At 63.6% G+C, this 57,671-nt stretch carries 51 protein-coding genes and 3 tRNA genes (2 of these 54 running past the window's edge); 18 read left to right on the top strand and 36 right to left on the bottom strand.

Translation table 11 applies throughout. The features are described from left to right. From bamA to ACYQ6T_RS00385, 21 genes are all read right to left on the bottom strand, one after another. A protein-coding gene (gene bamA / locus ACYQ6T_RS00285) for an outer membrane protein assembly factor BamA (RefSeq protein ID WP_459826301.1) crosses the window boundary here: on the bottom strand, window positions 1–1,439 show its 5' portion. 901 nt of this gene lie to the left of the window's left edge; the window shows 1,439 of its 2,340 coding nt (coding positions 1–1,439); the start codon lies at window positions 1,437–1,439; the stop codon falls past the left edge of the window. 3 nt (window positions 1,440–1,442) lie between these two features. Further along, window positions 1,443–2,783, bottom strand: coding sequence for an RIP metalloprotease RseP (gene rseP / locus ACYQ6T_RS00290; RefSeq protein WP_459826303.1), 1,341 nt, complete (start codon window positions 2,781–2,783; stop codon window positions 1,443–1,445). Continuing rightward, window positions 2,783–3,994, bottom strand: a complete 1,212-nt coding sequence (locus ACYQ6T_RS00295) for a 1-deoxy-D-xylulose-5-phosphate reductoisomerase (RefSeq protein WP_459826305.1) — start codon at window positions 3,992–3,994, stop codon at window positions 2,783–2,785. Before ACYQ6T_RS00295 ends, rseP begins: the two co-directional genes overlap by 1 nt. Before the next feature lie 46 nt (window positions 3,995–4,040). Further along, window positions 4,041–4,853 carry a phosphatidate cytidylyltransferase gene (locus ACYQ6T_RS00300; RefSeq protein WP_459826307.1) on the bottom strand — a complete coding sequence of 271 codons (813 nt, stop codon included), beginning with the start codon at window positions 4,851–4,853 and terminating at the stop codon, window positions 4,041–4,043. Continuing rightward, a complete protein-coding gene (gene uppS, locus ACYQ6T_RS00305; RefSeq protein WP_459826530.1) occupies window positions 4,850–5,614 on the bottom strand; it encodes a polyprenyl diphosphate synthase in 765 nt (254 codons plus the stop codon). The genes ACYQ6T_RS00300 and uppS overlap by 4 nt, the downstream gene beginning before the upstream one ends. A 5-nt stretch (window positions 5,615–5,619) precedes the next feature. Beyond that, window positions 5,620–6,180, bottom strand: coding sequence for a ribosome recycling factor (frr, locus tag ACYQ6T_RS00310; RefSeq protein ID WP_459826309.1), 561 nt, complete (start codon window positions 6,178–6,180; stop codon window positions 5,620–5,622). 15 nt (window positions 6,181–6,195) lie between these two features. Continuing rightward, window positions 6,196–6,915, bottom strand: a complete 720-nt coding sequence (pyrH, locus tag ACYQ6T_RS00315) for a UMP kinase (RefSeq protein ID WP_459826311.1) — start codon at window positions 6,913–6,915, stop codon at window positions 6,196–6,198. A gap of 18 nt (window positions 6,916–6,933) precedes the next feature. Then, a complete protein-coding gene (gene tsf, locus ACYQ6T_RS00320; protein WP_459826313.1) occupies window positions 6,934–7,821 on the bottom strand; it encodes a translation elongation factor Ts in 888 nt (295 codons plus the stop codon). A gap of 44 nt (window positions 7,822–7,865) precedes the next feature. Further along, window positions 7,866–8,648, bottom strand: a complete 783-nt coding sequence (gene rpsB, locus ACYQ6T_RS00325) for a 30S ribosomal protein S2 (RefSeq protein WP_459826315.1) — start codon at window positions 8,646–8,648, stop codon at window positions 7,866–7,868. 135 nt (window positions 8,649–8,783) lie between these two features. Then, window positions 8,784–10,013, bottom strand: coding sequence for an aspartate kinase (locus ACYQ6T_RS00330; protein ID WP_459826317.1), 1,230 nt, complete (start codon window positions 10,011–10,013; stop codon window positions 8,784–8,786). 3 nt (window positions 10,014–10,016) lie between these two features. Beyond that, a complete protein-coding gene (gene mnmC / locus ACYQ6T_RS00335) occupies window positions 10,017–11,984 on the bottom strand; it encodes a bifunctional tRNA (5-methylaminomethyl-2-thiouridine)(34)-methyltransferase MnmC2/FAD-dependent 5-carboxymethylaminomethyl-2-thiouridine(34) oxidoreductase MnmC1 (RefSeq protein WP_459826319.1) in 1,968 nt (655 codons plus the stop codon). Between the two features lie 7 nt (window positions 11,985–11,991). Continuing rightward, the gene (gltX, locus tag ACYQ6T_RS00340) at window positions 11,992–13,392 is read right to left on the bottom strand and encodes a glutamate--tRNA ligase (RefSeq protein WP_459826321.1); all 1,401 of its coding nucleotides are present in this window, start codon (window positions 13,390–13,392) and stop codon (window positions 11,992–11,994) included. Window positions 13,393–13,409: 17 nt separating this feature from the next. Then, a complete protein-coding gene (locus ACYQ6T_RS00345) occupies window positions 13,410–14,438 on the bottom strand; it encodes an L-threonylcarbamoyladenylate synthase (RefSeq protein ID WP_459826323.1) in 1,029 nt (342 codons plus the stop codon). Next, entirely contained in the window at window positions 14,435–15,619 is a 1,185-nt protein-coding gene (locus ACYQ6T_RS00350) for a 5-(carboxyamino)imidazole ribonucleotide synthase (protein WP_459826325.1), read from the bottom strand. The genes ACYQ6T_RS00345 and ACYQ6T_RS00350 overlap by 4 nt, the downstream gene beginning before the upstream one ends. A 6-nt stretch (window positions 15,620–15,625) precedes the next feature. After that, window positions 15,626–16,084, bottom strand: a complete 459-nt coding sequence (gene purE / locus ACYQ6T_RS00355) for a 5-(carboxyamino)imidazole ribonucleotide mutase (RefSeq protein WP_459826532.1) — start codon at window positions 16,082–16,084, stop codon at window positions 15,626–15,628. Between the two features lie 148 nt (window positions 16,085–16,232). Further along, window positions 16,233–17,087: a bifunctional methylenetetrahydrofolate dehydrogenase/methenyltetrahydrofolate cyclohydrolase FolD gene (folD, locus tag ACYQ6T_RS00360; RefSeq protein ID WP_459826327.1), complete on the bottom strand. Its 855-nt coding sequence runs from the start codon at window positions 17,085–17,087 to the stop codon at window positions 16,233–16,235. Between the two features lie 49 nt (window positions 17,088–17,136). Next, a tRNA-His gene (locus ACYQ6T_RS00365) sits at window positions 17,137–17,212 on the bottom strand. Between the two features lie 24 nt (window positions 17,213–17,236). Then, window positions 17,237–17,313, bottom strand: a tRNA-Arg gene (locus ACYQ6T_RS00370). A 35-nt stretch (window positions 17,314–17,348) separates the two neighbouring features. Further along, window positions 17,349–17,425 (bottom strand) — tRNA-Pro (locus tag ACYQ6T_RS00375). 41 nt (window positions 17,426–17,466) lie between these two features. After that, window positions 17,467–18,273: a carbon-nitrogen hydrolase family protein gene (locus tag ACYQ6T_RS00380; protein WP_459826329.1), complete on the bottom strand. Its 807-nt coding sequence runs from the start codon at window positions 18,271–18,273 to the stop codon at window positions 17,467–17,469. 15 nt (window positions 18,274–18,288) lie between these two features. Further along, on the bottom strand, window positions 18,289–21,417 hold the full coding sequence (locus ACYQ6T_RS00385; RefSeq protein WP_459826331.1) for a YhdP family phospholipid transporter: 3,129 nt from the start codon (window positions 21,415–21,417) through the stop codon (window positions 18,289–18,291). A gap of 67 nt (window positions 21,418–21,484) precedes the next feature. Between ACYQ6T_RS00385 and glnE the strand changes: the two genes are divergently transcribed. From glnE to ACYQ6T_RS00405, 4 genes are all read left to right on the top strand, one after another. Continuing rightward, window positions 21,485–24,244 carry a bifunctional [glutamate--ammonia ligase]-adenylyl-L-tyrosine phosphorylase/[glutamate--ammonia-ligase] adenylyltransferase gene (gene glnE, locus ACYQ6T_RS00390; RefSeq protein ID WP_459826333.1) on the top strand — a complete coding sequence of 920 codons (2,760 nt, stop codon included), beginning with the start codon at window positions 21,485–21,487 and terminating at the stop codon, window positions 24,242–24,244. 4 nt (window positions 24,245–24,248) lie between these two features. After that, window positions 24,249–25,784: a CYTH and CHAD domain-containing protein gene (locus ACYQ6T_RS00395; protein ID WP_459826335.1), complete on the top strand. Its 1,536-nt coding sequence runs from the start codon at window positions 24,249–24,251 to the stop codon at window positions 25,782–25,784. Further along, a complete protein-coding gene (locus ACYQ6T_RS00400; protein WP_459826337.1) occupies window positions 25,781–26,245 on the top strand; it encodes a SixA phosphatase family protein in 465 nt (154 codons plus the stop codon). The genes ACYQ6T_RS00395 and ACYQ6T_RS00400 overlap by 4 nt, the downstream gene beginning before the upstream one ends. A gap of 84 nt (window positions 26,246–26,329) precedes the next feature. Continuing rightward, entirely contained in the window at window positions 26,330–27,364 is a 1,035-nt protein-coding gene (locus ACYQ6T_RS00405) for a hypothetical protein (protein ID WP_459826339.1), read from the top strand. On the opposite strand, the gene mnmA is transcribed toward ACYQ6T_RS00405, so the two are convergent. Together mnmA and ACYQ6T_RS00415 are read right to left on the bottom strand one after the other, a co-directional pair. Further along, window positions 27,301–28,467, bottom strand: coding sequence for a tRNA 2-thiouridine(34) synthase MnmA (gene mnmA, locus ACYQ6T_RS00410; protein WP_459826533.1), 1,167 nt, complete (start codon window positions 28,465–28,467; stop codon window positions 27,301–27,303). The genes ACYQ6T_RS00405 and mnmA overlap by 64 nt on opposite strands. 62 nt (window positions 28,468–28,529) lie before the next feature. Next, entirely contained in the window at window positions 28,530–29,009 is a 480-nt protein-coding gene (locus tag ACYQ6T_RS00415; RefSeq protein WP_459826341.1) for an NUDIX hydrolase, read from the bottom strand. Window positions 29,010–29,210: 201 nt separating this feature from the next. Between ACYQ6T_RS00415 and ACYQ6T_RS00420 the strand changes: the two genes are divergently transcribed. The 8 genes from ACYQ6T_RS00420 to ACYQ6T_RS00455 all read left to right on the top strand — a co-directional run bounded on the left by ACYQ6T_RS00420 (window position 29,211) and on the right by ACYQ6T_RS00455 (window position 38,318). Then, on the top strand, window positions 29,211–30,635 hold the full coding sequence (locus tag ACYQ6T_RS00420) for a form I ribulose bisphosphate carboxylase large subunit (RefSeq protein ID WP_459826343.1): 1,425 nt from the start codon (window positions 29,211–29,213) through the stop codon (window positions 30,633–30,635). Window positions 30,636–30,668: 33 nt separating this feature from the next. Continuing rightward, the gene (locus ACYQ6T_RS00425; protein WP_459826535.1) at window positions 30,669–31,022 is read left to right on the top strand and encodes a ribulose bisphosphate carboxylase small subunit; all 354 of its coding nucleotides are present in this window, start codon (window positions 30,669–30,671) and stop codon (window positions 31,020–31,022) included. Between the two features lie 70 nt (window positions 31,023–31,092). Then, window positions 31,093–31,896 carry a CbbQ/NirQ/NorQ/GpvN family protein gene (locus ACYQ6T_RS00430; RefSeq protein ID WP_459826345.1) on the top strand — a complete coding sequence of 268 codons (804 nt, stop codon included), beginning with the start codon at window positions 31,093–31,095 and terminating at the stop codon, window positions 31,894–31,896. Window positions 31,897–31,919: 23 nt separating this feature from the next. Further along, window positions 31,920–34,259 (top strand): nitric oxide reductase activation protein NorD, encoded by a 2,340-nt coding sequence (locus ACYQ6T_RS00435; protein ID WP_459826347.1) that lies wholly within the window; start codon window positions 31,920–31,922, stop codon window positions 34,257–34,259. 12 nt (window positions 34,260–34,271) lie between these two features. Further along, window positions 34,272–35,048 (top strand): HAD-IA family hydrolase, encoded by a 777-nt coding sequence (locus ACYQ6T_RS00440; protein WP_219972491.1) that lies wholly within the window; start codon window positions 34,272–34,274, stop codon window positions 35,046–35,048. A gap of 31 nt (window positions 35,049–35,079) precedes the next feature. Further along, on the top strand, window positions 35,080–36,276 hold the full coding sequence (locus ACYQ6T_RS00445; RefSeq protein ID WP_219972492.1) for a class II fructose-bisphosphate aldolase: 1,197 nt from the start codon (window positions 35,080–35,082) through the stop codon (window positions 36,274–36,276). Further along, window positions 36,246–37,661 (top strand): pyruvate kinase, encoded by a 1,416-nt coding sequence (gene pyk, locus ACYQ6T_RS00450; RefSeq protein WP_459826350.1) that lies wholly within the window; start codon window positions 36,246–36,248, stop codon window positions 37,659–37,661. The genes ACYQ6T_RS00445 and pyk overlap by 31 nt, the downstream gene beginning before the upstream one ends. A gap of 81 nt (window positions 37,662–37,742) precedes the next feature. Next, window positions 37,743–38,318 (top strand): peroxidase-related enzyme, encoded by a 576-nt coding sequence (locus ACYQ6T_RS00455; RefSeq protein WP_459826351.1) that lies wholly within the window; start codon window positions 37,743–37,745, stop codon window positions 38,316–38,318. Between the two features lie 21 nt (window positions 38,319–38,339). Here ACYQ6T_RS00455 and ACYQ6T_RS00460 read toward each other — a convergent pair whose 3' ends face one another. Continuing rightward, window positions 38,340–39,278, bottom strand: coding sequence for a LysR family transcriptional regulator (locus tag ACYQ6T_RS00460; protein WP_459826353.1), 939 nt, complete (start codon window positions 39,276–39,278; stop codon window positions 38,340–38,342). Between the two features lie 99 nt (window positions 39,279–39,377). Here ACYQ6T_RS00460 and ACYQ6T_RS00465 point away from each other — a divergent pair, with 99 nt between their 5' ends. The 6 genes from ACYQ6T_RS00465 to fba are packed head-to-tail and all read left to right on the top strand — an operon-like array spanning window position 39,378 to window position 46,731. Beyond that, the gene (locus tag ACYQ6T_RS00465; RefSeq protein WP_459826355.1) at window positions 39,378–40,457 is read left to right on the top strand and encodes a class 1 fructose-bisphosphatase; all 1,080 of its coding nucleotides are present in this window, start codon (window positions 39,378–39,380) and stop codon (window positions 40,455–40,457) included. Between the two features lie 30 nt (window positions 40,458–40,487). Beyond that, window positions 40,488–41,372: a phosphoribulokinase gene (locus ACYQ6T_RS00470; RefSeq protein WP_459826357.1), complete on the top strand. Its 885-nt coding sequence runs from the start codon at window positions 40,488–40,490 to the stop codon at window positions 41,370–41,372. A 52-nt stretch (window positions 41,373–41,424) separates the two neighbouring features. Then, entirely contained in the window at window positions 41,425–43,413 is a 1,989-nt protein-coding gene (gene tkt, locus ACYQ6T_RS00475) for a transketolase (protein ID WP_459826537.1), read from the top strand. A gap of 28 nt (window positions 43,414–43,441) precedes the next feature. After that, the gene (gene gap / locus ACYQ6T_RS00480) at window positions 43,442–44,449 is read left to right on the top strand and encodes a type I glyceraldehyde-3-phosphate dehydrogenase (protein WP_459826358.1); all 1,008 of its coding nucleotides are present in this window, start codon (window positions 43,442–43,444) and stop codon (window positions 44,447–44,449) included. Window positions 44,450–44,460: 11 nt separating this feature from the next. Further along, complete coding sequence (locus tag ACYQ6T_RS00485) at window positions 44,461–45,663, top strand: phosphoglycerate kinase (RefSeq protein WP_459826360.1); 1,203 nt, start codon at window positions 44,461–44,463, stop codon at window positions 45,661–45,663. Window positions 45,664–45,684: 21 nt separating this feature from the next. Next, complete coding sequence (gene fba, locus ACYQ6T_RS00490; protein ID WP_459826362.1) at window positions 45,685–46,731, top strand: class II fructose-bisphosphate aldolase; 1,047 nt, start codon at window positions 45,685–45,687, stop codon at window positions 46,729–46,731. A gap of 64 nt (window positions 46,732–46,795) precedes the next feature. Here the strand turns inward: fba and ACYQ6T_RS00495 are convergent, their stop codons facing one another. From ACYQ6T_RS00495 to ACYQ6T_RS00550, 12 genes are all read right to left on the bottom strand, one after another. Beyond that, window positions 46,796–48,061: a sulfate adenylyltransferase subunit 1 gene (locus ACYQ6T_RS00495; RefSeq protein ID WP_459826364.1), complete on the bottom strand. Its 1,266-nt coding sequence runs from the start codon at window positions 48,059–48,061 to the stop codon at window positions 46,796–46,798. Then, a complete protein-coding gene (gene cysD / locus ACYQ6T_RS00500) occupies window positions 48,061–49,020 on the bottom strand; it encodes a sulfate adenylyltransferase subunit CysD (RefSeq protein WP_459826366.1) in 960 nt (319 codons plus the stop codon). Before cysD ends, ACYQ6T_RS00495 begins: the two co-directional genes overlap by 1 nt. 11 nt (window positions 49,021–49,031) lie before the next feature. Further along, window positions 49,032–49,787 (bottom strand): phosphoadenylyl-sulfate reductase, encoded by a 756-nt coding sequence (locus ACYQ6T_RS00505; RefSeq protein WP_459826368.1) that lies wholly within the window; start codon window positions 49,785–49,787, stop codon window positions 49,032–49,034. Window positions 49,788–49,800: 13 nt separating this feature from the next. Further along, complete coding sequence (locus ACYQ6T_RS00510) at window positions 49,801–50,256, bottom strand: DUF934 domain-containing protein (protein WP_459826370.1); 456 nt, start codon at window positions 50,254–50,256, stop codon at window positions 49,801–49,803. Further along, complete coding sequence (locus tag ACYQ6T_RS00515) at window positions 50,243–51,997, bottom strand: nitrite/sulfite reductase (protein ID WP_459826372.1); 1,755 nt, start codon at window positions 51,995–51,997, stop codon at window positions 50,243–50,245. The genes ACYQ6T_RS00510 and ACYQ6T_RS00515 overlap by 14 nt, the downstream gene beginning before the upstream one ends. 161 nt (window positions 51,998–52,158) lie before the next feature. Further along, window positions 52,159–53,208 carry an MBL fold metallo-hydrolase gene (locus ACYQ6T_RS00520; RefSeq protein ID WP_459826374.1) on the bottom strand — a complete coding sequence of 350 codons (1,050 nt, stop codon included), beginning with the start codon at window positions 53,206–53,208 and terminating at the stop codon, window positions 52,159–52,161. A gap of 26 nt (window positions 53,209–53,234) precedes the next feature. Beyond that, complete coding sequence (soxB, locus tag ACYQ6T_RS00525) at window positions 53,235–54,959, bottom strand: thiosulfohydrolase SoxB (protein ID WP_459826376.1); 1,725 nt, start codon at window positions 54,957–54,959, stop codon at window positions 53,235–53,237. Between the two features lie 34 nt (window positions 54,960–54,993). Continuing rightward, window positions 54,994–55,611: a sulfur oxidation c-type cytochrome SoxX gene (gene soxX, locus ACYQ6T_RS00530; RefSeq protein WP_459826378.1), complete on the bottom strand. Its 618-nt coding sequence runs from the start codon at window positions 55,609–55,611 to the stop codon at window positions 54,994–54,996. Between the two features lie 16 nt (window positions 55,612–55,627). Continuing rightward, window positions 55,628–56,446: a sulfur oxidation c-type cytochrome SoxA gene (gene soxA / locus ACYQ6T_RS00535; protein WP_459826538.1), complete on the bottom strand. Its 819-nt coding sequence runs from the start codon at window positions 56,444–56,446 to the stop codon at window positions 55,628–55,630. A 53-nt stretch (window positions 56,447–56,499) separates the two neighbouring features. Continuing rightward, the gene (soxZ, locus tag ACYQ6T_RS00540) at window positions 56,500–56,808 is read right to left on the bottom strand and encodes a thiosulfate oxidation carrier complex protein SoxZ (protein ID WP_459826380.1); all 309 of its coding nucleotides are present in this window, start codon (window positions 56,806–56,808) and stop codon (window positions 56,500–56,502) included. Between the two features lie 40 nt (window positions 56,809–56,848). Further along, on the bottom strand, window positions 56,849–57,313 hold the full coding sequence (gene soxY, locus ACYQ6T_RS00545; protein WP_459826382.1) for a thiosulfate oxidation carrier protein SoxY: 465 nt from the start codon (window positions 57,311–57,313) through the stop codon (window positions 56,849–56,851). A gap of 34 nt (window positions 57,314–57,347) precedes the next feature. After that, a protein-coding gene (locus ACYQ6T_RS00550) for a c-type cytochrome (RefSeq protein WP_459826383.1) crosses the window boundary here: on the bottom strand, window positions 57,348–57,671 show its final stretch. Its footprint extends 741 nt past the window's final position; only the last 324 of its 1,065 coding nucleotides appear in the window; its start codon lies off the right edge, out of view; it ends in the stop codon at window positions 57,348–57,350.

Below are 57,671 nucleotides of genomic sequence, written 5' to 3' on the forward strand. Positions count from 1 at the left end.
AAGAGGCGACTCGATTTGCTGGTGTCGACCCCAAAAGAGAGTGCCTTGCCAGTCCCGAGGAAGTTCTCTTGCGAGATCGAACCCGAGAGCACCAACTTTTCCGCGCTCGAAAAACCGGCACCGAGCATGAGGTTACCCGTCGGGCGCTCTTTCACCTGCACCTTGACGTCGAGCTGGTCGCTCACCTCTGGGACGGGGTCGGTGTCGACCTGAACCTGGTCGAAAAAGCCGAGCCGCTCCACCCGCTCTTTCGACTTCTTGAGTTTGGCGACGTTGTACCACTCCCCTTCGAGCTGGCGCAACTCCCGGCGGATCACTTCGTCACGGGTTTTGCTGTTGCCGGCGATATCGATCCGACGGACATACATCCGCCGACCGGGGTCGACCGCGAGCGTGAAGGCAACCTGCTGCTTTTCGTGATCGATCTGCGGAATCGGCGCGACGTTGGCAAAGGCGTAACCCTCCTCGCCGATGCGATCGGTGATCGCTTGAATCGACTTCTCCAGTTTCTCCCGCGAATAGAGTTCCCCGGGTTTGAGTTCGACGCGCTTCGCGAGCTCGTCAGCGGGGACCGGAAAATCGCCGGTGAGCTTCACTTCGCTCACCCGGTAGGGTTTCCCTTCGTGGATCGCCACCGTGATGAAGATATCGCGTTTGTCCGGGGAGATCGCGACGTTCGCCGAATCGATGCGAAAATCGAGGTAGCCCTGGTTCATGTAGAAGGCTCGCAGGTTTTCGAGATCCTGCGAAAGCTTTTCCCGCGAGTACTGATCGGCCTTGGTGTACCAGGTGAACCACCCCGGGGTCGTCAGCTGAAACTGCTCAAGCAGATCTTTCTCTTTGAACGCCTGGGCGCCGACGATCTTGATCTCCCGGATCTTCGCGACATCCCCTTCGACGACGTCAAAGCGCAGCGCCACGCGGTTACGGGGCAACGGCACGACCTCCGCCCGAACCTGCGCCGCGTATTTCCCTTTCGCCAAGTACTGCCGCTTGAGCTCCTGCTCTGCCTGACGCACCAGCGCCGGGTCAAAGATCCGCGCCTCCGCAATCCCAAGATCGCGCAACGCCTTCTTGATCTGCTCGGGTTCAAACTCCTTCATGCCGTTGAAGGTGATCTCACCGATCGCCGGCCGCTCATCGACGACGACAACGAGCACATCGCCGTCGCGCTGCACCGAGACGTTGCGGAAAAAGCCGGTTTCAAAGAGACGGCGCACCGCCTCGTCGGCAAGCTCCGGGGTGATTCGCTCGCCCACCCGCACGGGAAGGTAACTGAAGACCGTTCCCGGCTCAACGCGCTGAATCCCTTCGACGCGGATGTCGCGCACCACGAAGGGCTCAAGAGCCCATGAGGAGAGCGAGGAGAGGAGCGCCGCCGCGACAACCGACTGACGTGTCCAGCGGGAAAAGCGGCGCGGTAAAAACGGTTTTTTCATCGATCAACCCAACCAGCGGAGAAAGTCATTCACGAGCGCAATACCCATCAAAAGCGCCAAGAGCGCCATTCCGATTCGCTGCCCCAAGAGCTGGAGACGCTCGGAAAGCGGCCGCCCCTGCGCCCATTCGAGCGAATAATACAGCAAATGGCCGCCGTCGAGAATCGGGATCGGCAAGAGGTTGAGCACCGCAAGGCTCACGCTCACCAACGCTAAAAACGCCAGATAGTGCGCCACCCCTAACTGCGCGCTCTGCCCAGCAGCCGCCGCGATCGTGATCGGCCCGGAGAGATTCTTCACCGACGCTTCGCCGACGACTATTTTGGCCAGAATCTTCAAGGTGAGGAGCGTCGCTTCAGCTGTTTTACGCCAGCCATAGACGATCGCCTCAGGGATCGAATAGACGACGCGCCGCGTGGTGAGCATCGAGGGGGCTTGCACCCCTAGCCGACCGACCTGATCGTTCCCCTCACCCACCGCTTCGAGCGCCACCGTCGCCTGCAGGTGGTTATCCCCCCGCAACCACTCCAGCGTCACGACTTTCCCAGGTAACGCGCGCACCTTCGCCACCAATTCGTGCCACTCGTCGACCGGGTGACCGTCGAGCGCGACGATCCGATCCCCCGGCTGGAGCCCCGCCCGAGCCGCTGGGCTCTCGGGGGCCACCGCGCCGACCACCGGCGGCAGGCGGGTAGCGGCAGAGACCAACCCCAGTTGGCGCAACGGATCCCCAGCGTCGGGGTCAAGCGTGAGCGCAGAAAGCGGCAGCGTCACGCGCCGCTCCCCGTCGCTGCCTGCGACGGTCACCTCGAGCGCATCGCGACCATCGGCAAGCGCTTCGACAACGGCCCAGCGCACCTGTGGCCACGTCTCGGCAGGACGGCCGTCGACGGCAACGATCTGATCGCCCACAGCAATCCCCACCCGTGCTGCCGGTGAGTCGGGAGGCGGCGCGACCGTGGCGAGCGGCTCATCGACACCGATCGCCGCGGTTGCCGCGTAGAAGAGGATAGCAAGCAAAAAGTTGGCGAGCGGCCCCGCCGCGACGATCGCGATCCGCACGGGAGGTGGCTTCTGATCGAACGCGAAGGGGCGATCCTCGTCGCGAACCACCTTTTCCCGGGTGTCGAGCATCTTGACGTAGCCGCCAAGCGGAATCCCGGCGACGACCCACTCCGTTCCACGACGATCCTGCCACGAGAGGAGTGGCCGACCAAAGCCGATCGAGAAGCGCTCCACCCGCACGCCAAAGGCGCGCGCGACCCCGTAGTGGCCCAGTTCATGAAAAAGGATCAACACACCGAGCGCCACCACGAAAGCCACCAGCGTGTGCAGGAGCCCCATCACCGACTCCACTGCTGGACATATTGCCGCGCTTTGATTCGCGCCGCACGGTCGATCTCCAGCGCCGACTCGACGGAAGCGATCGGCGTTGCGGGTAACGCCGCAAGCGTTTCGGCAACCACCGCGGGAATGCGGTCAAAAGTCAAGGTGCGCGCGAGAAAAGCGGCCACCGCCTCTTCATTCGCCGCGTTCAACACCGTCGGGGCCGAGCCGCCGGTGCGCGCCGCGTCAAACGCGAGTTGCAGGCAGGGGAAACGGCGAAAATCGGGCGCTTCGAAGGTGAGCGTCCCCCGTTCCGCAAGCGACAACCAACTTGCGCCCGACGCGATCCGCTCGGGCCAGGCGAGCGCATGGGCGATCGGGACCCGCATATCGGGTTCTGAGAGTTGCGCGAGCACCGTCCCGTCGCGATACTCCACAAGGGCATGAACGACGCTCTGCGGGTGAAGCAGAACCTCGATGCGCTCCAGCGGCAGACCAAAGAGCCAAAAGGCCTCGATCACCTCGAGCCCCTTGTTCATCATCGTCGCCGAGTCGACCGAAATTTTGCGCCCCATCGACCAGGTGGGGTGGGCACACGCCTCTTCCGGGGTAACCGTGGCGAAGGTTTCAGGGTCCCGTGTTCGGAAAGGCCCGCCCGAAGCGGTGAGGATCAGCCGCCGCACCGCTTGCTCCGCTGCTTCCAGCCGCCAGCGGCCGTCGGGCGTGCGCACCACGAGCGACGCGAGACACTGAAAGAGGGCGTTGTGCTCAGAGTCGATCGGTAACAAAACCGCCCCCGTGCGCTCGGCCGTTTCGGTGAGGAGCGCACCGGTCATCACCAGCGCCTCTTTGTTCGCCAGGAGCACCCGTTTGCCGTGGGCGACCGCGGCGTAGGTGCTGGGGAGCCCCGCGCCGCCGACGACCCCTGCAACCACCGTATCGACCTCGGGCGATGCGGCGATTGCGACGAGCGCCTCTTCGCCCGCGAGCACTTCGACGGGAAGCGCTCGCGCCCTCAGCGCCGCCTCAAGCGCCCTTGCCCCTTCGGGATCGACCACCGCAGCCCAGCGGGGGCGGAAGGTTTCACAGAGCGGCAGCAGCGCCTCCCATTGGCGGTGCGCGGTGAGCGCCACCACGGCAAAGCGCTCGGGGTGGCGATGGATCACCGCAAGGGTACTTGCGCCAATAGAACCGGTTGCGCCAAAAATGGCGACCCGCTGCTCAACCACGCGCGTCACCTTTTTTGCTGACGACGAGAGAAAAACGACCCCGGGATCACCAGTGGAGCCACCAGAGGGCCGCAATCGGCAAAACGGGGAGGAGCGCGTCGATCCGATCAAGAATACCGCCGTGCCCCGGGAGAAGCGAACCGGAATCTTTGACGCCGGCAAGGCGCTTCAGCCACGATTCGAAAAGATCGCCCACCACCGCAAGAAGTGCGACCCCGACCATCGCGACGACCCAGCCGACGAAACCCTGCCCGGGGCCGATCAGGGGATAGAGGATCGCGCCATAAGCCGCCACCGCCCCCAATGCGCCCCAAAAGCCAGCCCACGTCTTTCCGGGACTCACCGCTTCGAGGAGCTTCTTCGCCCCATACCGTCGGCCGGCAAAGAAGGCAGCAGTATCGGCCACCCATACAAGCGTCACCGCCGCAAGGAGGAGCCCGACCGACGCCTCCCGCAACCCAAGCGCCGCAATCCCGGCCGCGAGGAGCGTCACCCACCCCAGGAGCAACCCCAAGAGTTTCGACCCCCAGCGCATCTGAAAGAGGACGATCACCGGAGCAATCGCCACCCAGAAAAAGAGCGCGGGAATCACCGTCGCGGCGGCAACGGGCGGAACCACGGAGCCGGTCGCAATCCCGCTGGTGCGCCACAGCACGGCAAGGAGCACCACGGTGACTCCCGCGTAGCCCACTGCTTCAATCGCCGAGAGCTTGACCAACCGCCCCCACTCCCAGCTGGCCCAGCCAATCACGCCGGAGATAAAGAGCGCCCAGAGCCACGACGGCGCAAAGAAGGCGAGCAACAGAAAAAGGACCAAAGCCACAAGAGCGGTGGCTGTGCGGACCATCAGTTCGTTCATTTCCCTCTCTCCAGTTTCTCCACAAGTTGTTCGCTGGTGCGGCCAAAGCGGCGCTCCCGCTCCCGGTACCATTGGAGCGCCACATCGAGCGCCGCTTCGTCGAAATCGGGCCAGTAGGTCGGGGTGAAGTAGAGCTCGGTGTACGCAAGCTGCCAGAGGAGAAAGTTGCTGATCCGCTGCTCGCCACCCGTACGGATGAAGAGGTCGGGTTCCGGCGCATCACCGAGCGCCAGATAGGGCCAGAGGTCACTCTCGGTCACCCGACCCGCGAGCTCGGGATGATCGAGCAAAAGCCGATTGAACGCTTGGAGCAGATCCCACCGCCCACCATAATTGACGGCAACGTTGAGCGTGAGCCGCGTGTGATGGGCGGTTTTCGCTTCGGCCGCTTCAATCAACCGGCGCAGCTCTGCGCCCAACGGTTCGCGATTACCGATAATCCGCAGCCGAATGGCGTTACGATCAAGCCGCGCCACCTCCCGCTTCAGCATCAGCCGGAAGAGCCCCATCAGGAACTGGACCTCATCTGGGGGTCGGCGCCAATTCTCGGAACTGAAGGCGAAGAGGGTGAGCTGCTCGACCCCCAATTCGGCGCAGCGGCGAACCACCGTCCGGACCGCCTCCACCCCGCGACGATGACCTTCGATGCGCGGCAACCCTCGTTCAGTAGCCCACCGGCCGTTACCATCCATGATGATGGCAATATGGCGGGGAACTTCGCCGACTTCAGGGATGGTGAGGGTGGTCGAGGCGCGCACAATCGTCACTAAATCTGCATCAGTTCGGCTTCTTTCTTCTCAATCGCCTCGTCAATCGCCTTGATATAACGATCGGTGAGTTTCTGAATCTCCTCTTCGGCGCGCCGCAACTCATCTTCGGTGAGCGTCTTCTTCTTCTGCAACTCTTTGAGCGCCTGGATCACGTCACGCCGGACATTGCGCACCGCGACCCGCGCCTGCTCCCCTTCGTGGCGGACTACTTTGGTCAATTCCCGACGCCGTTCTTCGGTGAGCGGCGGCATCGGCACGCGAATCAGTTCACCCATGTTCGCCGGATTGAGCCCCAGGTCGCTTTCGCGAATCGCCTTTTCGACCTTGCTCATCATGCTCTTTTCCCACGGCTGGACCCCGAGCGTGCGGGCATCCAACAGGGTGACGTTCGCAACCTGGGGAATCGGCACCATCGAACCGTAGTACTCAACCATCACATGGTCGAGAATCCCCGTGTGGGCGCGTCCAGTACGGATTTTGGTCAATTCCTCTTTCAACGCCTCGACCGCCCGTTTCATGCGGTGTTCGGCGTCTTTTTTCAACTCTGCCACGCTCATCGCTTGAACCCCTCTTCAGGAATGAACGAGCGTCCCTTCATCTTCGCCGCAAACGATGCGCAGGAGCGCCCCTGGTTTGAAAATCGAAAAGACATTGATCGGCAACGAAATATCGCGACAGAGGGCAAAAGCGGTCGCATCCATCACCTCGAGATTGCGCAGGATCGCCTCATCGAACGAGATGCGGGCAAAGCGCTCGGCATGGGGATCCTTTTTTGGGTCGCTGGAGTAGATCCCGTCCACTTTGGTCGCTTTGAGAACGATCTCGGCACCGATCTCGGCACCCCGCAGCGCGGCCGCCGTATCGGTCGTGAAAAAGGGGTTGCCCGTACCGGCGGCAAAGATCACGATCCGCCCCTCTTCGAGGTGACGGATCGCGCGCGCTCGGATGTAGGGTTCCACGACCTGGTCGATCCGGAGCGCCGACTGAACCCGCGCCACGACGCCGGCACGGGTGAAGGCGTCGGCAAGCGCCATCGCGTTCATCACGGTGGCGAGCATCCCCATGTAGTCGGCGGTCGCACGGTCCATACCGCCTGCCGCCCCCTGCATCCCGCGAAAGATATTGCCGCCACCGATCACGACGCCGACCTGGACACCGAGCGCCGCAACCTCGCTGATTTCGCGAACGATGCGACCGACGACAGCCTCGTCGATCCCGTAGGATCGTTCGCCCATCAGCGCCTCGCCCGAGAGCTTCAAGAGGATTCGGCGGTAGGCCGGTTGCGGCGTCATCAACTGCCCCCTACTCGGTTACCCTTTTGCCGCAGCTGCTTGCGCAGCCACTTCGGCGGCAAAATCGGTGGTCCGTTTTTCGATCCCTTCGCCGACGATGTAGAGCGCGAAGGTCGCCACCCGGGCACCGCGGCTCTTCAGGAGCTGCTCGACGGTCGTCTTGTCGTCTTTGACAAAGCCTTGCCCGAGGAGCGTCACCTCTTTGAGGAACTTCTGAACCGCCCCTTCGACCATCTTCTCGATGATGTTGGCGGGTTTCCCCGACTGCTGCGCCTTTTCCGTGGCGACGCGCCGCTCCGACTCGATCAGTTCAGCAGGAACGCCCGCCGCATCGAGCGCCTTGGGTTTGAACGCAGCAACGTGCATCGCGAGGTCTTTACCCAACTCCTCATCCCCGCCGACGAGATCGAGGAGGACACCGATCTTGCTCCCGCCATGGATGTAGGGGAAGACCTTCCCTTCGGCCTCGATGCGGACAAAGCGGCGGATCGTGATGTTTTCCCCGATCTTGCCGATCAGCTCACGGCGGACCTCGTCGACACTCTTGCCGTCGAGCGGCAGCTGGGCCAACGCGTCGAGATCGGCCGGGTTGCGGGTTGCGACCAACTCGGCAACCTTTTTGGCAAAGGCCTGAAACTCTTCGTTTTTCGCCACAAAGTCGGTCTCGCAGTTGAGCTCGACCATCGCAGCAAGCTTGCCGTCGCCAGAGAGGTAGGTCGCCACGACCCCCTCGGCGGTGACGCGGGTCGATGCTTTTGCCGCTTTGTTTCCCAAACGAACGCGCAGAATCTCTTCGGCTTTGGCGAGGTCGCCATTCGCTTCGGTAAGCGCCTTCTTGCACTCCATCATCGGTGCGTCGGTGCGCTCACGCAGCTCTTTGACCATTTGCGCGGTAATCGCTGTCATCACAACTCCTTGATCGTGCCACTGTTCAATTTCTTCCGGGGAGGTCAAACCTCTTCCGCATCCCCATTGTCGTCGGCAACCGCCTCAACCGCTTCCCCTTCGACTTCGACAAAATCGTCGGAGATCGCAGTGACGACCTCTTCAAGGGCCATCGCCCGCCCCTCCAGCACCGCGTCGGCAATGGCGCGCGCATAGAGGCGAACGGCACGTGCCGAGTCGTCGTTACCCGGAATCACATAGTCGATTCCGTCGGGCGAGTGGTTGGTGTCGACGACACCGATCACCGGAATGCTCAGTTTGTTCGCTTCTGCAACAGCAATCTTGTGGTGGCCCACGTCGATCACGAAGACGGCATCAGGCAGGTGCTCCATTTCGCGAATCCCGCCGAGGCTTTTCTCGAGCTTCGCGATCTCCCGCTCAAGACCCAACTGCTCACGCTTCGAGAGGTGCGCGACGGTGCCATCTTCGAACATCTGCTCAAGTTCGTTGAGGCGCTTGATCGATTGCCGGACGGTTTGGAAGTTGGTGAGCATGCCACCGAGCCACCGCTCATTGACGTAGGGCATCGAGCACCGTTCGGCCTCCTCGGCGATGATCTCTTTGGCTTGGCGTTTGGTGGCGACGAAGAGAATCGTACCGCGGTTCTGCGCAAGCCGCCGGACGAAGTCGGTAGCGCGGCGCAGCCGCTCGACGGTATGCTCGAGGTTGATAATGTGGATTTTGTTGCGCTCACCGAAAATGAACGGTGCCATTTTCGGGTTCCAGAAACGGGTTTGGTGACCAAAATGGACACCCGCCTCCAACAGCTGACGCATCGAAACGTTCATCGAATCAACTCCATGACAAGGGTTAGACCTCCGCCCGCCAAAGCTCCCCGGTCACCCGAGACCCTTGCTTGACGCGGGCGTGTGGATTTGCCCCTTTGTAAAAAGGGGCACGTGATTATACCACAGCCGAAACGATCACTCTTGCGGCTGGTCGAGATCGAACGCCTTATGGAGCGCCCGCACGGCCAGTTCCAGATACTTCTCGGCGATCACCACCGAGATCTTGATCTCCGACGTCGAGATCATCTGCAGGTTGATCCCCTCGTCGGCAAGAGTTTTGAACATCTTCGCCGCGACCCCTGGATGCGACCGCATCCCGACCCCCACCAGCGACACTTTGCAGACGCTGCGATCACCCTCGACAGCGCGCGCGCCGAGCTCCTCTTTCACCGTTTCGAGAATTGCGAGCGCTTTTTTGAGGTCATTCTTCGAAACCGTAAAGCTGAAATCGGTGGTGCCATCGTGCCCGACGTTCTGGACGATCATGTCGACGTCGATGTTGCCCTCGGCGATCGGGCCGAGAATCTTGTACGCCACACCGGGTTTATCGGGCACGCCCAGCAAAGTCACTTTCGCTTCGTCGCGGTTGAACGCGATTCCAGAGATGATCGGCTGTTCCATGGATTGCTCTTCCTCAACGGTAATCAATGTCCCTTCGCCCGACTCTTCGAAACTCGAGAGGACGCGCAGTTTCACCTTGTATTTCCCGGCAAATTCGACGGAACGGATCTGCAGCACCTTCGACCCCATGCTCGCCATCTCGAGCATCTCTTCGAAGGTGATGCGGTCGAGTTTGCGTGCTTCCGGGACAACGCGGGGGTCGGTGGTATAGACGCCGTCGACGTCGGTGTAGATTTGACACTCGTCTGCGGCAAGCGCTGCGGCTACCGCGACCGCAGTGGTATCGGACCCGCCACGCCCCAACGTCGTCACGTCACCCTCGTCGTCGATCCCTTGGAAACCGGCTACGATGACCACTTTGCCTGCGTCGAGCTCGCGCTCGATCGCGTCGCGCTCGATCGACAGGATCCGCGCTTTGGTGTGCGCACTGTCGGTGCGGATCGGCACCTGCCAGCCGGTGAAACTTTTCGCCGGCACCCCGATCGCCTGCAATGCAATAGCTAAAAGCCCGATCGTCACCTGCTCGCCAGTCGAGATCACCTGGTCGACCTCGCGCGGATCGGGTTGCTCGGAAAGCTCCTGGGTGAGTGCCACCAACCGGTTGGTCTCCCCGCTCATCGCGGAGACAACGACGACGACGCGGTGGCCGTCACGGTGGTAGCGCGCTACCCGGCGGGCGACGTTCTGGATCCGTTCGGTAGACCCGACCGACGTCCCACCATACTTCTGGACGATCAACGCCATCTTCTACCCCTGCCCTAGTTCAGTTACGGAAAATGGAGAGTGTAACAAATTGCGGCGACGCACAAAACGGGCCGGATCGACTCCCTTCGCCATACGGCGACTCACCGGCCACGGCTCATCCATCATCTGGGCCGCCAAAAGCTCGCCGGCGAGCGGCGCGATCGCCATCCCACGCGCCCCTAAGCCGTTGATCACCCACAGGCCACTTCCCCACCGCCTCGGATCGTCCCAACGGCCACTCGGCGCGAGCGCCCCGATGATCGGCAAGTGGTCGTGCGTCGCCGCGCGCCACGCAACTCGCCCCGCAAAGTGCGGCGGAAGCCCAGTGATGAGGGGATCGTTGGGGGAAACCATCGCGGTCAACCGCCGGAGGTTCTCCTCGTGGTCTTCGGTGCGGAGAAGAGCAGACCAGTCGTTGGGGTGCGCCGTGGCACCAAAAAGGAAGGGCGTGCGACGTGGCGGGATCGCGTAGCCGCTCCCCGTGAGCACGACCCGCAGCGGCACTTTCGCGTTGCTTGTGCTGCAACTCACCTGCCCGCGAATCGGAGTGAGCGGCAACGGTTGCCCAGGATAGGCGGGTGGTTGCCCCCAGGAACGCCCACCCTCGGCGGGCGGCCAACTCGGCGTTGCGCCGACCCCGGTAGCCAGCACCACCGCGTCGAAGTGGGCTCGGCCAACGGATGCCCGATCCGCTGCCTCCCCGATGGGGCGGAAAGCCACCTCCCACCCCCCAGCATCCGGCGTGAGGGCAACGACCTCGCTCGCCCAGCGACAGGTGATCCCCCAGGCGCGCACCATCGCAGCGACAAGCGACGGCGGGACAACCCAACCGCCGATGGGAAACCACCACCCGCCGAAGCGCGTCGCCACCCCCGCGATCGCGCTCGCCTCGTCGGCGGTCACCGCGGCAAGGAGCGACGGCGGAAAGGCGAGTGCCGCGACCACCTCCTGCATCCGCGCCTCCTGCTCCGGGTTGCGCGCGATCTGCAGGGCGCCGACCCAACCCGCCTCGGCCCCAAACGGGACCCAGCGTGGCCACCGGCGGCGCAGCGTCAAGAGGCCGCTGCGGGTCCACTGCGCGAGCAGATTGTCGTCGCGACTCGGAAGCCATCGCACCGCCCCAGCACAATTGCCCGACGCCCCGTTCGCGGCTCGAGGATGGGCGTCAAAAAGGGTGACGTCGACCCCGCGTTCCGCCAAGGCAAACGCAGCGCTCGCTCCCGCCATCCCTGCGCCGACGACCGCGACCCGGCGCGGAAGCGAACACGAAGGAGGGCCATACGGCGGAACCACCGCTTCGAGCCGCTCCCGCTTGCCGCCAAAGCCAGCGCACCGCCGCACCACAAGGCCATTCGCGGCAAGCGCCCGCCGCACAGAGCCCGCTGCGCACCACGACGCCACCTGCGCACCCGGCGCAAGCCGCTTGGTGAGCGCCGCCAACAGGGGCTCGGACCACATCTCCGGATTTTTCGCCGGCGCAAAACCGTCAAGGTAGAGGGCGTCGAACCGCCCGACGATCTCCTCTGCTGCCGTCTGCGCCTCGTGCCAAACGAGGGTCAGACGCACCCGCCCGCTGTCGAGCCAGAGGCGGTGAAAGCCGGTAACCGACGGGGGATATTGCGTCAAGAGCTCGGCGACAAGCGCCCGCCAGCGGGGGTCGGCGTCATACGCCCGCCAAAAAGTAGCGAACTCCTCGGCATCGCGCGGAAAGGCGTCGATCGCGACATAGTCGAGCCGTTCCGCGCGACCGGGGTCGTCCTGCCATGCGCGCCAGGTGACGAGGAAATTGACGCCAAAGCCAAAACCGTTCTCAAGAATGGCAAAGCGCGCCTTCCCCCGCCAGCGGTGGGGAAGCCCCGCGCCGTGGAGAAAAACCGCTTGAGATTGCCCGAGGGCGCCGGCTCGGGTGTGGTAGACGTCGCCAAACCGCTCGGAGTAGGCCACCCCGTCGACCCACCGCCAGTCGCCCATCCCATCCTCACCGATAGCGCTCGAGTCGCTCCAGGGTCGCCGCTTTACCGAGGAGCGCGACGACCTCTTCGATCGCCGGCGACTGTTTGGTCCCGAGCAGCACCACCCGGAGCGGCATCCCGAGCTTAGGCATCTTCACGCCGCACGCCGCAAGGGTTGCACGGAAGATCTCGGCAAGCCGCTCGGCGCGCCACTCCTCATCAGAAAGCGCCGCGAGGCGGCTCTCGAGGTCGGCCAAAACCGCCCGTGCTGTTTCGTCGAGGGTCGCTGCGACGAGCTCAGCCGGCGGGTGGACGGGCTGATAGAAGGGGAGCACCGCATCGGTGAGCTCTTCCAGCGTCTCCGCGCGGTCGCGGTAGAGGGCGACGACCGCCTCCAACGGTGGCCCTTTCTCCGGATCGACCCCCCGCCGCGCCAACCGCGCAGCCACCTCACTGGCGAGCCGCGCAACCGCTGCCTGCCTCATGTAGTGGGCATTGACCCAGCGTAATTTGTCGAAATCGAAACGGGCGGCAGAGGGCGTGATGTGGTCGAGATCGAACCACTCGATCAGCTGTTCGCGGGTAAAGAGTTCGTCGTCGCCATGGCTCCACCCCAACCGGGCAAGATAGTTGACGAGCGCCTCAGGGAGATACCCCGCCTCATGGTACGCGATCACCGAGACCGCCCCGTGCCGTTTGGAGAGTTTCTGGCCGTCGGGCCCCAGGATCATTGACAGGTGGGCAAAGTGGGGGAGCGGTGCCCCCAACGCCTCGTAGAGATGGATCTGACGCGGGGTGTTGTTCACATGGTCATCGCCGCGAATCACATGGGTGATCGCCATATCCCAGTCGTCGACGACAACACAGAAGTTATAGGTCGGGGTGCCGTCGGCGCGGGCGATGACAAAGTCATCGAGCTCGCTGTTGTCAAACTCGATCCACCCTTTGACGAGGTCGTGCCACCCCACCTTGCCGCTTTGCGGGGCCTTGAAGCGGACAACGGGGGGAACCCCTTGAGGCGGAGGGGGGAGCACTTTACCCGGCTCGGGCCGCCACCGTCCGTCGTACTTCGGCTTCAACCCTTGGGCGCGTTGCGCCTCCCGCATCTGCTCGAGCTCCTCAGGCGTCGCGTAACAATAGTAGGCTTTCCCTTGGGCGAGGAGCTGCGCGATCACCTCCCGGTAGCGGTCCATGCGCTGCGTCTGGAAAATCGGCCCTTCGTCGTAATCGAGCCCAAGCCAATGGATCCCGTCGAGGATCGCCTGAACCGCCTCCGGGGTCGAGCGCTCGCGGTCAGTGTCTTCGATGCGAAGAATAAACTTCCCCTGGTGGTGGCGCGCAAAAGCCCAGTTGAAGAGCGCGGTGCGCGCGCCGCCCAGGTGAAGGTAGCCGGTCGGGCTCGGCGCAAAACGGGTGCGAACGGTCATCACATCTCCTTCCATCGTCAGCGGTGGGCGGCACGCTGCAAGCGATCGCGCACCGCAGTCATCAGCGGGTCATTCCCCTCAGGGAGTGCCACCCAGAGCTCCTCAGCGCCACTTGCGTCGAGCGTACGCAACGCCGCGTAGAGCTGCTGCGCAAGCTCGACAGGCGAGTCGGGTTGGGTGAGACGGAGCACTTCACCCGGAAGTTTCGCCCAATCGGCCGGAAACCAGACGGCGTGCGGGATGGGAGCGGTATGCGCCGCTGTGCGACCATATTCGGTATACGCCTCGCGACGCCAAAGCCGCAACGGCGTCTGCGGCGCGTAGTGCGAAGGAAGGGCGCCGGGAACGCGCGGTGGTGGAAGCGTCGCCTCTTTGCGGTCACGACCGCCAGCGGAAAAGACAGGGAGATCGAGCCCCGCGTCGCGGAGCACCTGCGCGATCGCCTCTTCCCCCACCGCCCCTGGGCGCAACAGGACGACACCGACCGCCTCGCGGCTGAGATCGACGATCGTCGACTCCACGCCAACCGGCGTTGCCCCAGCGTCGGCGATCCAGAGGTCGAGTGCGGGGAACTCGGCGGCGACATGCGCTGCGGTCGTCGGCGAGACGCGACCAAAGCGGTTCGCCGACGGGGCGACGACCCCGCGCCCGAGGCGGGCGATCACCTCCCGGGTAAAAGGGTGGTCGGGTACACGAAGGGCGACCGTCGGCTGCCCCCCGGTGACCTCCGGAAGCACCCGGGGCTGCGCCGGGACGACGAGGGTCAATGGCCCGGGCCAGAAGTGGTGTGCCAGAGATTCCGCGGCGCGCGGCCAGTGCGCTGCGTAGCGCGAGACCTGCTGGGTGTCAGCAAGGTGGACGATGAGCGGGTGGTCGGCAGGACGCCCCTTGGCGGCAAAGACCGCAGCGACCGCAGTGCGGTTTTCAGCGTCGGCGGCAAGGCCATAAACCGTCTCGGTGGGGAGCGCGACCAACTCGCCCGCTGCAAGCCGCTCAACGACGCGCGCCACATTCTCTGGGGTCGCCGGAACGATCTGGGGCGTCATCGGGGAGCGTCCATCCACGAGAACGGCGGCAACCCCAGCAGCGCGCGCGCCGCATCGACCACCGGCCGAACTTCGTCGAGCGTCTTACCTGTGACGGTGAAGTGGCCCATTTTCCGCCCCGGGCGCGGTTCCGCCTTCCCGTAGAGGTGGAGCGCAAGACGGGGGAGCGCCAAGAGCGCTTCCCAATCGGGCTCGCGCTGCTCGCCCTTCCCGCTAAACCAGAGGTCACCCAAGAGGTTGTTCATCACCGCAAGCGAATGGGTGTGGGCCACGGCAAGGGGCAACGCGCACAACGCCCGCACCTGCTGCTCGAACTGCGACACTGAGCAGGCGTCGATGGTGTGGTGACCACTGTTGTGGGGGCGCGGCGCCATCTCATTCACCAAGAGCTCACCCTTTTCGGTCCAGAAAAACTCCACCCCGATCACGCCGACGTAATCGAGCGCGGCGGCAAGCTGCCCGGCAACCGTCACCGCTTGCGCGCACACCGCCTCAGGAAGCGGTGCCGGCGCGGCGGTGGTGTCGAGAATCCCATTGCGGTGAACATTCGCCCCCGGCGGGAAGGCGACGACCTGGCCATCCACCCCCCGAGCGAGCACGACCGAGAGCTCGGCAGCCAAGTCGAGCCGCTTCTCGAGTACGCACGGAACCTCACCCAACGCCGTCCACGCGGCAGCGAGTTCCGCAGGCGACGCCACCACCCGCTGCCCCTTGCCGTCGTAGCCGAGCCGCGCGGTTTTGAGGATCGCGGGGAAAGCTTCCTCGGGAACTGCCGCACACGCCTCGATCGACTCGATCACCCAGAAGGGCCCGTGCGGCAGATGGTGACGCGCGAGAAAACCCTTTTCGCCGCGGCGATCTTGACAGACTGCAACTGCGTCGGCGTGCGGACGAACGGGGATCTTCTCCGCCAAGCGCCGTAGCGCCGCCGCAGGGACATTTTCGAATTCGGTCGTTGCCGCTGCGCACCCGTGCATGATCGCGTCGAGCGCCTCCGGGTCATCGTAGGGGGCGACGAGGTGGCGATCGGCGATGCGCCCGGCAGGCGCAGAGGGATCGGGGTCGAGCACCCACACCCGGTAGCCGAGCTCTTGCGCTGCGCGCACAAAAAAGCGCCCCAGTTGCCCGCCGCCGAGGACTGCGAGCGTCGCGGGGGGAGTGATGGTGATGCTTTCCGTCATCGCAGTTTAACTCAGCGTCATCTGCTCCACCAGAGCGACCTGGTCGGCGCGAAAGCGGGCAAGCTGCTCCGCAAGTTGCGCGTCAGTCGTCGCGAGCATCGCGATTGCAAAAAGCGCTGCGTTCGCTGCCCCGGCCTCGCCGATCGCGAAGGTCGCCACCGGCACCCCTTTCGGCATCTGGACGATCGAATAGAGGGAATCGACGCCGGAAAGGGCGCGGCTTGCGACCGGCACGCCGAGCACCGGCAACACCGTTTTCGCGGCGATCATTCCCGGGAGATGCGCCGCGCCTCCTGCGCCCGCGATGACCGCCCGCAGCCCGCGGGCCGCCGCCGTCTCGGCGTAGGCGAACATCCAGTCGGGCGTGCGGTGGGCGGAGAGGACCAGCGCCTCAAAGGGCACCTCAAAGGTCTCAAGCAGATCCGCCGCCGCGCGCATCGTCGGCCAGTCCGACTCAGAACCCATCACGACGCCGACGAGCGGCCGATCGCCAAAGCGCTTCACCCGCCCGTCGCGGAGCGCAGCGGCAAGCGCGGCGGCGACGCGTGGGTCGGGCGCATCCTGGGATAAACGGCCGGTCTCTGCAGATTCCGTGGCACACGCTGTCATCGCACTATTCCCCCGCTCCCTGAAGCGTTTGCCGTGCCGCCTCGACGGTATTCGCCAAGAGCATCGCAATCGTCATCGGGCCGACACCCCCGGGAACCGGCGTGATCGCCCCGGCAACCTCGACCGCTGAGGCAAAATCGACATCCCCGACTAACCGGCCGTCGGGCAAGCGGTTGATCCCCACGTCGATCACCGTGGCGCCCGGCTTGATCATCTCGCCAGTGATGAGCTGCGGCCGCCCCACCGCAACGACCAGGAGGTCGGCGCGGCGCGTTACTTCCGCCAGGTTCCGGGTACGGGAGTGAGCGATGGTGACCGTAGCTCCGGCGTGCAAGAGCAACGCCGCCATCGGCTTGCCGACGATGTTGGAGCGGCCCACCACCACAGCGTGCGCGCCCGAGAGTTCGACGTGGGCTTCGCGCAGGAGCCGCATCACGCCTGCCGGAGTGCACGGCGCAAAGCAGGGACGCCCCTGCCACAATCGGCCTAAATTTTCCGCATGAAAACCGTCGACATCTTTGGTCAGCGCAATGCGCTCGATCACCTCCGTCTCGTCAAACTGCGGCGGGAGCGGCAATTGCACCAAAATGCCATGCACCTGGGGGTCGGCGTTGAGGGTGTCGATGGCGTGGAAGAGTTCTTCCCGCGCACAATCGGCGGGAAAGCGCAACGCCCGCGACGCGATCCCCACCTCGGCACACGCGGCAATTTTGTTGCGCACATAGACCTGTGACGCGGGGTCGTCGCCTACCAAGATGACCGCGAGCGTTGGGGTGCACCCCTTTGCCGCCAGTTCTGCCACCTGGGTCTTGAGTTCGGCGCGCACCCGCGCCGCAAGCGCTTTGCCGTCGAGGATCATCGGATCACCTCAAAGAAAAAAGGCCGGATGAGCCGGCCTCGGGGTGATATGGGGCGACATACCGGATTCGAACCGGTGACCCCTGGAGCCACAATCCAGTGCTCTACCAGCTGAGCTAATGCCGCCGCAAACTTGCAAAACCTTAACCGTGGCCTGCCCGACAGGGATCGAACCTGTAACCCCCGGCTTAGAAGGCCGGTGCTCTATCCAGTTGAGCTACGGGCAGATCGTGTAGCCCACCCCCGTCGGATCGAAGCAGCCTGGTCGGGGTGGAGGGATTCGAACCCCCGACATCTTGCTCCCAAAGCAAGCGCGCTACCAGACTGCGCTACACCCCGGAAGGCCGCTATGATAGCGCATGGGAGAAAAAAGTCAATCATCACAAAACGCGGTGGCGCAATGCCGGCAACTGCGCCCGCACCGTTTCGAGCACCTCACGCCGCCACTCGGCGATCACCCAGCCCGCCCCTTCAGCGTAAAGGGCCTGAACGGTTCCCCACGGATCGATCACCATCGAGTGGCCCCACGTGCGGCGGCTGCTCTCATGCCGCCCGCCTTGAGCGCTTGCGGCGACGTAACAGAGGTTTTCGATCGCCCGCGCCCGAAGTAGCACCTCCCAATGGGCTTGCCCGGTGGTGTGGGTAAATGCGGCAGGGAGCACGATCGCATCGACCGGCGCCCCCACGCGAAAGAGCTCCGGAAAGCGCAGGTCGTAGCAGACGGCAAGCGCTACCCGCCACCCCTCGAGGTCGAACGCGACCGGCGTCGTCCCCGCTTCGATTTCGCGCGCCTCATCGTACGACTCCGCCCCCTTTTGGAAACGAAAAAGGTGGATCTTGTCGTAGCGCCCACACATTTCGCCCGAACGGTCAAAGACGAGACAGCTGTTTCTCATCCGCCCCGGGTCGTCGGCAAAAAGAGGAATCGTCCCGCCGATCAACCAAATGCGGTGCGCTATGGCCCACCGCGCCATCGCTGCCTGCAACGGCCCCTCCCCAAACCGCTCACGGACCGCAAGGCGAGCAGCAAGGTCGCGGTGGATGATCGGCCAATACTCTGGGAGAACCACGACATCCGCCCCTGCTTGGGCCGCCTGGGCAACCAAACGCTCGGCAGCGGCCACATTCTCCTCGACCCGCGGCGTGCTCACCATTTGCACCACCGCAACGCGCAACTGCTCACTCATCGTTGTCCCTCACGCTTAGCCTTTCCCACCCTCACCGGCGTCGACTGGTCCGACTTGCGGCGAACGCCACGAACCGCTCACCCGGTAGCGCTGCATCAGAATCGTCCCCAACGGATCGCCAATGATCTGCTGCCCGAGATAGGTCAAAATCCCCGCAATCGGGTTGGCGAAGGCAAGCGCCGTTGCCGCGGTGTTCGTCAGGCGCGGCACGACGCGGACCTCGAGCTCCTGCGTCTCCGTGTTGAGGTCGACACTGCCGACAATCTGGGTGAGCGCCACAGGAGCGTCAATGGTGAGGTCAGCCGTCGTCAGATAGCCGTTCGCCAGGGCAAAGCTCCCGACCACCCGGTCGTAGGCAAGCCCCTTTTCCAGATCGCTGAAATCGAACTTCAACCGCCGCAACACCATCGGCAAACTAAACACAGTCAGCAGCCGCCCCGCACCGGGATCGATCTCGCGAAAGAGTCCCTCTTTGAGATCGACCTCACCCCGACCCTTCGCCTTTTGCCAGGAGAAGTCCAAGGGACTCCCCGACCAGGAGATCGTAAACTTGAGTGTGCCGCTTCCGCGCTCAACACCCGGTAAATCCCAGAGCGAGCGCAGGGTTGTCCCCAAGTCGGCAATCTCGGTATTGATCTGCCATTGGCTTTCGCTCCCACGCGCGGGGCCTCCCCCCAAAGTGCGCCACGACCCTTCAGCGCGCACCCGATAGCGTTGCGGCAAAGCAAGCGTCGCTTCACGCACCTGCCAGAGCTCCCCTTTCTGCACCGCGTCGAGCGACAACGCCCCGAACGCCATCTGCCCGAACCGAAGATCGGCAACAGTGAGCCGCACGCTCGGCAGCATCGCCGGATCGTCGAGCGCTGCCCCCTCGTCCCGATGCTCCGTCCCCCCCGAGGACGAAAGCCAAAGCCGAGCAAACGCCCCTTCGAGGAGCGCGACGCGCCCCTTCGCTAGCGTCACCGTCCCCTCTCCGGCCACCTCGGTCGCGTCGACGCGAAAGCGCCACGCTTTTCCGCTTGCCGCACCCGAAAAGCGCACCTGGTGCCAAGGTTGCCCCCCCGCGATCAGTTCGGCGACCTCAGCGGTGAGATCAGGGAGTTCCAACGCGTTCTCCCCTCCTCGAGGCAAGAGCGCACGCCAGGCGTCGAGATCGAACCGGTCGAGTTGCAGCGCAATCCGCCCGTTGGGGCTCGGTTCTGGAAGCGTCGCACGGCCGATCGCCGCTCCCCACGCACCGGAAAAGTCCCGCCGCCACCGCACCCGCTCGTCGATCGCAACCTCCGCGCGCCACCCTGTAGCGGTCACCTCCCCTTCGCTGGCGACGCGCCACACCTGCGGCGCCGCTTTGGTAAGCGGTGCGGGAAGATCAAGCGTCAGCCCCGTGGCGTCGCTCGTTGCCTGCCACAGGACCACCCCTTTCGGCGACCAGGTGACTCGCCCCGTCACCTGGGTACTCCCGCGCACTCGCTCCAAGGGCAGGGGCACGACCTGCGCCAATTGCCTCATGCCGACCTCCGCGGTGAAACGCACCTCTGGCCGCTTGCCGTCCGGCCAGAGGAGTGAAACGGGGATCCCCCCCCACCGTCCGGAGGCTTCGGCTGAACGGACCCCCTCGCTGTCGAACTGGAGGCGAACGCTCGCCCCTTCGACGGGCAAGAGGGCAACTGCTGCGGGGAGCGCCAAGCGCTCAACGGTCAGGGTTCCAGCGGCCCCCACCGGTCCCCCGTTGAGCGGAATGGTGAGCCAGAGATCGAGCGCCGCCTCCCCTTTCGCTTTGAGCGCGGCGATCTGCTTCAGGGGAAGTTGAGGAGCGAGCGGGCTCTTTCCGAGATAACGCTCGAAGGACTGCCACGCCCCCGTCGCTCTACCCTCGACGATCAGAACGATCTCCTCGGCTTCGAGGTCGGGGATCGTTATGACGATGGGCGCAAAACGAAGTTGCTCCGATTGCGCGTCGGTGACCTCGACCGCCATTTGCTCGTTACGAAAGCGGACCATCGCGGAGCGCACGGTCACCGGCGGCCAACGGGGATCGAATTTGAGCGTAACGTCTTGCACCGGGATTTCGACAAGAAAACTCCCCTGCCCCTCGCGAAAGGGGAATGCCGCCAGAGGCCCTGCGATCGCGACGTGCGCCGCAGGGACAGAGCCACGGACAAACGCCTGGCTCAACCATGCAACCGTCTCCTCCCCCACCGCAGCGGGGGGAAGGTAACGGGTAAGCCGCCGAAGATTGACCTTTTCGAGTGTCGCATGCATATCGACACGGATCTTTTCGGGGTGTTCGAGCTCGGAGAGGGTACCGCTGGCGGTCACGCGGCCATCGGGCGCAACCGCGCGAAAGAGCTCCGTCTCCAGCGCATAACCCCGTTCGGGCGCGTAGCGCCACGCCCCTTGCCACAGGAGATCAGTAAAACGAAGCTCCTCCTCGGCAAACCACCCTGCCGGCCAGTGCCAAACGCTCTCGGCTGCCCGAAAGGCGAACGAACCCGTCTGCCGCGACCCCTCAAGGGACCCGGAGATGCCCGTCATGCCGGGGAAATCGGCCGAGCGGGGGAGCGAAAGATCGGCAAACTGGAGCGCGACCGCGGTTACAGCGCGCCCCGCTCCCGCAATCCGCCCCGCCAACTCGCCAAAACTGGGGAAAACGACCCGCTCGACATCGAACGCGTGGGCCCGGAAGAGGGGGACGAAATCGCGGCGCAACCGTTCACCGTCGATACCGCGCGCGCGCCAAGTCACACCCCACGAATCGCCCGCGCCCGTCACCTCCCCCGAGGCGTGGGCAACTGCCTCACCCTCCACGGTAAAGGTGACGCGCCAGCCGTGGTTCCAGCCCCACTCCCCCTCGAGGGAGAAAGCCAGGAGCCCCTCACGCAAGCCACCCTCCGCACCGAGTCGCCCGTCGCGCACCACCACGCGCGGCACCCACCCTTGCCACGCCCCACGCAATTCGCCAAACTTCACAGGCAGACCAACCGCCTCCGACGCCCACGACTCGAGCGCCGGTTGCACCCAGGCGAGGTTGGGCCACAAAATCCACCGCACAAGGCCAACAACAAGGAGTGCCGTGACGAAGACGCCCGCCACTGCACCCGCAAAAGCCCGGAGCGCCAACCCCCAATCCCGCTGGGTCGTCATCTGTTGTGGGTTCCTTGTCGCATAAAGAAGCGATTATAATGGCCGCAAAACTCTTTGCGTGACTTCCATGGTAACCCACCCGCAACTTGCTAGCTGGCTCGAGCGCGCAAGCCGCTACAGCCCACACCTCCGCCAATTGACCACAGCCCACCCGTGGCTTCCCGCTTGGCTCGCCACGACGATCGACCAACCCCTCACCACCGCGACGCTCGACGACTTTCTCCACCATCCCCCCTTTGCTGAGGGGGACGAACGCCCGTCGCTCGAGCGCAAACTCCGGTTGCTGCGCCCGGCGGTCTTTGCCCATTGCGCGGTCCGCGACCTGGTGCTCGGAGCGCCGCTCGATGAGATCACCGCCGCGATGACCCGCTTTGCCGACCGAGCGATTGCGGAGAGTTACCTCCACCACTACGAGGCGCTCGCGGCGCGTTACGGGCGCCCCCAGTCGGAAGGGGGATGGGAGCAAGAGCTGCTGATTGTCGGGATGGGAAAACTGGGCGGGGGCGAACTCAACGTCTCCTCGGACATCGACCTCGTTTTCGTCTACCCTGAGGAGGGGGAGACGGCGGGCCCGAGAATCATCAGCAACGGCGAGTTTTTCACCAAATTGGGGCAGCGGCTGATCCAGACGCTCGCTGAGCCGACCGGTGACGGTTGGGTCTTCCGCGTCGACATGCGCTTGCGGCCCCATGGCGACTCGGGGCCGCTCGTCGTCTCGTTCGAGATGCTCGAAGAGTACCTGGTCACGCAGGGGCGAACGTGGGAGCGGTACGCCTGGATCAAGGCGCGCGCCGTCACTGGTGAGCGATGGCCAGAGTTGGAGCGGCTCACCCAGCCCTTCGTCTTTCGCAAATACCTCGACTTCGGCGCGATCGAAGCGGTGCGGGATCTCCACGCGCAGATCCGTCGCGAAGTGGCGCGGAAAGATCGTCAAGACCACGTGAAACTGGGGCCGGGGGGCATTCGCGAAATCGAATTCATCGCCCAGGTCCATCAGCTGATCCGGGGCGGACGCGACCCGGCGCTGCAAATCCGCCCCACCCGCGCGGTGCTGCAGCGGCTCGCCGAACGGGGCATCCTCCCCCAGCAGACTCAACAGGCGCTCGACGAGGCGTACGTCTTTCTCCGCCGGGTCGAGCACCGGCTCCAATATTGGCAAGACGCCCAAACCCACGACCTGCCGAAAGAGCCCGAACGGCAGCAACTCCTTGCCGAAGCGATGGGTTACCCCGACTGGCCCGCTTTTCGCGCCGCGCTGGACACACACCGGCAGGCGGTGAGCGCTGTCTTTGACGCGCTTTTTGGCAAGGAGACGGGTGACGGCCAGTTCGACGGCGCGTGGTTCGCTGCCGGGGACCGCGACGAGTACGCGAGCCGGCTGCGCGACCTCGGCTACCGCGACCCCACCCCCCTTGCCGAACGGCTCGATGCCCTCAAAAACCACCCGCGCCTGCAAGCGGTCTCGGCTGCCTCTCGCCGCCGCCGCGATCAGCTGATCGCGCAAGCGATCACCGTTGCTGCGCGCTTCCCCTCCCCCGACACGGTGCTCGCGCGTCTCCTTGACCTCTTCGAGGCGATCGGAGCACGAACCACCTACTTTGCCCTCTTAGACGAGCACCCGAAGGCGCTCGAGCAGGTCGCCCGGGTGGTCGCGAGCAGTCGCTGGGCCGCGAACTACCTTGCCCGCCACCCGATTCTCCTCGACGAGGCACTCGACGCCCGGGTGCTCGACGACGAACCCGACTGGTCGCTCTTTCGTCAGTCGCTCGCCGAGGCGCTCGAGATGAGAGCCGATGACCCCGAGGCGCAGATGAACTGGCTGCGCGAAACCCACCACGCGCAGCTCTTTCGCCTACTCCTCAAAGATCTGGCCGGACGGCTCACCGTCGAGCGGCTAAGCGACCACCTGTCGGCGCTTGCCGATGCGGTGCTCGACCTCTCCCTTCCCGTTGTCTGGCGCGCGCTTCGCCGCCGCCACACCGAAACGCCCCACTTCGCCGTGATCGCCTACGGGAAACTCGGCGGCAAAGAGCTCGGCTACGCCGGCGACCTCGACCTCGTCTTTCTCTTCGACGACAACCACCCGGAGGCGCTCGACACCTACTGCCGCTACGCCCAGCGCCTGGTCACCTGGTGGAGTGCGCGCACGGCTGCGGGGGAGCTCTTCGAGATCGACCTGCGACTGCGCCCCGACGGCGAAGCGGGGCTCCCCGCAACCCCGTTTGCGCGTCTCGTCGAGTATCTCATCGACGCCGCATGGACTTGGGAGCACCAGGCGCTCACCCGCGCCCGCTTCGCTGCGGGCAACGCCCAGTTGGGCGAACGGTTCGAGCGGCTGCGCCGCTTCATCCTCAGCATCGAACGCGACCCCGCGCAACTGGCCGCGGAGATCGTCGCGATGCGGCAGAGAATCCGCGCCGAACACCCCGTCAAAGCGGAGCGCTTCGACCTCAAACACGACCCCGGGGGGCTGATCGACGTCGAATTTCTGGTGCAATACTTGGTGCTCGCCCATGCACCGCGTGAGCCGATGCTCGCCGACAACGTCGGGAACATCGCGCTCTTGGGTCGTGCGGCGCAGTGTGGCCTGATTCCCGCAGCGCTTGCCGACGCCGTCGCCCGCGCCTACCGGCAGCTACGCCTCACCCAACACCAGTTGCGCCTCGACGAACGCCCCGCGATTGTCCCCGCCGGCACCTTGGACGCGGTGACCGAACCGGTGCGCGCGCTGTGGGACCAGCTCTTTGGCCGCGTGGCTCCAGCGCCGGAGTTGGGGCCGGCACGCCGCACCTATCGCACCCCTGACGCGGTGTGCTGGCAGGAGTAGCCCCGTGGCGGTCGAGCGCGAAGTGAAACTCGCCCTCTTGCCGCACGAGGTGGGAAAGTTGCGCCGCCACCCGCTCCTTGCCGACGCCCCTGCAACGGAGCAACTCCTCGAGAGCGGCTACTTCGATACCCCCGAGCGGACGCTTGCTGCCGCGGGGATTGCCCTTCGGGTGCGCGCTTGCGGTGAGCGCTTCCGGGCCACGGTCAAGACCGAGGGGAGCGACCAGAGCGGCTATACCGAGCGGAACGAATGGGAGTGTGACCTGCCCCATGAACTCGCCGCCCGGCTCTTGCGCGGCGAGGGGCTTGCCGATGCGGCGTGGCTGGCCCCGATTCTCACAGCCATCAACGTTCACGCGGTGCGCGAACGGATCGCTGCCACCAGCAATCGTCTCGGGCTCACCCTCACCACCCGCTTTCGCCGCACCACTTGGCCGATTGCGCTTGTCGGTGGTCAAGCCGAAGTCGCGCTCGACCAAGGGGTGATCGCCGCCAACGGCGAGACGCTCCCCCTTTGCGAACTCGAAATCGAAAGCCTCTCTGCCTCCCCCGTCTCGCTCCTCGAGCTTGCCCTCACCCTCGCGGAAGAGACAGCGCTCTGGCCCGAACCGCGCTCGAAAGCGGCGCGTGGCGGTGCACTTCTGGAAGGGCGAGCCAAAGAGGCGGTGCGGATCACCCCGCCCCGTTGGCACAAGCAGATGTCGATCACCGAGGCGTTTCTCGCGGCGTGGTGGGCCGCGGTCGCCCAAGGGGGGGCGAATCTCACCCAATACCACCTCACCCACGACCCGGAGGCGCTCCACCAGCTGCGGGTGGCGCTTCGCCGTAGCCGCGTGCTCATCGCCGCCTTTGCCCCGTGGCTCGGCAATCCCCTTGCCCACGCCCTTCGCGAAGCGCTCGCCACGCTCGCGGCGAATCTGGGCAGGCACCGCGACCGGGTGGTGCTTCTGGAAGAGATCGTGACGCCGGCGCTCTACCGCTGTCCCGTTGCGAACGACGCGATCGCGCTCCTCTACCGCCACCTCACCGCGCGGCTGCGCCGGCCGCGCACGGTCGGTTATGGGGCGCTCGGGCGGCTCTGGTTGGATGCGAGCCGCCAGTTCCTGATCCTTGCCGAAGAGCGCCCGGCCCAGCCGCTCGCGCCGTTCCTTACTGCGCGTCTCCGCAAGGCGCGAAAGCGGGTCATCGACCGGCTCACCGCGTGGCACACCGATCCGACAGCCGAAAAGCGCCATCGCCTGCGGATCGCGCTCAAAGCGTGGCGCTACCTCCTCGAGTGGAGCGAACCGCTCCTGCCCGAGCGGGCGGCTCAACGGGAGCTCGCGCGCACCAAACGGGCGCTCGAGGTGCTCGGTGGCGCGCAAGATTGGTACACCGCCGAAAGGCTCCTCACCCCAATCATCGCCCAAGGGGGCGATCTCGCGCGCGGCGCGGTGGCGGTGCTCGCCTGGAGCCACGCGCAAAAGGTCCTCCCCACTGAGGAGCTGCGCGACAACCTCGCTGCCTGGTTTTCCCGACCCTTTCCTGGAGAACACCCATGACCGCGATCGATCTTCTCCTCTGGCGCCACGCCGAAGCGGAGCCGGGGGGTGACGATGATCTCGCCCGCCGCTTGACCCCGGAAGGAGCGGCACAAGCGAAGCGCGTCGCCGAGTGGCTGCGCCGCCACGCCCCGAAGGATCTCCTTTTCCTCTCTTCGCCGGCTGAGCGCGCCCAAGAGACGATGCGCCACTACACCACCCGCTACACCGTCGAACCGGCGATCGCCCCCGGCGCCCCGGTGAGCCGCGTGCTCGAACGCCTCGGCTGGCCCCGGCCGACCCAGTCGCTGCTCCTGGTCGGGCACCAGCCGTGGATTGGCCAGACGGCGGCCTATCTCCTGACCGAATCACCGCTGCCGTGGTCCTTTCCCCGCGCGAGCCTCTGGTGGTTCCGCGTCCGCCCGTTCTACCCTCGCCCCATCCAGTTGCGCAGTGTGATCCATCCCGACTTGCTTCCGTGAAGCAACGCAGGAAAAAGGGTTTCCCATTGCTGCAGGAAACGGATCGGAGTAGACTACGTTCCCCCACTTTCCGGGCTTTCGACCATGACCACGGTAGAAAACGGCACACGCCGCACGATCGACGGTGTTGAACGGGTCTTCTACGACGGCTATTGGGTCAAGACCTACCCGATTCCCCAGGACGAGCTGTGGGCGCGCAAAACGCTCATCCGCGACCTCACCCGGCGCCTCTTCAACCACGTCGAGCATGGCCTCAACGTCCCGGGAAAGCGCCTTGCCGAGGCCCGCGCTGCCTACGAGCAAGAGAGCGATCCGCAAAAAAAGCGGGTCAAAGGAGCGATGCTCGCCGGGGCGCTGTTCAATCGCGCCACCGATATCTTTACCCACCTCGTCGAACTTCAGGAGCAGGGGGTGGAGATCAGCCCGTCGAACGAACTGATGCGCGAATGCGGCAACTGCCTGCGGGAGGCACTCGCCCTCGGCCGCCTCGTTTTACACCGTAGCGGCGAAGAGGGGATCGATGAGCTCTGGGGAGAGCCGTTTCGCGCCTTCTCGATTCCGATTGCCGACTTCTACGAGACGCGCTACCTCAAGATTGCCTGGACGATGCGCGACATCGACCGCATCGTCACGACGATGATCCAGACCATTGGCGCCCACCCCTTCTTCACCGGCATCACCCCGCACCTCGAACGACTTGCGCGTGCGGCCAAGATCAAAGTCGAAACGTTGCGCACCGACCCAGAAATTTTCGACGTCTGGGCCGAGTTTGTCACCGCGAGCGAAAACGTCACCCACTTCAAGCCCCGGCTCTCCCACCCCCCCACGCGCGACGAACTGCTGCTGATCGCGGACGGTGAGCGCCTCATTACCGACGGCCAGGCGCTCATCTCCCACATCACCCGCGCCCGCACCCCGATGCCGAAGAGCACGGCAAACTTTTTGGAGCGGTGCCACCACTTCGCATCGGGCCAGCTTCAGATCACTGCCCACCGCCTGATGACGGGTGACTACGCCCCGCCGCTCTCGGGTCCCCAGAGTCCGGCAGGAAACCCTCACGCTTCAACCGACCAGGCGCGGTCGATCACTCCGCCACCCAGGCAGACCCGCGACTCATAGACAACGACGCTCTGCCCTGGGGTCACCGCCCACTGGGGTGTTGCAAAGGCGAGCGTCATCTCCCCGCTCGCGCTCACCGTTTCGATCTCGCACGGCGCATCCGGCGCGCGGTAGCGGGGTTTCGCCCCATAGACCCAATGGGTGTGCGGTAACTTCCCGCTAATCCAGTGGCAGCGGACCGCTTGCAGCCGGTTGGCGAAAAGTGCCGGGTGGTCGTGTCCCCGCACCACGTAGAGGATATTCTGCGCGAGGTCCTTTTTCGCGACGAACCAGGGCTCGTGACGCCCCCCCTGATCCTCCCCTTTGACGCCACCAATCCCCAACCCTTGCCGCTGCCCCAAAGTGAAGTAGATCAATCCCGGATGGGTCCCCAACACCCGACCGCTCTCGAGATCCCGGATCTCACCGGGCTGCGCAGCGAGATAGCGGCTGAGGAAGTCGCGCATCGACCGCTCGCCGATAAAACAGATCCCGGTCGAATCCTTTTTCTCCGCAACCGGCAGCTGCAGCGCCCGCGCAAGCCGCCGGACGTCTCGCTTCATCCACGCCCCCAACGGGAAGATCGCGCGGCTCAACTGCGCCTGGGTCAGGCGGTAGAGAAAATAGCTCTGATCTTTTGTGCCGTCGACCCCTTTCAACAGCTGGTAGGCGACCTCCCCATCCTCCGTCTGCCAGGGGCGCACCTGCGCATAGTGGCCAGTCGCGATGCGCTCCGCCCCGAGCGCGATCGCATAGTCGAGAAACGCGGCAAACTTGATCTCGGAATTACAGAGAATATCGGGGTTGGGGGTCCGCCCCGCAGCGTACTCGTCCAGGAATTCGCGAAAGACCCGCTCGCGATATTCGGCGGCAAAATTGACGTGCTCGACCTCGATCCCGAGAAGGTCGGCGACACTCACGACATCGACCCAGTCGGCGCGGCTCGTGCAGTGGCCCTCCGCGTCGTCTTCTTCCCAGTTTTTCATGAAGACACCCGTCACCCGCCAGCCGCGCGACAGCAACAGCCACGCGGTGACCGCCGAGTCGACCCCGCCCGAGAGACCGACGACGACTGAACGCCCCTCCCCTTCCGGGACACTCTCCCATGCAGCGGTGAGCCCCAAATCGGCGATGAGTTGCGCTGCCTTCTCTCTCACATCAATCACCTTGTGCCAAAACCCCAACGTCACACCACAAGCCCGAGACCGTCGCGCCACAGACGGACGACGTCGAGGCTGTAGCGCCTCCCGCTCAACCAATCGTCGATCACCGCGAGCACCAGAGGGCTGCGCGTCCGCCCCGCGCGCGCGAGCTCAGCAACCTCGTCCCGCGTGAGCCACACGGGGCGCAAAATCCCTTCGTCGAGCGGCCGATCCGCTTCTTCCGCCCCCAGCGCCCCGCAAAACGCGAAGCGCAGATAAGCGGTGCTCGTCCCTGGCTTTTGCCAGAGGTAGGCACCGACCACCGCTTGCGGGGTGAAATGGTAACGGGTCTCCTCGAGCGCCTCGCGCACGACCGCCTCCGTAAGCGTCTCCCCCGGTTCGACGTGGCCAGCGGGCTGATTGAACCGCACCCCGTCCGGCGTCTCCTCCTCCACCAACAGAAAGTGCCCCTCACGCTCAATCACTGCCGCGACCGTCAACCCTGGCCGCCACCGTTCGCTCATCGTCTGCTCCTCACCGCCACTGCAACCGATTATACCGCTCAATCCACCACTTTCCTGGCGACAGTAGCCGCTAAGGCCTCATCGTTTTAAATTTATCTTAACGTTTCCAGCATAACAATAAAATTTACAAAAAGATCTTGCTCCTTTATAGTTACATCCAGCGCCATCCGGCGCTTTCGTTCCACCCGCAAGGAGGTCTCTATGAGTCAACCCAAACGTTACGAAGCGGGCGTGAAAGAGTACCGCGAAACCTACTGGGAACCGACCTACGTTCCCAAGGATTCCGACTTTCTCGCCGTGTTCAAAATCGTCCCGCAACCCGGTGTGCCGCGCGAAGAGGCCGCCGCCGCAGTGGCCGCCGAGTCATCCACCGCAACCTGGACCACGGTCTGGACCGACCTCTTGACCGACCTCTACTACTACAAGGGTCGCGCCTACGCGATCGAAGATGTCCCCGGGGACGACGAAGCGTTCTACGCCTTCATCGCCTATCCGATGGGACTCTTCGAAGAGGGATCGGTGGTGAACGTCTTCACGTCGCTCGTCGGCAACGTCTTCGGCTTCAAAGCGGTGCGCAGCCTGCGCCTTGAAGACGTTCGGATCCCCCTCTGGTTCGTCACCACCTGCCCTGGGCCACCCCATGGCATCTATGTGGAGCGTGACAAACTCAACAAATACGGCCGTCCGCTTTTGGGCTGCACCATCAAACCGAAACTCGGCCTTTCGGCGAAGAACTACGGCCGTGCGGTCTATGAGTGTCTGCGCGGTGGACTCGACTTCACCAAAGACGACGAAAACGTCAACTCGCAACCCTTCATGCGTTGGCGCGACCGCTTCCTCTTCTGCCAGGAAGCGATCGAGAAGGCGCAAGCGGAAACCGGCGAGCGCAAGGGCCACTACATGAACGTGACCGGCCCGACGATGGAAGAGATCTACAAGCGCGCCGAATTCGCGAAAGAGATCGGCACCCCGATCATCATGATCGACTACCTCACCGTCGGCTGGGCCGCGACGCAAAGCTTGTCGAAATGGTGCCGCGACAACGGGATGTTGCTCCACGTCCACCGTGCGATGCACGCGGTGATCGACCGCAACCCGAAACACGGGATCAACTTCCGCGTGCTCGCAAAAATCATGCGGCTCATCGGCGGCGATCACCTCCACTCCGGTACCGTAGTCGGCAAGCTCGAAGGTGACCGCGCCGCGACCCTCGGCTGGATCGACCTGATGCGCGACCGCTACGTCAAGGCCGACCGAAGCCGCGGCATCTTCTTCGACCAAGACTGGGGGCAGATGCCGGGGATGTTCCCGGTCGCTTCCGGCGGGATCCACGTCTGGCACATGCCCGCGCTCGTTTCGATCTTCGGTGACGACTCGGTGCTGCAATTCGGTGGCGGCACGATTGGCCACCCGTGGGGGAACGCCGCCGGTGCGTGCGCGAACCGCGTCGCGCTTGAAGCGTGCGTCAAAGCGCGCAACGAAGGCTTGCCGATCGAGAAGATGGGGCGCGAAATCCTCACCGAAGCGGCAAAATCGTGCCCCGAACTCAAGGTGGCGATGGAGACTTGGAAAGAGATCAAGTTCGACTTCGACACCGTGGACAAACTCGACGTCCAACACCGCTAAAAGGAGCGCGCCATGAGTGAAACGCAAGAAGCGATCCGCGACGTTCAGGACTACCCCAGCCGCCTGAACGACCCGAAGAGCAAGCGGTTCGAGACCTTCTCGTACCTGCCGCCGATGAGTGCGGAAGAGATCCGCAAACAGGTCGAGTACATCGTCCGCAAAGGGTGGAACCCGGCAATCGAACATTGCGAGCCGGAAAACGCGATACTCCACTACTGGTACATGTGGAAATTGCCGATGTTCGGTGAAACCGACGTCGACAAGATCATCGCCGAAATCGAAGCGTGCAAACGCTCCAACCCGAACCATCTGATCAAATTGATCGGCTACGACAACATTCGCCAGACGCAGGGCACCGCGATGCTCGTCTACCGTCCGGCGCAGTAATCGAAAGCTGCCCCGGGTCGCTCGCGTGCCCCGGGGCGTTACTTGCTGCATTGCTGAGAGGAGGCCTGCTATGGACCTTCGCAACCAGTACCTCGTCCATTCTGAACCCTATTACCATGCGGTCGGTGACGAAATCGAACGATTCGAAGCCGCGTACGCGAACCGCATCCCGATGATGCTGAAAGGCCCCACTGGCTGTGGCAAATCACGCTTCGTCGAATACATGGCGTGGAAGCTCGGCAAACCCCTCATCACGGTCGCGTGCAACGAAGACATGACCGCTGCCGACCTAGTCGGCCGTTTTCTCCTCGACAAAGAGGGCACCCGCTGGCAAGACGGACCACTCACCACCGCGGCGCGGATCGGCGCGATCTGCTACCTCGACGAGATCGTCGAAGCGCGCCAGGATACCACCGTCGTGATCCACCCGCTCACCGACCACCGCCGGATCCTCCCGCTCGACAAAAAAGGGGAGCTCGTCGAAGCGCACCCCGACTTTCAGATCGTCATCTCCTACAACCCCGGCTACCAGTCGGCGATGAAAGACCTCAAAACCTCGACCAAGCAGCGGTTTGCCGCGATGGACTTCGACTACCCGGCGCCGGATGTCGAAAGCGAAATCGTCGCCCACGAATCGGGCGTCGACGCCGCAACCGCTAAACGGCTCGTCGAAGTCGCGATCCGCTCCCGCCACCTCAAAGGGCACGGGCTTGACGAAGGGATCTCGACCCGCCTCCTCGTCTATGCCGGGTCGCTGATCACCAAAGGGATCGCGCCGCTCATCGCGTGCGAAATGGCGCTCATCTGCCCGATCACCGACGACCCCGACCTGCGTGACGCGCTGCGCGCCGCCGCGCAAACGCTCTTTGCCTGAACGGAAACCCAAGGAGCGAAGCGATGCAACCGCCCACCGAATGGGAAGCGCTCGTCGCGCGCTTTGCCGAACCCCACCGCGAACTGGTCGTGCGCTTCGCGCTGGAAGCGCCCAAGCACTTTTCCCCCGCGGGTTGCGAATACTACCGCCGCGGGGTGGAAGCGCTCCTCAACCTGGGACGGGGCGAAAAACTTGCGCTCGCCTACCTGGAAGCCGCACCTGCGGTCGCGCGGGAAGTTGGCGAAGACGCGGCGGAAGCAGCTCGGCGTGAAGCGGCGAAATTAGCTTCGATGACCTCGGGCGAAGTGATCGAACGGTTCCTGGCCACCCTTCCCTTGGTTGCACGGCGGCTTGGCGACGCCGACCTCTTCACGAACTACCTCACCTTCGTCCACCAATTGGCGAGCCTCGCCCCACGCGCGTTGCGCCCGCTCTTTGCCCATCTCGAACCGCTTCTGGATACCTTGACGCTTGGGGGTTTGCGCCGCTGGGCGCTCTTCGGCGCCGAACTCCACCGTCAAGACACCGCAGCGCTCACCGCCTACTTTTCGCTCGAAAGCGCCGAAGCGAAAGCGAAGCTGCAGGAGGAGCGGCGGGGCACCCTCTTCGTCGACAGCCACCGCAAACTCAACGCCTACCTGCGTGCGCTTTGGGGACGCGACTTCTGGCTCAAACCCGCCCAGGCCGACCGCAACGAGTTCCGTCCGTTCGTCGACGACTTCGTCCTCCACCTTCCAGACGCCGTCGATCGCGTCGGCGCGCTGGATGGGGCCGCCGTCTATCGCGCGATCGCCGCCCACATGGCGGCGCACCTCGTCTATGGCGGCGGCGCGCATGATCCGCGCGGCTTGGGTTCGCTCGAACGCGCACTCTACGGTTTTCTCGAAGACCTGCGCGTCGAATATGCCGCCGCCCAGGCCTTCCCTGGCCTTGGCCACGCGTGGGCCGAACTCGCCCGCCACAGTGCCCCACCCCCAAACCGCCATCCTGCGGCGCAGTGGCTGCTTACGCTCATAGACCGCTGTTACCGCCATTGGGGCTGGCGCACCGACCCCGTCGACGCGCCGCTACCGGAACCGCTTGCCGCGTGCGCCGAGCGCATCGTCGATGCGTTCGCCTGCCCTGCAGAAGCGAGCCGAAAGCACGTGCGGATGCTGCTCGAACCCCTGCGCGCCGCGCTCGAAGCCACCGACGCCGGCACCCCGATGGCGCGCGACGTCGAAGCGCTCCCGCTGGGTTACCGCGACGACAACCGGATCATCTGGCACTTCGACGCTGAGTCGCTGACCCGGAAACTCCACGCGATGCGGCGCCAGCCGCTGCGGCGCATCGTTCCGCTGATGGAATTCATCAACGAGGTCGACACCGAAACTCAGAGCGACACCCCGGACGAAATCTGGGTTCCCGCCACCCCAATCTACGACGACGACGGCATCACCTTTCAGGAAAAATACGGCAGCCCCCGCATCGCTGGCCCCTTCTTCTACGACGAATGGGACGAGCGCGCCCAATGCTATCGACCGGACTGGGTCAGTTGCTTCGAATACCCTGCGCCGTTGGGCGAACTCGAACCGCTCGACGCCCTCTACCGTGAACACTTGCCGGTGGTAAAGCGGCTACGGAAAATCGTCGAACGGCTGCGCCCGCAAGGGGTACAGCGCGAGCGCAAACTCGAAGATGGCGACGAACTCGACCTCACCCCGGCGATCGACGCAATGGTCCACGCCCGCGCGGGGCTACCCTTCGACCCACGGATCACGTTGCGCCATAAGCTGCTTAAACGCGACATCGCGGTCTGCCTGCTCCTCGACCTCTCGGCGTCGACGAACGACACGCCGCACGGCGCGCACCATTCGGTGCTCGACGCCACCCGCGCCGCGACGCTGCTTCTGGCCGAAGCGATCGAACGCATCGGCGATCCGCTTGCGATTCTCGGTTTCCATTCCGATGGACGCGAAGACGTACGCCTCTACCCGATCAAACGGTTCTGCGAACGGTGGGGCGAGAACGCGAAAAAGCGGCTTGCGGGCATCAACGGCGCGTTTTCCACGCGCATGGGCGCGGCGTTGCGCCACGCCGGGACGTTGCTCAAGCAGCAACCGCAAAAGCGCAAGCTCCTTTTGCTCGTCACCGACGGCGAACCGGCCGATATCGACGAGCGCGACCCCAACCACCTGCGGCGAGACGCGCGCCGTGCCGTCGATGAACTCTGGGGAAACGGCGTCTATACCTACTGCCTCACCCTCGACCCCGGAGCCGACCGTTACGTCGCGCAGATCTTCGGCAAACACTACACCGTGATCGACCGGGTGGACAAACTTCCCGAACGGCTGCCGCGGCTCTTTGCGGCGCTGACTCGCTGACAAGGACTTCTTATGGTCAAAGCCCTACTCTTCGACGTCGACGGTACCCTCGCTGAAACCGAAGCGCTCCACCGCCGCGCCTTCAACGAAGCGTTTGCCGCAGCAAAGCTTCCCTGGCGGTGGACGCCACAGCGCTACGCCGAACTGCTGCGCGTTGCGGGCGGCCGCGAACGGATCGCCCACTTTCAAAGCGCCTATCCGCACGAAGCCGCTGGAATCGTCCTCGCCCCCGATACCATTGCGACGATTCACCGCGACAAGAACGCGCGCTACGCGCAGATGCTCGCGCAGGGCGCGCTGCCGTTGCGCCCCGGCGTCGTTCGCCTGGCGCAGGAAGCCGCCGCAAGCGGTGCCCGCATCGCGATCGTCACCACCACCAGCCCGGAAAACATCGCCGCACTGCTCGCGGCGTTGTGGCCTGACGACGCGCCCCCTTTCGCCACTTGGATCACCGCGCGCGAAGCACCGCAGAAAAAGCCCGATCCGCAGGCTTACCGCGTCGCCCTTGCGCGCTTGGACATTGCGCCCAGTGAGGCGATCGCGATCGAAGACACCGCGCACGGTGCGCAAGCCGCTGCCGCCGCGGGAATCCCGGTACTCGTCACCGAAAGCGAATACGGCAAAGCGCCAGAGTATCCCAGCGCCTTTGCGGTGGTCGACCACCTCGGGGAACATGACCTTCCGGCACGTTGGCTCCGCACCCCCCAGGGGCGCGGCGAAGGGGTCGTCACCTGGGCCTTGCTGACGCGCTGGGCTGCGAGCGCCGTGCCATCTACCACAGCCGCCTGAGGGGGAACCATACCGAAGAGGAGCCCACACCGTGCTCGTCGCAGCCAAAGCCCTCTTGCAACACGCCGTCGCGAACTGCTACGCGATCGGTGCCTACGACATCCTCGACACCACGATGCTCGAAGGCGTCCTACAGGGTGCCCAGCGTGCTGAGGCCCCCGTGCTGATCAGCATCGCCGAGGTTCACACCGACCAATTCGACGAAGCCACCCTGCTTGCGGCCACCGTCGAAGCAGCTGCCACCGCATCCGTTCCCGTTGCGATCCACTACGACCACGGCACGACGCTCGACCGTCTGGTTCGCGCGACGCAACTCGGATACACCAGTTTGATGATCGACGGTTCGCACCTCGAATGGGCAGAAAACGTTGCGCTGACGCGCCGCGCCTCTGAGCTTGCCCACGCCGTCGGACTCCCCCTGGAGGCCGAAGTCGGTTATGTTCCTGGAGAGGAAGGAAAAGACGCCGAACTCCACCCGGGAGCTGTCCGCTATACGGAACCGGAAGAGGCCGAAGCGTTCGTCACCGAGACCGGTTGCGACTGGCTCGCGGTCTCGATCGGCACCGTGCATGGCCGCTTTCGCGGCGAACCGCAACTCGACTTGGAACGGCTTGCTGCAATCCGCGCCCGCTTGCCCGCAACGCCACTCGTGATCCATGGTGGCACTGGCCTTTCGGACGAACAGTTTCGCGCGCTCGTTGCCGCGGGCGCGAACAAGATCAATTACTATACCGCACTGGTCGAAACGGCAGCAGCAGCGGCTACCGACTCTCGGCGCTGGGACGAACAGCGCCTTGCTGCGCGGGAGGCGATCGCCGCTGAAGTGGAACGCACCTGCCGCGTCTGGGGTGCGGCGGGGCGTGCCGAAGCGGCAGGCGCTGCGGCACCGCGCATCGAACCGGTCGAGCACGTGATCTTTTTCCGCTGGGCAGAAGACGCCCCGGACGTTACGGCGATGCAAACAGACGGGGTTGCAACGCTCGGGGCGCTCCCTGGAGTCTGGCGCATCGCCGCCGGGGTTGCCGAAACCCCCAATGCCTCCTATCCTTACCTCTGGACGATGACGTTTGCCACCCCAGAGGCGCTCGCTCATTTCCGCACCCACCCCGAACACCAACATTTCGCCGACAATCGTTTTCGCCTATTTGCACCGGAACGGATCACCATCGACTTTCATCTCACTTACGGAAACGGAAGATGCGCCACACCAAAATCGTCGCGACGCTAGGCCCCGCTTCGAGCGATCCCGCCACGCTCGAACGGCTGCTCCTTGCCGGCGTCGACGTCGTTCGCCTCAACTTTTCGCACGGAACCGCGGACGAGCACCGCGCCCGGGCGTCGCTCGTGCGCGCGCTCGCACAGCAGACCCAACGCCCCGTTGGCATCCTGGGCGACCTCCAAGGACCGAAAATTCGCATCGGCCGGTTCACCACCAACGGTGTTACTCTGAGCAAAGGGCAACGCTTTCGGCTCGACTGCGACCTCGCCCCGGGTGACGCCACCCGGGTTGGGCTCGACTACCCGGAACTGATCGACGACGTCGAGGTCGGCGACATCTTGCTCCTCGACGACGGCAAAATTCGCTTGCAGATCGTCGAAAAGTGCGCAGACGCGCTCATCACGCAGGTGCTTGTTGGCGGCACCCTCTCGAACCACAAAGGGATCAACAAACTGGGTGGCGGGCTTTCGGCGCCAGCGCTCACTGCGAAAGACCGTGCCGATATCGCGCTCGCTGCCGAAATCGGCGTCGATTACCTCGCGGTCTCTTTCGTCAAGCACGCCGAAGAGATGCACGAAGCGCGCCACTTGGCACGGAGCGCCGGCAGCCGCGCGAAGCTGATCGCCAAGATCGAACGGGTCGAGGCGGTCGCCCACCTCGACGCGATCCTCGAAGCGAGCGACGGCGTGATGGTCGCGCGCGGCGACCTCGCGGTCGAAGTAGGCGACGCCGCAGTCCCGGCGCTACAAAAGCGCATCCTGCGCCGCGCACGGGAAATGAACCGCCTGTCGATCACCGCCACCCAGATGATGGAATCGATGGTGCATAGCCCCGTCCCGACCCGCGCCGAAGTCTCCGACGTCGCGAACGCGGTGCTCGACGGCACCGACGCGGTGATGCTCTCGGCCGAAACCGCAGCGGGCCAGTACCCGGTCGAGGCAGTCGAAGCGATGGCGCGCGTCTGCGCTGAGGCCGACGCCTCGAGCGACGCAGCGATCGACAACGAGCTCCTCGGGCGGCGTTTTCACCGCGTCGACGAGGCGATCGCCGTCTCCGCCGTCTGGTCGGGCTTTCATCTCGGCGTCAAGGCGATCGTCGCGCTGACCCAATCGGGGGCGACCGCGCTCTGGATGAGCCGCATCGCGAGCAACCTGCCGATCTACGCCCTCACCCCCGACCGCGCCACCTTCGGTCACCTCACCCTCTTTCGCCAGGTCGTTCCGGTCTTCTTCCCGCTCATTGAAGAGGGCGACCCCGGAAACCTGATCGAGCGGATCCGTGCGCTCCTCCTCGGCGAAGGGTGGGCGCAACCGGGCGACGCGGTCGCGATCACCTTTGGCGAACCGATGGGGCAACCGGGTGGCAGCAACACGCTCAAGATCGTCACGCTGTAACCCAACCGCTCCACGGAGGTGGCGCAGAAGTTGGCGGCGTGATAAAGTTCTCCTACCCAACCCGAACAAGAGGAGAACACCATGTCCGATACGCCGCCGATCAGCCGTTTTCCAGTACCCGAAAGACTCGACGCGCTTCCCCCCGACATCCGCGAACGGATCGAACAGGTGGCGCAAAAGTCGGGGTTTATCCCCAACGTCTTTTTGGCGCTTGCCGCGCGTCCGGAGGAGTTTCGCGCCTTCTTCGCCTACCACGACGCGTTAATGGAGCGCCCCTCAAACCTCAGCAAAGCGGAAAAGGAGATGATCGTCGTCGCAACCTCGGCGGCGAACGACTGTCTCTACTGTGTCGTCGCCCACGGCGCGATTCTCCGCATCCGCAGCAAAAATCCCCGCCTCTCGGAACAGATCGCCACCAACTACCGCCGCGCCGAGATCACCCCACGGCAACGGGCGATGCTCGACTATGCGCTAAAGGTCGCGCTCGACTCCGCCCGCATCTCTGAGGCCGATTGGGAACCGCTCTTTGCCCACGGCTTTACCCTCGACGATATCTGGGAGATCGGCGCGATCGCTGCCTTCTTCGCGATGAGCAATCGCCTCGCGAACATGAGCGCGATGCGCCCCAACGACGAGTTTTACGGCCTGGGGCGCTAGAGCATCGCCTACGCACGCCATCTACCGCTCAAAGGGAGCAACCGGGGGAAAGCGGCTTTGCAAAAAGCTCTGCCCCCGCTCCAGGAGGTAATAACGAAACGCTTCAACGCTCGGCGCAACAAATTGGCTCACGCGATGCACCACGTACCAGGCGCGCATCACCGGCGTTCCCCGCACCGGCAACACCCTCAACGCCTCGCGGGCGAGCTCCTCCCCCACCGTGTGAAGCGACAAAAAGGCGATCCCCAACTTTGACACCACCGCCTGCTTGATCGCTTCGTTACTCTCCATACTCATCGCGATCGTTGGCGTCACGCGCCGCTCGGCAAAGAAGAGGTCCATCGCCGCCCGCGTCCCTGACCCCTCTTCGCGGACGATCAACGGTTCGTGGCGCAACAACTTCGGGTCGAGGAGCCGATTCTCCTGAGCCAACGGGTGGTCCGGCGCGGCGACAAAGCCGCTCGGATGGCCGGCGAACGCCTCCGCCCGCACGGCAAACCCCTCTGGCGGCCGCCCCATCACCGCGATATCGACCTCCCGCGACTCGAGCATCCCAACCACCTGGGTTCGGTTACCCACCCGCAGCGACAGAGTAATCCCAGGGTGTTCGCGGCGAAAGTCACCGAGCATTTGGGGGACGAAGTATTGCGCGGTACTGACCATCCCGATCTTGAGCTCTCCCACTGCCCCCTCTTGCAACCGCTTCGCGAGCTCCTCGGCCTCCGCCACCAGATCGAGGATCTTCTTCGCGTAGAGCAGAAAATACTCCCCGACGGTCGTCAATTCAAACCGCCGGGAAGTCCGTTCAAAGAGCGTCATCCCGATCTGGGTCTCCAACTCCTTGATCTGCATCGAGACAGCGGGCGGGGTCAGAAAGAGCCGTTCCGCCGCCTTGCTGATTGACCCCTCCTTGGCAACCGCTGCGAAGATGCGGAGCTGGCGCATCGTCACATGTTTCATTTAGTTCCCCTGAATTTAAAGCTAAAAAAATTCAACTTCACTTTATGACAAGTTTAATTTATCTTTGCAACAATGACAAGTGCGGAGAGGAGTTGTTCCATGTACTGGGCCCACACGCCTACGCTCACGCAATTTCTGATCGAAGAGCGGCGCCGCCACCCGCAAGCGAGCGGCGACTTCAACGCGTTGATCCTCGACGTTGCCCGCGCCTGCAAAGCGATCGCACGCCAAGTGGCCTACGGCGCGCTCGCGAAAGCCTCCCAAGCGGTCACCACCACCGTCAATGTCCAAGGGGAAGAGCAAAAACCGCTCGACGTCATCAGCAACGAATGTTTCATGCGCCTCACCGAATGGGGGGGCTACCTCGCCGCGATGGCTTCCGAAGAGATGGACGAACCGTACATCATCCCGGAAACCTATCCCCGCGGCCGTTACCTCCTCCTCTTCGACCCGCTCGACGGCTCGTCGAACATCGACGTCAACGTCTCGGTCGGTTCGATCTTTTCGGTGCTCCGTGCCCCGGAAGGCAAAACCGCGATCACCGTCGAAGATTTCCTCCAGCCTGGAACCCGGCAGATCGCCGCTGGCTACGCGATCTACGGCCCGACGACGATGCTGGTGCTCACCGTGGGCCGAGGGGTTGTCGGCTTTACCCTCGACCCCGACTTCGGCGAATTCATGCTCACCCACCCCAACATCCGGATCCCTGAGAGCACCAAAGAGTTTGCGATCAACACCTCCAACGCCCGCTTCTGGGAGCCCCCGGTGAAGCGCTACGTCGACGAGTGCCTGAAGGGGAAAACGGGGCCGCGCGGCAAGGACTTCAACATGCGCTGGGTCGCCTCGCTCGTCGCCGAAACCCACCGCATCCTCTCCCGCGGTGGTGTCTTCCTTTATCCCAGGGACAACAAAGAGCCGAAAAAACCGGGGCGGCTGCGCCTCCTCTACGAATGCAACCCGATTGGCATGATCGTCGAGCAGGCGGGCGGGCGCGCCTCGACCGGCTACGGTCCCGTGCTCGAGATCCAACCGACTGAACTCCACCAGCGGATCGGCTTCGTCTTCGGCTCGCGGGAAGAGGTTGAACGGATCGAACAGTACCACAACGACCCGAACGCCTCCCCTGTGGAGTTACCGCTCTTTGCCGAACGCACCCTTTTTCGCGACGGAACCGATTGATTGATTTTGAACCCTTTGAGGAGCTTGACCATGTCGGCAAAACACCCGATCATCGCGATCACCGGATCCTCGGGCGCAGGCACGAGTACCGTGATGCGCACCTTCGTGAACATCTTTCGCCGCGAAGGGGTCAAAGCGGCGCTTGTGGAAGGCGATTCGTTCCACGCCTACGACCGCGCCGCGATGAAGAAGAAGATGGCCGAAGAGGAGGCAAAGGGGAACCGCCACTTCAGCCACTTCGGCCCCGAGGCGAACCTCTTCGGTGAACTCGAGAACCTCTTCAAGACCTACAGCGAGACAGGTCGTGGGCGGATCCGCCACTACGTCCACAACGACGACGAGGCGAAACAGTATGGCGTCGCCCCGGGCAACTTCACCGAATGGGAAGAGATCCCCGAAGGGACCGACCTCCTCTTCTACGAAGGGCTCCACGGCGCGGTGGTCACCGACCAGCACAACATCGCGCAATACCCTGATCTGCTGATTGGCGTCGTGCCAGTGATCAACCTCGAGTGGATCCAGAAACTGTGGCGCGACCGTAAAGAGCGGGGCTACTCGACCGAGGCGGTCACCGACACGATCCTGCGCCGCATGCCCGACTACGTGAACTACATCGTGCCGCAGTTTGCCCGCACCCACGTCAATTTCCAACGGGTTCCGGTCGTCGATACCTCGAACCCCTTCATCGCCCGCGACATTCCGACTGCCGACGAGAGCCTCGTGGTGATCCGCTTCGCCAACCCCAGAGGGATCGATTTTCCCTATCTCCTCAACATGATCCACGACTCCTTCATGAGCCGCGCCAACACGATCGTCGTTCCGGGCGGCAAGATGGAGCTGGCGATGCAGCTCATCTTCACCCCCTTCGTGTTGCGCTTCATGGAGCGGCGCAAACGCGCTTTGGGAATCGCGTAAAATTGACCTTTTGACGATTGGGAGAAGCCCCGTGACCAACTCCACCACCCTCATGGCCAACGCGCTGCGCTTTCTCGCCGTCGACGCGACGAACGCCGCCAATTCGGGCCACCCCGGCGCCCCGCTCGGGATGGCCGAAATGGCAGTCGCCCTCTGGCGCGACCACCTCCGGGTCGCCCCCAGCCACCCCACCTGGCCCAACCGCGACCGCTTCGTCCTCTCGAACGGCCACGCGTCGATGCTCCTCTACGCGCTCTTGCACCTCACCGGCTTTGACCTCCCGATCGAGGAGCTCAAACGGTTCCGCCAACTCGGCAGCAAAACCGCCGGCCACCCTGAATATGGCCACACCCCGGGCGTCGAGACCACCACCGGGCCGCTCGGGCAAGGTTTTGCCAATGCGGTTGGGATGGCGCTGGCCGAAAAGCTCCTCGCCGCTGAATTCAACACCCCCGACCACCCGATCATCGACCACTTTACTTACGTCTTCTTGGGTGACGGGTGCCTGATGGAGGGGATCAGCCACGAAGCGGCGTCTCTTGCCGGCACCTTGCGTCTTTCGAAACTGATCTGCCTCTACGACGACAACGGCATCTCGATCGACGGCGAAGTCAAACACTGGTTCGCCGACGACACCGCGCAGCGCTTTGCCGCCTACCACTGGAACGTGATCGGGCCGATCGACGGCCACGACGTCGCCGCGGTCTCGGCGGCGATCGCTGCAGCAAAAGCCCAGGCGGTCACCGACGCGGGGAAGCCGACGTTGATCATCTGCCGCACGACGATCGGTCAAGGCTCGCCCACCAAAGCGGGCACGGCCGATATCCACGGTGCGCCGATCGGCCACGAGGCCGCGGCGAAGATGCGCGAAGCGCTCGGCTGGCCCTATCCCCCGTTCGAAATCCCCGAAACGGTCCGTGCTGCGTGGGACAAGCGCGCCTCGGGGGAGCAGCTCGTCGCGGAGTGGCAAGAGCAACTCGAGCGCTACGCGCAGCACCACCCCGAAAAGGGGGCCGAACTGAAGCGGCGTCTTGCGGGGGAACTTCCCGCCGACTGGAAAGAGATCAAGGCGCGCCTCTTTGCTGCGGCGGCCGCCGACGAGAGTAACCCGGCCACGCGCAAAGCAAGCCAGAATGCGCTCAACATCCTAGGGCCCGCAGTACCGGAGCTCTTTGGCGGTTCGGCTGACCTCACCCACTCCAACCTCACCGACTTCAAAGGGGCGACACCGGTGCGGCGCGACCAGTGGGGGCGCCACCTCTCCTATGGCGTCCGGGAATTCGCGATGGCCGCGATGATGAACGGCATCGCGCTCCATGGCGGCCTCATCCCCTACGGCGGCACCTTCCTCGTCTTCTCCGATTACGCCCGTAACGCGATCCGCATGGCGGCGCTGATGAAGCAGCGGGTGGTCCATGTGCTGACCCACGACTCGATCGGCCTCGGCGAGGACGGCCCCACCCACCAACCGGTCGAACATGTCCCGAGTCTTCGCCTCATCCCCAACCTCGACGTCTGGCGCCCGGCCGACGCGCTCGAGACCGCCGTCGCCTGGACCACAGCGCTCGAGCGGCAAGAGGGGCCCTCGGCGTTGGTCCTCTCGCGGCAGAACCTCCCGAAACTCCACCGCGACCCGGGCAACGTCGCGATGATCCAGCGCGGCGGTTATGTCCTCGCCGAATTCCCGGTGTTGCGCATCGTTCTGATCGCCTCGGGCTCGGAAGTGGCGCTCGCCCTCAAAGCGGCCGAGCAGCTGTCGCAGATGATGGTCGGTTGCCGCGTCGTCGCGATGCCCTGTGTGGAAGCGTTCGAGCGGCAACCCGAGGCCTACCGCAACGAGGTCCTTCCGCCCGATTTGCCCCGGATCGCGATCGAAGCGGCCCACCCCGATTTGTGGTACAAATACGTCGGCCTCAATGGCGCAGTGATCGGGATCGACCGCTTTGGCGAATCGGGGCCGGCAAACCAGTTGTTCGACCATTTTGGCTTCACGGTCGAGCGCATCATCGCCACCGTCCGTGAAGTGATGGCCAAAAATTGACCACTTTGACGCAGAAAGGGAGTTTGTGATGACCATTCGCATCGGTATCAACGGATTTGGGCGCATCGGACGCATGGTGCTTCGCGCCGTCGTCAAAGAGAGCGAATTCCGCGACCTCGAAGTGGTCGCAGTGAATGACCTCCTCGACCCCGAATACCTCGCCTACATGCTGAAGTACGACTCGGTGCACGGTCGGCTGCCGGCCACCGTCGAGGTCCAAAACGGCCATCTTGTTGTGAACGGCAAGACCATTCGCGTCACCGCCCACAAGGACCCTGCGCAACTCGCGTGGGGCGACGCGGGGGTCGATGTCGTCGTCGAATCGACCGGGCTCTTCCTTACCGGCGAGAGCTGCCAGAAACACCTCGACGCAGGCGCGAAAAAGGTGGTCCAGTCGGCACCGTCGAAAGACGACACCCCGATGTTCGTCTATGGCGTGAACCACACCAGCTACGCCGGACAAGCGATCGTCTCGGCTGCGAGTTGCACCACCAACTGCCTCGCCCCTGTTGCCAAAGTGCTCCACGACCAGTTCGGGATCGTCCGCGGTCTCATGAGCACGGTCCATGCCGCCACGGCAACGCAGAAGACCGTCGACGGCCCCTCGGCAAAAGATTGGCGCGGTGGTCGTGGGATCCTCGAAAACATCATCCCCTCCTCGACTGGCGCGGCGAAAGCGGTCGGCAAGGTGATCCCGTCGCTCAACAAAAAGCTCACCGGCATGGCGTTCCGCGTCCCCACCTCCGACGTCTCGGTCGTCGACCTCACCGCGCAACTCGCGCAAGAGACGAGCTATGAGGCGATCTGCGCGGCGATGAAAGCGGCAAGCGAAGGGGCGCTCAAAGGAGTGCTCGGTTACACCGATGAGGCGGTCGTCTCGACCGACTTCCGCGGCTGCCCGCAACCGTCGATCTTCGACGCGACCGCCGGCATCATGCTCGACCCGACCTTTGTCAAGGTCGTCGCCTGGTACGACAACGAGTACGGCTACACCTGCAACATGCTCCGCTTTGTCCGTCACGTCGCGCAAAACTAGGAAGCTGAACCATGCTTGCGAAAAAACTCTCGGACCTCGTCGCGCGGGGGGAAGTCGCCGGCAAACGGGTCTTCATCCGCGCTGACCTCAACGTCCCCCTGAACGACCAGGGGGGTGTTGCCGACGACACCCGGATTCGCGCCAGTCTCCCCGCGATCCGCATGGCGCTGGAGGGGGGTGCGAAGGCGGTGCTCATCACCTCCCACCTCGGTCGCCCCAAAGAGGGGCAGCCACAGCCCCAGGACTCCCTCGCGCCGGTCGCTGCGCGGATGAGCGAACTCTTGGGGCGCCCGGTACGCCTCATCACCGATTGGGTCGACGGCCAGTTCACCCTCACCGAGGGGGAAGTGGTGCTGCTGGAGAACTGTCGCCTCAACGTCGGCGAAAAGAAAAACAGCCCAGAACTCGCGCAGAGAATCGCGAAACTCGCGGACATTTTCGTCCATGACGCCTTTGGCACAGCCCACCGCGCCGAAGCGACCACCTACGGCGTCTTTCAGTATGCCCCGGTCGCTTGCGCGGGGCCCCTTCTCGTTCAAGAGGTCGAAGCGATCGAAAAGGTGGTCGCGAATCCCCCGCGGCCGCTCATTGCGATCGTCGCTGGATCGAAGGTGTCGACGAAGCTCACGGTGTTGCAGAACCTTGCCGAAAAGGTCGATACGCTGATTGTCGGCGGGGGGATCCTCAACACCTTCCTGCTCGCCGCAGGGAAACCGGTTGGAAAGAGCCTCGTCGAACCCGATCTCGTCACTGAAGCGCAAGCGGTGCAGCAGAAACTCGCCGCGCGCGGTGCCGAAGTGCCGTTGCCCGAAGATGTCGTCGTCGCACCCGAATTTCGCGCCGACGCCCCTGCGACCGTCAAAGCGATCGATGCGGTGGCTGAGGGCGAGATGATCCTCGACGTCGGCCCGCAATTTGCCGAACGGATCGCCCAGATGATCGAATCGTGCCACGGGGCGGTGGTCTGGAACGGTCCGTTGGGCGTCTTCGAATTCGACGCCTTTGCCAAGGGGACCGAGCGGCTAGCGCGCGCGATTGCCGCGTGTCCCGGCTTCACCCTCGCCGGTGGGGGCGATACGATCGCGGCGATCGAGAAGTTCGGCATCGCCGACCGCGTCGACTACATCTCGACTGGGGGCGGCGCCTTCCTCGAGATGCTCGAAGGCAAAGTCCTGCCCGCCATCGAAATTCTCGCCCAACGGGCGAACGACTAATCCTACAGAGGAGAACGACACATGGCACTCATCTCATTGCGGCAACTCCTGGACCACGCAGCGGAACACGGCTATGGCGTTCCGGCGTTCAACGTCAACAACCTCGAACAGGTGCAGGCGATCATGGAGGCGGCGGCCGAGACCCGCAGCCCGGTGATCCTCCAGGCGTCCGCCGGCGCGCGGAAATATGCCGGCGAAAATTTCCTCGCCCACCTCGTCACCGCCGCGGTCGAGGCCTACCCCGACATCCCCGTCTGCATGCACCAGGACCATGGGGCGTCGCCCGCCGTCTGCGTTCAGGCGATTCGCCTCGGCTTCTCAAGCGTGATGATGGACGGCTCGCTTCTTGAAGACCAGAAGACCCCCGCCACCTACGCCTACAACGTCGAAGTCACCCGCAAGGTGTGCGAGATCGCCCACGCCGTCGGGGTTTCGGTCGAAGGGGAGCTCGGCTGCCTCGGTTCCCTCGAGACCGGTCAAGCAGGGAAAGAGGACGGCGTCGGTGCCGAGGGGACGCTCGACCACTCGATGCTGCTCACCGACCCCAACCAGGCGAAAGACTTCGTTGAACAAACGGGGGTCGACGCTCTGGCGATTGCGATCGGCACCAGCCACGGCGCCTACAAGTTCTCGCGCAAACCCACCGGCGACATCCTCGCGATCGAACGGGTCAAAGAGATCCACGCGAAGATCCCCAACACCCACCTCGTGATGCACGGCTCCTCGAGCGTCCCGCAAGAGCTGCTGGAGGAGATTCGCAAGTACGGCGGTGAGATGAAAGAGACCTACGGTGTGCCGGTCGAAGAGATCCAAACTGCGATCAAATATGGCGTGCGGAAAGTGAACATCGACACCGATATTCGCCTCGCGATGACCGCGGCGGTCCGTCGGTTCCTTGCCGAGAACCCGTCGAAGTTCGACCCGCGCGAGTTCTTGAAACCGGCGCGCGCCGCCGCAAAAGCCCTCTGCAAAGCGCGCTACGAGCAGTTCGGCTGTGCCGGCATGGCGGACAAAATCAAGCCGATGGCGCTCTCCGCCGCAGCGAAATACTACTACGGCGTCAAATAACGCGCGTAGCAAAGAATCACTCCCTGGTGTTGGCCCCGCCCATTGAGCGGGGTTTTTTTTTACGTTAGCCGAACGCGCGAATGACCCCACCCGCAACCGTCTCGCCCGTCGTAGGATCAAAGAGGATCAATGCCCCGAGCGACCGGTCCACATCGTACACCTCAGCGACGATCGGCGCAGAGAGTTTGAGCCGTACCCGACCGATATCGTTCGCCGCCAGTCTCTCGGCCGGCTGCCGCGTCATCGCTGCCACCTCCCAGCGGTAGTCGATCGCGGCCACCTTCGCTTTGACTTCGCGGGTCGTTTGGCGCAAGCCATAGACCCGACGCGGGTCGAGAGGGGTATCGGCGAGCCACGCGAGATCGACGACCACCTCGCGGGTCACCGTAGGCGGCCGCTCGTCGCTGCGCACGATCATCGCGCCTCGCGAAAGATCGAAATCGTCCCTGAGCCGCACCATCACCGATTGCCCCGCGCGGGCCGCCCCGATCGCCCTTCCCCCCAATTCGATACCGACCACCGTCGTCTCCCACCCCTCGGGGAGAATCGTCACCGCGTCGCCCACCGCAAGATTCCCCGAAGTCACCTGCCCGGCGTAACCGCGGTAGTCGTGGAGCATCGGATCGTCGGCCACCTGTGGTCGGCAGACCCACTGCACGGGAAAACGGAACGGCTCCTCTCTCCCGGCATGGCGTGACGGGGTCGATTCCAGCACCTCGAGAAGCGTCGGACCCTGGTACCACCCCATCCGATCGCCGCGCTCGACGACCATATCGCCCTCGAGCGCCGAAATGGGGAGATAATGGCGCTTCGCGTGCAGTTGTGCTTGGTGGGCAAAGGTTTCGAACGCCGCTTCGACCGCGGCGAACGGCTCGGGATCGTACCCCACCAGGTCCATCTTATTGACCGCAATCACCCAATGGCGAATCCCCATCAACTCGCAGAGGAGCGCATGGCGCCGCGTCTGCCGCGTGAGCCCGTTGCGCACGTCGACGATCAGCACTGCGAGCTCCGCAGTGCTCGCCGCCGTCACCATATTGCGGGTATATTGCTCGTGGCCTGGCGCATCGGCAATGATGAAGTTGCGCCGACCGGTACTGAAATAGCGGTAGGCGACGTCGATCGTGATCCCCTGCTCCCGTTCGGCGATCAACCCATCGGTGAGCAGCGACAGATCGATCCGGCTGAGCCCCCGGCGTTCGCTCAACCGGCTCACCCCTTCGAGGGTATCGACCAGTACTGCCCGCGTGTCATAGAGCAACCGCCCGATCAACGTGCTCTTGCCGTCGTCGACGCTGCCGCAGGTGAGAAACCGCAAAACGTCGCTCATCAGAAATACCCCTCTCGTTTCCGCTGTTCCATCGAAGCCTCGTGCGTCTGATCGTCGAGTCGCGTTGCCCCACGCTCGGAGATCATCGTCTCCGCCGTCTCGCGGATGATCTCCTCAACGGTCGCCGCGCGACTCTCCACCGGTGCCGTACAGGTGATATCGCCCACCGTACGAAAGCGCACCCAAAGCTCTTCGACCACTTCGCCGTCGCGCGGTGGCGTCAGCTCCGTGACCGGTGCCAGCAACCCACCGCGACGAACGCACGGCCGCCGGTGCGCGAAATAGATCGACGGGAGGCGCAGGTTTTCCCGCGCGATGTAGCGCCAGACGTCGAGCTCGGTCCAGTTGCTGATCGGAAACGCCCGCACATGCCAACCGGGAGGGATATGGCCGTTGTAGAGGTTCCACAACTCGGGGCGCTGCGCTTTCGGCTCCCATTGGCCAAACTCGTCGCGCAGGCTAAAAACGCGCTCTTTCGCCCGCGCCTTCTCTTCATCGCGGCGCGCACCCCCAATCAGACAGTCGAAACCGAACTCTTCCACCGCCTCCAGAAGCGTTACCGATTGGTGACGGTTGCGCGACTCATTGGGGTGAGCCAGCCGAACCGTACCGCGGCGAATCGAATCTTCGACCGAGCGAACGATCAGCCGTTCGCCAAGCTCTTGGGCGCGCGCGTCGCGAAAAGCGATCACCTCGGGATAGTTGTGCCCGGTGTCGATATGAAGGAGCGGAAAAGGGAACCGCGCCGGGCGAAACGCCTTCTCGGCAAGACGTAACAGCGTGATCGAGTCCTTCCCGCCCGAAAAGAGGAGCGCCGGACGCTGGAATTGCGCGGCCACCTCGCGAAGGATATAAATGGCCTCAGCTTCCAGCCAATCGAGCGTCTCATCGTCCCACCAGTGAATCTCTGGCTTCACTGCCACTGCCTCTCTTGACGTCGTTTCTGCACCCATCGTCATCGTTTTTCTCCTCAACGGCTTGCCGGCAACTGGGGATTGCGCCGGTGCAACCCGCACTCACGACTTTCGGCCTCTTCCCACCACCACCGCCCAGCTCGGGGATCCTCACCCACAGCCACCGCGCGTGTACAGGGCGCACAGCCGATGCTCGGATAAAAGGCGTCATGCCAGGGATGGTAAGGAACCTCGTGGTGACGGATATAGGCCCACACATCTTCGTTCGTCCAGTTCCACAGCGGGTTCACCTTCCATAACCCACGCGCCTCATCCCACTCGGTTGGCGCAAGATCGACCCGCGTCACGTTCTGCTCACGACGCAACCCGGTGATCCACGCCTTTTGCCCGGCGAGCGCGCGCCTCAAGGGCATCACTTTTCTTGCCGCACAGCACGCATGGCGCGCTTCGCGGCTTTCGTAGAACCCATTGATGCCGTAACGGAGGACGACCTCTTCGACCGCAGCGGCCTCCGGGAAATAGAGCGCAAAACGGATGCCGTAGTGGGCCTCTGTTTTCGCTAACGTCGCGTAGGTCTCTTCTGGAAGACGCCCCGTATCGAGCAGGAAGGGAGTGACCCGATCGCGCACTTTGCTTCGGGCAACGAGATCGATGATCACTTGATCCTCTGCGCCCAAACTCGAAGCAAAGACGACACTCCCCCACTGCGCGACCGCCTCTTCGATCATTTGGGCTGCCGCCTTGCTCTTGGTGACCAACTGCGCACGCATTTGGGAGTCGTCCAGGTTGGGATGCATATAGGGATGGCTCATCGTTACTCCTTGATCACCTCGGCTCTGCTACCGGACCACCGCGCGCGACCCGCAGCCACAACGGGGTTGGGAGCCCAGCGCTTGCCTGGTAGGAGTGGGAAAAGACGCGAAGCAGCCGCCGTCCAAGCTCCTCCAGCGCTTCACGTGAATAGCGCCCCGGATCCGGGGCAAATCCGGTAAAGCCGCAACGGCGCAAATAGTCGAGTTGATCGAGCAGGAAATGTCCCACAGCAAAGAGCGGCCCATCCCACCCGCGCGCGCGCAGGAGGGTTGCCATAGAGAAGGGACGACCATCGGTAAATTGCGGAAATTCGATCGCGACCGCCTCGAGATGGCGAAAAGCCTCATCGAGAAGCACAAGGGGATCGTCCTCGACCGTCAACCACACCCGTTTGCTCGGCTGCTGAATCGACGTGAAGGATTCGCGCGCAAAAGGATGGACCGCGCCATCGAGATCAAGCCACCACATGGGCGTGCTCCTCAAGCGGGGTTGCTCCGGTAATGGCCACTCTGGGCGGAAAGGCCTCCGCACCGTAGACGGCGCGCTTGAACGGTTCCAAACCCACACGCGCAACCGTGTCGGCGAACCGCTCGCCTGAACGGCACAACGATCCGTAGGTCTCGAGAAGCCGCTCGATCGCCGCCGCCACCTCGGCAGCAGGAAGCGACGGGCCGATCACCTGTCCGAGGCGGAGATCGTTTCCCCCCTCTCCACCCAGAGTGATCTGGAACCACTCTTCACCCTTCTTATCGACCCCAAGGACGCCAATCGCCCCCAGATGGTGGTGACCGCAGGCATTCATGCACCCCGAAAGATTGATCGCGACACGCCCCAACGCTGCGACGAGTTCAGGCTTTTTGTCCAGACGTTCGATCACCGCCTGGGCGATAGGAAGCGAACGGGCGTTGGCGAGCGCGCAGTAATCGCCGCCAGGGCATGAGATAACGTCGGAAGCCAGGCGAAAGGTCGGACGACCAAACCCCAACGCCCGTGCTTCGCGCCACAACGAAGGCAGCGCCGCTTCAGGCACCCACCCCAACACCAGATTCTGCTCATGGGTCACGCGAATCTCACCGTCGGCGTACCGTTCGCTCCAGTCGGCGATCGCACGCATCTCCGCCGCGGTCACATCGCCCGGCGCCCGATTCCCCCTTTTCGTCACCAAAGCCACTGCGACAAAGCCAGGAACGCGATGGGGCAAGACGTTGCGTTCCCGCCACCGGCTAAAGCTGCGCGCCTCGCCTGCGTCGGAGAACGAGGGGGGAGCAACAGACCGCCAGCTCGTCGCGACGCGCGCGGCGCGGGCGTCATCTTCGGCAAAATGGGCAGCAAGCCGCGCGATCTCGTCGCGCCAGCCGTTGCGGTAAGCCGCAGCAACCTTTTCGCCCAACGCGCGCGCTTCGACCACGTGGCGGCGGAACGCGTCGATGCCGAGCGTCTCCACCAAAATCTTGATCCGCGCTTTGTATTTGTTGTCGCGGCGACCGAAACGGTTATAGACCCGAAGGATCGCCTCGAGCGTCGGCAAGAGCTCCGCGGCCGGGATCCGTTCGAAGAGGCGCTTGCCGACGATTGGCGTCCGGCCCAACCCCCCGCCGACATAGATGTCGATCTCCGGCGCGAGGGGATCTGCGGTGGGGAAGAGATCGATGCCGATATCGTGCGCGCGAATCTCCGCCCGATCCTCCGCGGCGCCGTTCACAGCAATCTTGAATTTGCGCGGAAGAAAAGCAAACTCAGGATGAAACGACGCCCATTGGCGGAGCAACTCGCACCATGGTCGCGGATCGACCCGTTCATCGGCGGCAACCCCCGCCAGAGCATCAGTCGTGATGTTCCGAATGCAATTGCCGGAGGTCTGAATCGCATGGAGGTCGTGTTCCGCCAAAAATGCCAAGATCTCGCCGCTGGCCTCGAGCGAAATCCAGTGGAACTGAATGTTTTGCCGGGTGGTGAAGTGGCCGTAGCCGCGATCCCACCGTTCGGCCACTGTTGCCAACGCGCGCAGCTGATCCGCGGAGAGCAACCCGTACGGGATCGCGACGCGCAGCATCGGCGAATGGCGCTCGCGGTAGAGACCATTTTGCAGCCGCAGCGGCAGAAACTCGTCGTCACTCAGTTGCCCATGCAAATAGCGCTGCAGCTGATCGCGGTACTGCGCTACCCGCTCTGCGACCATTTGACGGTCGATGGTGTCGTATCGGTACATCGCTTCCTTGCCTTGTCAGTTTGTCACGGCAAGTGTAGCGGTCTTCTTTAGATAAATTAAGCAATTAAAAAGCTGATCTTTATTCTTTTTGGATATATTAGAAAAAAGCCCAGTGACGCGCGGGTCACTGGGCCTTTTGAAACAGAAGAAGGAGTCGCGGACTAGAGCTTTCCAGCGAGCGCCATCTGCTCGGCTTCGAGGACAGCGAGACTCACATACTTGCCGATGTTGCTCTCCCACCCTTTCGTCTCTTGCGCTTTACTGGCAACGCGCGGGTCTTGCAACACCAAACGCTTCGCCTCCGAGGGATCGAGCCCCTCTTCGAACGCCTTCACCGCGTTTTCCCAGATGCCGGCGAAGAGCTCGCGCTGCCAGGCAAGGACGTTTTGGCTGGGACGGCCATGTCCCGGGATCCAGAGGTGACCCGGGCACGCCGCCTGCAACTTGTCGATGAAGTGCAGCGACCCCGGATAGGAGCCGTCGTCCATGTTGGCGATGCGCCGATCCATCGCCACGTCCCCCACGTGGGTCACCTGATCCTCGACCACCTCAAAGCAGAGGTCACCCGGCGTGTGCGCACGGCCGTAGTGGTGGATGCGGATCGTGACGTTGCCAAACGAAAAGGTCTCGCCGTGGTTTGCCACCCGGTTGGGCGGAACCAATCGGGTCCCTGCGGTCGCCCCGTTGGTCCAGCGCTCCAGAAGGTTCAACCACAGGCTTCCCTCTTTCTTCTCGATCGCCTCTTTGGTGAACGGATGGGCATAGAAGGGAATCTCACCGAACGCCTCGAAGTAGGCTTGCGCAGCGAGATAGTGGTCGCCGTGGTAGTGGCTCGCAAAGAGTGCGACGACCGGTTTGTCGGTGACGGTACGAATCATCCGAATCGCCATCTCGCCAATCTGGACCGAGCCCCCGCAATCGAGGAGCACGACCCCCTTCTCGGTAACCACGAAGGTGACGTTACACATCATCCCCCGGTTTTCAGGGGTGGGGAAGCCGTCTTTCGCGTAGATGAGCCAGACGTGCTCGCTCAACCGCTCCGGGGCAATATCGGGCACGGGCGGCCCCTTGATAAAGAGCTCCGCATCGCGGGCAAACGCGGCGAGCTCTTCACCCCACCATAACCCACCGCCCGCGGCAACTGCCGCGACCCCACCAAGGCGGCGCAAAAAGCGCCGCCGGGAGGGTGAGTAGTGCTGCGCCTGCGCCATGATACGTCTCCCCTGCTATCCGTCTGCTACAGTGCAATCCCCGGATTTCCTTCGACGCCGATAATGCGCGGCGTGTTAAGCGCTTTGATACTGACCCGCTTTTGCGCCCGCAGGTACTCCGCAACGACCTCCCACACGGGCGGCCCGGCTTCCCGGCTCTCTTCGGCAACCGGCGCCCAACCCGCTACCTTGTACTTCTTGTTGGGGTCAAGGGGTTTGCCGTTGAGTTTCATATCCTGGATCCGCTGCCCCATCGGTGCGTTGGGATCGATCGCGTATTGCAGCCCTCCAACGCGCACCATATCCCCCCCCTGTTGGTAGTAAGGGTCGGGGTTGAAGAGGTTGTCGGCGACATCTTCGAGGACATTTTTGATCTGCGCCCCGGTCATCTCCGTGAGCGTACTCCACGGATAGGTGATCGCCGTCTGATCGAGGAGATGTTCCATCGTGATCGTCTGCCCGGGGAGAATCGTCGTCCCCCACCGGAAACCGGGGGAGAAAGAGATCTCCGCCCCGCGAACAGCGATCAACGCATCACAAATCAGCTGATCCCAGGTGCCGTTGAAGTTACCGCGGCGGTAGAGGAGCCCTTCGGCAACCGCCAACGGTTCAGCCAATTTTTGCTCATACGGCGCGCGCACCTTCTGGATGTAGGCCGCCATTTCGGGATCAGCCGGAAGGAGGTTGGCAAAGACCGGGAGCAGCCGGTAACGGTAGCCGGTGACCTTCCCGCCCTTCACCTCCAGGTCCATCACCCCGAGGAACTTGCCGTTCGAACCGGCGTTGGTCACGAGCGTCTTGCCGCCCGCGTTTTCGACGACCACCGGCTGATAGACGCCGTCGTGGGTGTGGCCCCCGAAGATCACGTCGATCCCCCGGACGCGCGCCGCCATTTTGAGGTCGACATCCATCCCGTTGTGCGAAAGGACCACCACCACCTGCGCCCCTTTGCTGCGCGCCTCGTCGACGGCCGCTTGCAGCTGCTGCTCTTTGATCCCGTAACTCCATTGCGGGACGAGCCAGCGGGGGTTGGCAACCGGGGTATAGGGGAAAGCTTGCCCGACAATCGCCACCGGAACGCCGTTGATCTCGCGGATCACATAGGGCTTGAAGACCGGGTCTTCGAAATCGGTGGTGTGGACGTTTTGCGCGACGATATCGATCTTGCCCGCAAAGTCCTTCGTCTCGATCTCTTTGACCCGCTCGGCGCCAAAGGTCGCCTCCCAGTGAAGGGTCATCACGTCGACGCCCAAAAGCTTACACGCGTCGACCATATCTTGCGCGTTGGTCCACAGCGACAACCCCGAACCCTGCCACGTGTCGCCCCCGTCCAAGAGGAGTGCCCCGGGACGCGACGCTTTGAGCTGTTTCACAAGGGTACGCAGATGAGCAAATCCCCCCACCTTGCCGTAGATCTTCGCCTTCTCTTCGAAATCGAGATAGGTAAAAGCGTGCGCCTCGATGCTGTTGCGCGGGATCCCGTAGTACTTGAGGAAATGTTCCCCGACGAGGTGGGGAACCTGCCCGCGCATCGAGGCGACTCCGAGGTTCACCTGCGGCTCACGGAAGTAGATCGGCAGGAGCTGCGCGTGACAGTCGGTCATGTGCAGGAGCGAAACGTTACCGAAACGCGGCAGGTTATAAAGGTTTTCTGCCTCTTTCGCCGCCTGATCGGCGTTTGCGGTCAAACTCCAACCGCCCGCCGCTGCAACGGCCAGAACTTGCATAAATTCACGTCGATTCATCGCCATCAGGAGTCACCTCGAAGTCGTTCGCACCAATCAATCAATGGTTCTTGTTCACCGGAGATTCGGGATCAAAGAGGTAAGCCATCACATCCTTGATCTGCTGTTCGGTCAAAATCCCCGCGTCGCCAAAACGCGGCATGCTCGAACAGAGGTTGAGGCTCTTGCTGTTCCAGATCTGCTGCCACGCCCGTTTGAGGACCTCTTCCGACTGGCCGCGCTCTTTGCCGTAACCCGAGAGCGACGGGCCGATGTTGCCGTAGGAGAGCTCCTTCTTGTCCATCTGGTGGCAGTTGTAACAACCGCCGCCATTGACAGTATCGGGTTTGTCAGTCCAGGTGAGGCCCCGGCCACTCTGCGCGATCTTCTCGCCCTCTTTCCAGTTTCCGAGGTATTTTCCATCCGAAGGCCAACGGATCGTCTGCTCCTGGAGCTTCAACAGCTCAGTGTAGGTCTTTTGATCGACCTTTTCACCCGCCTCGAGCGCTGAACAGTACTTTTGGAAATCGAGCTGGATCATCCGCTCTTTGGCGGCGATCCCCGAAGTTTTGAACGAGCGGTCGACGAGCTCTTTGAACTTCGCGTCCAACGCCGCATCTGCGGCCCAGACCGACGCGGTGGCGAGCGCACTGGCGACCATCAGCATTGCTTTTTTCATGACTCCTCCGCTTGCTTCACCGCTTGATCCCCGGGGTCAGCATCACCCCGCCGTTGGCGTTCGCGGCCATATAGACCGAAAGGGCAATCGTCGCGTCCGAAACGTAGATCGGCTCGGCAGTCCGCTGCTGCCGGAAGCAGTCGTTCAAGCGCATCTGCATCGTCCAGAACTGACTGTTCGAGACGCGGTAAGCAGGCCACGACCCCCACCCCGCAGCAGCCCCCTCGTGTTTCGTGAGGTTGGGAAGCTCTTGCAAGCGAATACGCTGACCGTCGTGCGCGTGACAGGTGGCACAGGAGAAATCGAAGGGTCCGGTGCGGTAGAAGAACATCTTCTTCCCGAGCGCGTACATCTCCTTCATCTTGGGGTGGGACATGTCGACTTGAATTTTTTCACCGTTACTTTCGGTGACAATGTAGGCGACCAGCTGATCCATCCGAAGCTTCTCCCCTTTGCCCCACGGAGCGTCAATCACCTTTTGGGGGTCAACCCCTTGCAGTTGCTCCATGCAGGTGATGAGCCGCGATTCGAGATCCTGAACCCGACCCGTATCCGGGAAGTAGCGCGGAAGTCTGGCAGCAGCCCCTTTGACCACGCCAGGCCCCAGACCGAGATCACACTTCTCGAGTGACTGGTTCTTCGGCCCGTAAGGGGTGCGCCACAGCTGTTCGCCTTCCATCGCGAGCAAGTCCGACGGGTTCCCGTCGGCGATCTGTTTGCGATACTCTTCAATAGCCTTCAGACGGGACTTGTCCTCGTCGGCTGCAGCAGCCGCGCCGGAAACAGCACCACCCAAAAGGGAGAGCGCGGCAAAAACGGTGAGTTTTTTTCTAATCACGGGACTCCTCCACGATGATAAGGAGGCGGTCACTCCGCCTCCTCTGCCGGTTACTTCACTTCGACTGTCTCTTCTTTCGATTCCCCTTTGTTGTCGACCCACTTGAGGGCGATCTTGTCGCCGGCTTTCGCCTTCACGTCGAACTCGAAATAGGGGTTGGTCGAGATCGCGCCACTCCATTCAGCGGTGAGCACCGGTTTGCCATTGACGCTCGCCACCACCTCGGTGATGTAGTGCGCCGGAATAGTGTTACCCGAAGAGTCTTTCCGAAGCCCGGTCTCCATCGGATGGGAGATCAGCGCACGGACGTTGACCACCTCACCTTCGATTTTTGCGCGAATCCGCATCGGTCCACTCATTGCACGCTCCTTTTTGTGCTCAATGATTCAACATCAACGATTAACCGCCGCAACCACCCAGCGTCACCTTGACCTCTTTCTTGGTCATGTAGTATTTGCCGCCCGCTTTGACCACCGCGATCACATCTGAGCTTTGCCCCATCTTCACGCGGGTCTTCACACGCGGCAGCGCATCGGGCGTCAGGTGGAAGACCGCCGCGAGCGGGTTGGGGTTCTTTTCGATAAAGAGCGCGATCGCTTCGGTGTTGGGGAGCTTACTTTCGATATCCATCGGCACCACCGCGCCGTTTTCGGCGATATCGGGAGCGGTGAGGACCACGCTCGCATTCTCTTGTGCCCCTTCGGCCCCCAGCGCCTTCAGCGCCTCATCGAGCTTCTTGGCCTGGAAGGCGTTTTCCATCTGCCGCGCGGCAAGTGCAGAACGCGGCTGCACGAAACCACTGGTCACAAGCGCCCCAAAGAGGCCCAACCCAACACCTGCTTTCAACACTTCACGACGTTGCATGCTGCTTCTCCTTTGCCAACCAACCAGTTTGGAGTTACTCCACCGTAGCTCCGTTCACCACCCACTGAGCCAGTGCGCGGAGCTCCTCTTCTGAGAGCGCAGGGTGCGGAGGCATCGGGACGTTGCCCCACACACCCGCGCCACCATTTTTGATTTTCTTCGCCAAATAGTCAACCGCGTCGGGCTTCCCGGCATATTTCGCCGCGACATCCTTGTACGCGGGGCCGACAATCGCCTTGTCCACCCCGTGGCACGCCGTGCACCCTTTGAGCTTGGCGAGTTCGAGCATCGACTGCTGCTTCCCACTCGCTGTTTGCGACTCAGCTTTGGCCGCTTCCGAAATCTCCTTGCCGCGAAC

Source organism: Hydrogenophilus islandicus (genome assembly GCF_054657095.1).

Coding starts and splice junctions, on each gene's coding strand:
- ACYQ6T_RS00330 (WP_459826317.1), bottom strand. CDS start 10,013: ATGGCGTTGATCGTCCAGAAGTATGGTGGGACGTCGGTCGGGTCTACC.
- ACYQ6T_RS00430 (WP_459826345.1), top strand. CDS start 31,093: ATGGACCTTCGCAACCAGTACCTCGTCCATTCTGAACCCTATTACCAT.
- soxX (WP_459826378.1), bottom strand. CDS start 55,611: ATGAAAAAAGCAATGCTGATGGTCGCCAGTGCGCTCGCCACCGCGTCG.
- ACYQ6T_RS00510 (WP_459826370.1), bottom strand. CDS start 50,256: ATGTGGTGGCTTGATCTCGATGGCGCGGTCCATCCTTTTGCGCGCGAA.
- frr (WP_459826309.1), bottom strand. CDS start 6,180: ATGAGCGTGGCAGAGTTGAAAAAAGACGCCGAACACCGCATGAAACGG.
- ACYQ6T_RS00440 (WP_219972491.1), top strand. CDS start 34,272: ATGGTCAAAGCCCTACTCTTCGACGTCGACGGTACCCTCGCTGAAACC.
- ACYQ6T_RS00400 (WP_459826337.1), top strand. CDS start 25,781: ATGACCGCGATCGATCTTCTCCTCTGGCGCCACGCCGAAGCGGAGCCG.
- ACYQ6T_RS00380 (WP_459826329.1), bottom strand. CDS start 18,273: ATGAGTGAGCAGTTGCGCGTTGCGGTGGTGCAAATGGTGAGCACGCCG.
- ACYQ6T_RS00465 (WP_459826355.1), top strand. CDS start 39,378: ATGTACTGGGCCCACACGCCTACGCTCACGCAATTTCTGATCGAAGAG.
- ACYQ6T_RS00385 (WP_459826331.1), bottom strand. CDS start 21,417: ATGACGACCCAGCGGGATTGGGGGTTGGCGCTCCGGGCTTTTGCGGGT.
- fba (WP_459826362.1), top strand. CDS start 45,685: ATGGCACTCATCTCATTGCGGCAACTCCTGGACCACGCAGCGGAACAC.
- ACYQ6T_RS00515 (WP_459826372.1), bottom strand. CDS start 51,997: ATGTACCGATACGACACCATCGACCGTCAAATGGTCGCAGAGCGGGTA.
- ACYQ6T_RS00505 (WP_459826368.1), bottom strand. CDS start 49,787: ATGAGCCATCCCTATATGCATCCCAACCTGGACGACTCCCAAATGCGT.
- cysD (WP_459826366.1), bottom strand. CDS start 49,020: ATGACGATGGGTGCAGAAACGACGTCAAGAGAGGCAGTGGCAGTGAAG.
- ACYQ6T_RS00485 (WP_459826360.1), top strand. CDS start 44,461: ATGCTTGCGAAAAAACTCTCGGACCTCGTCGCGCGGGGGGAAGTCGCC.
- tkt (WP_459826537.1), top strand. CDS start 41,425: ATGGCCAACGCGCTGCGCTTTCTCGCCGTCGACGCGACGAACGCCGCC.
- folD (WP_459826327.1), bottom strand. CDS start 17,087: ATGATCCTCGACGGCAAAGCGCTTGCGGCGCGGGTGCGCGCCGAACTC.
- rpsB (WP_459826315.1), bottom strand. CDS start 8,648: ATGAACGTTTCGATGCGTCAGCTGTTGGAGGCGGGTGTCCATTTTGGT.
- soxY (WP_459826382.1), bottom strand. CDS start 57,313: ATGCAACGTCGTGAAGTGTTGAAAGCAGGTGTTGGGTTGGGCCTCTTT.
- ACYQ6T_RS00520 (WP_459826374.1), bottom strand. CDS start 53,208: ATGGCGCAGGCGCAGCACTACTCACCCTCCCGGCGGCGCTTTTTGCGC.
- ACYQ6T_RS00405 (WP_459826339.1), top strand. CDS start 26,330: ATGACCACGGTAGAAAACGGCACACGCCGCACGATCGACGGTGTTGAA.
- tsf (WP_459826313.1), bottom strand. CDS start 7,821: ATGACAGCGATTACCGCGCAAATGGTCAAAGAGCTGCGTGAGCGCACC.
- ACYQ6T_RS00415 (WP_459826341.1), bottom strand. CDS start 29,009: ATGAGCGAACGGTGGCGGCCAGGGTTGACGGTCGCGGCAGTGATTGAG.
- ACYQ6T_RS00460 (WP_459826353.1), bottom strand. CDS start 39,278: ATGAAACATGTGACGATGCGCCAGCTCCGCATCTTCGCAGCGGTTGCC.
- pyrH (WP_459826311.1), bottom strand. CDS start 6,915: ATGACGCCGCAACCGGCCTACCGCCGAATCCTCTTGAAGCTCTCGGGC.
- ACYQ6T_RS00420 (WP_459826343.1), top strand. CDS start 29,211: ATGAGTCAACCCAAACGTTACGAAGCGGGCGTGAAAGAGTACCGCGAA.
- purE (WP_459826532.1), bottom strand. CDS start 16,084: ATGGGTTCTGAGTCGGACTGGCCGACGATGCGCGCGGCGGCGGATCTG.
- ACYQ6T_RS00455 (WP_459826351.1), top strand. CDS start 37,743: ATGTCCGATACGCCGCCGATCAGCCGTTTTCCAGTACCCGAAAGACTC.
- ACYQ6T_RS00350 (WP_459826325.1), bottom strand. CDS start 15,619: ATGACGGAAAGCATCACCATCACTCCCCCCGCGACGCTCGCAGTCCTC.
- ACYQ6T_RS00345 (WP_459826323.1), bottom strand. CDS start 14,438: ATGACGCCCCAGATCGTTCCGGCGACCCCAGAGAATGTGGCGCGCGTC.
- gap (WP_459826358.1), top strand. CDS start 43,442: ATGACCATTCGCATCGGTATCAACGGATTTGGGCGCATCGGACGCATG.
- soxB (WP_459826376.1), bottom strand. CDS start 54,959: ATGGCGATGAATCGACGTGAATTTATGCAAGTTCTGGCCGTTGCAGCG.
- ACYQ6T_RS00470 (WP_459826357.1), top strand. CDS start 40,488: ATGTCGGCAAAACACCCGATCATCGCGATCACCGGATCCTCGGGCGCA.
- ACYQ6T_RS00495 (WP_459826364.1), bottom strand. CDS start 48,061: ATGAGCGACGTTTTGCGGTTTCTCACCTGCGGCAGCGTCGACGACGGC.
- gltX (WP_459826321.1), bottom strand. CDS start 13,392: ATGACCGTTCGCACCCGTTTTGCGCCGAGCCCGACCGGCTACCTTCAC.
- pyk (WP_459826350.1), top strand. CDS start 36,246: ATGCGCCACACCAAAATCGTCGCGACGCTAGGCCCCGCTTCGAGCGAT.
- ACYQ6T_RS00300 (WP_459826307.1), bottom strand. CDS start 4,853: ATGAACGAACTGATGGTCCGCACAGCCACCGCTCTTGTGGCTTTGGTC.
- ACYQ6T_RS00435 (WP_459826347.1), top strand. CDS start 31,920: ATGCAACCGCCCACCGAATGGGAAGCGCTCGTCGCGCGCTTTGCCGAA.
- mnmC (WP_459826319.1), bottom strand. CDS start 11,984: ATGGGCGACTGGCGGTGGGTCGACGGGGTGGCCTACTCCGAGCGGTTT.
- rseP (WP_459826303.1), bottom strand. CDS start 2,783: ATGGGGCTCCTGCACACGCTGGTGGCTTTCGTGGTGGCGCTCGGTGTG.
- glnE (WP_459826333.1), top strand. CDS start 21,485: ATGGTAACCCACCCGCAACTTGCTAGCTGGCTCGAGCGCGCAAGCCGC.
- soxZ (WP_459826380.1), bottom strand. CDS start 56,808: ATGAGTGGACCGATGCGGATTCGCGCAAAAATCGAAGGTGAGGTGGTC.